This is a genomic window from Hungatella hominis (assembly GCF_014288005.1).
GTDB lineage: Bacteria > Bacillota > Clostridia > Lachnospirales > Lachnospiraceae > Hungatella > Hungatella effluvii.
In genome coordinates this window covers 115,343-173,013 of the sequence record NZ_JACOPB010000008.1, presented here as the reverse complement: position 1 = coordinate 173,013, position 57,671 = coordinate 115,343, and the positions used below count along the sequence as shown (strand labels likewise).

Genomic DNA, 57,671 nt, shown 5'->3' with positions numbered 1-57,671 from the left:
ACGCAGAAGCACTGCCCGATTTCAGAGTACGAGAAGAAGTATGTGGATCAGGCTCTCACATTTTATCCCGATATTATTAATGGAGATGAGATCAACCTGATGATGCATGACGGGGAGGAGTCTGATACGACGTTGATTCCATTTTACGGATATAAGACGTATGATGATCCGGTTGTGAGAAATTATGCCAGATTTTCTGCCAGTGAAGAGAATCCGACCTATGGAACCGAGTGCCGCGGAATCAAATGGGGCCATGAGTCCGGTGCAACTTTCCCCGGTTACACCACCGCATTCTCCGGAGTTGTGGATGAGGAGACTATGAATGGAGAGAGGGGCTATATGACAGAGCTAAAACGCCTCTGTGATCTGGACGGTTCCTGGTGGTGGTGGCCATACAAATGCAATACAAAGACAGGCGACGTAGTCAGGCTGAACTGCTGCGGGAAATGCGGCTGGGCGGCCGGAGTATTTGCCAGCCTCTTTATGACGCAGATTCTCGGAGTCCGGTACGACGCTCCGTCGAAGACTCTGAATTTCAAGCCATTTTCACCGGGCAGCAGCTTTGAATGGAACGATGCGAGGACAGGAAGCGGCAAGTTTGATTTTACTTACCGGAAAACGGCAGATGCGGTGACCGCGTCGGTGACCAGCCGCGTGGACTATCCGGTGACGCTGGTGCTTAATCTGATCACCGATGGTATACCGAGATTTACGGACAGCGGGAAGACCGCGGAATTTGAAGAGACGGAATTCCTGGGTAAACGCGCAGTATGCATTAAGAAAGTCTTAAAGCCGGACCAGAAAATCGAAATCGCAGCCTTATAAATCGCAGCCTTATAGCAGTTTTATAAAATCATAGTTATTTATAATATGAAATAACAGAACCATTTACCAAAAACATAATACCACACGATCAAACGCCTGGAATCCTTTAATTAAAAGGTTTTCCAGGCGCTTTTTGCATGAATAGACGGTATTCTTCTGAATTTTTGTAATATTATAAATACTCCGGCCCTGTTTTTTCACTTTCCCTGGTCATAAAGGGATAAGTCACTGAGAATCAAGATAAAATAAGACTTGAATAATTTCAAAAATGCTATATAATGTATAACTGATACTTATTTCTATATTTATGCAAAAAAAGTGCATATAATGAGGAGGATTCATTATGAAAAAGAATGTAATAGTACTTGCGGCAGCCGTATGCATGGCAGCGGCACTTACCGCCTGCGGAAGTTCAAAATCCGCTACAGAGACAACAACTGCGGCAGCAGAAACCACAACAGCAACAGCAGAAACCACAGCAGCAGATGCGGCGGCCGAAACAACAGCGGCAGAGGCTGAGAAGACAGATGGCACCGGCGGCAAGATCGTTATGGTAACGAACGCCGAGTTCCCGCCATATGAGTACCACGAGAACAACACCATTGTTGGTATTGATGCCGACATTGCAAGGGCAGTCGCTGAGCAGATGGGAATGGAACTGGAGATCCAGGATATGGCATTCGATTCTCTGATTCCGGCGATCCAGTCCGGAAAGGCTGATTTTGCGGCAGCTGGTATGACTGTAAACGAAGACCGTTTAAAGAATGTGGACTTTACCGATACCTACGCACAGGCTGCTCAGGTAATCATTGTTAAAACAGACAGCCCGATCGCTTCTCCCGATGATTTAACAGGCAAGAAGATCGGTGTTCAGACCGGTACAACCGGCGATATCTACGCTGACGACATCGAGAACGCGGAAGTACAGAGATTTAACAAGGGCATGGAAGCCGTTATGGCTTTAAATCAGGGCAAGATCGACGCAGTTATCATCGACCGTGAGCCTGCGAAGGTGTTCGTGAAAGAGAACGAAGGCTTAAAGATCTTAGACGAAGCATTTACAGAGGAAGAGTATGCAATCGCTGTAAAGAAGGGCAACACTGAACTGCTTGATAAGATGAATGCCGCGATCAAGGAGTTAAAGGAATCCGGCGAGTTACAGAAGATCGTAGATAAGTATATTACCGCAGAATAATATAAAGGAAGAGTGCCATGTGGGAAAAATTAGTCGCTGACTTTTATCAGAATTTTATAGAGGACAACCGCTGGAAATACATCACGGATGGGCTGCAGAATACCTTGAAAATTACATTTTTTGCAGTTCTCATCGGAATCGTGCTGGGATTTCTGGTTGCAATTATTCGTTCTACTTACGAGAACACTCACAGGCTGAAGATACTGAATGCAGTCTGCAGCGTATATCTGACGGTAATCCGCGGAACGCCGGTGGTTGTTCAGCTGATGATCGTATACTTCGTTGTCTTTGTCACGGTTAATCCGGGTATGGTTCCGACGGCGATTCTGGCCTTCGGTATCAACTCCGGCGCCTACGTGGCCGAAATCTTCCGAAGCGGCATCAGCTCCATCGAGAGAGGCCAGTTTGAGGCCGGGCGAAGCTTAGGCTTCAACTACGCGCAGACCATGTGGTATATCATTATGCCGCAGGCGTTTAAAAACGTGGTTCCGACGCTGGCCAACGAGTTTATCGTGCTGCTGAAGGAGACTTCCGTAGCCGGTTACATCGGTCTGCAGGATCTGACGAAGGGCGGCGACATCATTAAGAGCCGTACGTATTCCGCTTTCATGCCGCTGATTGCGGTGGCTCTGATTTATCTTTGCATGGTTATGATCTTTTCTTACCTTGTAAAATTACTGGAGAGGAGGCTGCGCAGAAGTGAGCACTAGAAAAAATCGTATAGAAAAGCCTCTGATTCAGGTACAGAACTTAGGCAAGAAATTCGGAAGCATGGAGGTCCTAAAGGATATCACGGTTGACATCTACAAAGGTGACGTCGTGTGTGTAATCGGACCCTCCGGATCTGGAAAGAGTACCTTTCTCCGCTGTTTAAACAGACTGGAGGAGCCGACATCGGGCCATATCCTGTTTGAGGGAACCGATATTACCGATAAGAAGACGGATATCGACCGCCACCGCCAGAAGATGGGGATGGTGTTCCAGCAGTTCAATCTGTTTCCGCACATGACGATCTTAAAGAATCTGACCCTGGCGCCGGTTAAGCTTCAGGGACGGAGCGAGGAGGAGGCAAAGAACCAGGCCATGGCGCTCCTCGACAAGGTCGGCTTAGCGGACCGGTGCAATGCATATCCGAACCAGTTATCCGGCGGACAGAAGCAGCGAATCGCCATTGTCCGCGCCCTGTGTATGAACCCGGACGTCATGCTCTTTGACGAACCGACGTCTGCGCTCGACCCTGAGATGGTAGGCGAGGTGTTAAACGTTATGAGGGATTTGGCGAACGAGAAGATGACCATGGTGGTGGTTACCCATGAGATGGGCTTCGCCAGAGAAGTTGCCACCCGCGTCATGTTCATGGACGGCGGATATTTTCTGGAGGAGAATGAACCGAAGGAATTCTTTGAGCATCCGGAGAATGAGAGGCTTAAAGGGTTTTTGGGAAAGGTTTTGTAGCGTACAGGAATGCAGGAATCTGTTAAAATATAAAATAGAAAAGACGTTGTTTCCGATCGGCTTCACCGGTCTGGAAACAACGTCTTTTTTAATACTGAAAGCGGGACTCTGAATTAATCAGCTCCTGCAGCGCATCTTCCTGCTCAATCGCGATTCCCGACGGCGTCTTCGTTACAAATCCCTGCTGTTTCAGTTTTGCCATGATCCGCGATACGGTTACGGAATGGCAGCCCAGATACTTGGCCATCTCGGCGTATGTAAAAAAGCGGGGGACGATCCGTATTCCGTTCCTGAGCTGCGATACTTCAAAGAGCAGGTGGCACAGCCGTACCACGACGGATTCTTCCTGCATCAGGTGAAAATGGATCAGTGCGTCGTTATAATTGTCCGCAAGCGTCTCCATAAGAAATGCGTTAAATTCCCTATTCTTCAAAATCAGATCCTGAAAGGTGGAATAAGGGATCTGACACAGGGTGCAGGTGGTCTTGGTGATAACTGAAAATTCCGGCGTAGTGGAATTGATTTTATCAGGGCTTACTACAAACTGGTTAAAACCAATGAGCCGGTACGGGCGGAAGTATAAATAAACTTTTTCCTCTCCCTGCTTCGTAATGCTGTTGAGTGCACAGATTCCTTCCTCCAACAGGTATACATAGTTTGATATATACTTGTCATACTTTTTATTAAGAACAATGTCCTTCGGCATTGTGACGCGCGTTCCGCTGTCTGTAATGATTTTTAAGAGCGACTCCTTCATGTTTTCTCCGTTCCTTGCGATAGTAATAAAAGATCGGATTCAGTATATCATAATTTTGTCAAAATAACCAGATTTATAACCTGTGTTATTTTTCTATAAGCAGATATATGATAAAATTAGATCAATAATGCAGGGGAGTAAATGAGCCGGAAAAGTAAAAAAGAGATACTTTCGGGTCTTATTGTGCCCTCATTGTTATATTTTTCACAATATGGTAGAAAAGGGGTTTCAAGACATGGCGAATCAAAATGAGCGTAAGAGAGAAAAAATGTTTTTAATTCATTCTCTGATCGGTGTAGGAATTATGGTATTTTTCCGTTTCCTCCCGCTGAATCTCCCGGAAGTTACTTCGGTTGGTATGGAAGTATTGGGAATCTTTATCGGAACACTTTATCTTTGGACATTCGTAGATCCGCTTTGGGGGAGCCTGATGTCCATTGCTATGGTTGGTTTATCCAACTATATGCCTATGGCGGGCCTGCTTAAGGAAGCGTTCGGAGCACCGGTTGTGGCTCAGGTATTTTTCCTGCTGATTATGGCAGGCGGTCTTGTATATTATAAGATCACACTTTACATAGGACGTTTCTTTTTGACGAGAAAATTTACGAACGGGAAGCCATGGCTGCTGATGTTCGTAATCTGTATAGGCTGTTATTTCCTTGGTGGCTTTATCAGTCCGTTTACTGCAATCTTTTTATTCTGGCCTGTCCTCTACGATGTATTTGAGGAAGTCGGTTATAAGAAGGGCGATGCGCTGCCTCGTGTTATGCTGACCCTGGTGGTTGTCGCGTCCCTGATCGGTTTTCCGATGGCGCCGTTCGCTCAGAATGGTCTGGCGCTGCTCACAAACTTTGCCAACATTACGGCAAACCTTCCGGGAGGTCCGATTGTTGTCAACAATGCGGCTTACATGGCTGTGGCTATTATTCTCGGTCTTATTATGATCGTGGCGAACATCCTGTTTGCAAAGTTTGTCATTCGTCCTGATGTGACGAAATTAAAGAATTACGATGTTGAGATGCTGAATAAGAATCCGCTTCCGCCTATGGAACCTAGACAGAAGATTATAGGCATAAGCTTTGTGATTCTGATTCTGGGTATGCTTCTCCCCAGCCTTTTCCCAACTTTACCGGGAATGGCATTTCTTTCCTCCAACAGCCTCGGTCTGGCTCTTTTTATGGTAGCCGCTCTGGGAGCGATCCGTATCAAGGGAAAGAGCGTTTTAGAGATTCCGCAGGTTATGGCCACCAATTTTAACTGGGGCGCATACTTTATCATCGTTGCCGCGATCCTGCTGGGAAGCGTGCTGACCAGTGACAATACCGGTGTTTCCGCTTTCTTAAGCGTCGTACTTTCCCCGATTTTCCAGGGAATGTCACCGATGGTCTTCACTGTTCTTTTAATGGCGATGGCGGTTCTCTTAACCAACCTCTGCAACAGCCTGGTAATCGGTATGATTCTGCAGCCGGTTATCGTTACATATTGTACACAGACCGGAGCCAACCCGGCACCGATCGTTACGCTGTTAATTATCTTTGTACTGTTATCGGCGGCTATTACACCGGCAGCTTCCCCGTTTGCGGCGATCCTGCACAGCAACAAGGAATGGGTTCCGACCAAGTACGTTTACCAGTATACGATTCCATTCGTAATTCTGGAACTGATTATCGTTCTTGTGATCGGTGTCCCGTTAGCAAATCTGTTAATGTAAGTTTAGAAAGGAGTTATGTATCATGGCACAGTATGATGTAATTATTGTTGGCGCGGGTCCTGCCGGTATGACGGCGGCAATCTACGCGGCGAGAGCGGATATGAATGTTCTGCTTCTCGACAAGCTGGCCCCGGGCGGACAGATTATCAATACGAATGAAATTCAGAACTATCCGGGGGTCGGAACGATCAACGGAGCAGAGCTTGCGTATCAGATGTTTGAGCATACACAGCAGTTTGACAATATCGCGTTCGACTACGGCACGGTAAAGAGCATCACAGACGAAGGAAAAGTAAAGAGAGTCCTCTGCGAGGAGGATGACAAGGAATTCACGGCGAAAGCCATTATACTTGCTACCGGAACGAGACCGAGATGTCTCGATATCCCGGGCGAAGATAAGTTCCGCGGCAACGGAATCAGCTGGTGTGCCATCTGTGACGGAGCCCAGTACCGCGACCGTGACGTTGTGGTAATCGGCGGAGGCAATTCCGCGGTGGAAGAATCCATATTCCTTGCCGGTATTGTAAAATCACTGACGATTGTAACCATGTTTGATTTGACGGCTGATCCGATGGCCTGCGACAAGCTTCGCGCCATGGATCACGTAACTGTTTATCCATACCAGGATATCCTGGAATTTACCGGAGATACGAAGCTGACGGGCGTTCATTTCAAGTCCACGAAGACTGGCGAGGAGAACACGGTTTCCTGTGACGGCGTATTCGAATATATCGGACTCACTCCGACAACAGAATTCTTAAAGGATTTAGGCGTGTTAAACCAGTTCGGCTATGTGGAAGTAGATGAGAAGATGCACACAAAGACAGCCGGTATCTACGGAGCCGGAGACTGTGTGACCAAGAACCTGCGCCAGGTAATCACCGCCTGTGCGGATGGCGCGATCGCAGCTCAGGAAGCTTCCCACTACGTTCAGAATTTAGTGGATTAAGAAGCACAAAAAACGATTGCAGAGACAGCGATACATAACCACCTGTTCTCCCATGATAAACCATAACGCAATTTTATCGTTAGATAAAAAAATAGAATTTTACTTTATTGTTATTTTGCAATAAAATAAAAACAGTATGCTTAGAATGGGAAAACAGTGTGGAACTAATACAAAAAGATAGAAAGGAAGTAAGATTATGTTAAAAGAAGTAAACAGCGAAGAATTCAAAGAACTGGCCGGAAAGGGCCTGGTATTGGCGGACTTTTTCTCTACCACCTGTGGACCATGTAAGATGTTAGGCTTTGTATTAAAAGATGTGGAGAAGGAATTTGGCGATGATCTGACTATCTTAAAGATTGACTTCGATCAGAACAAGGACTTAACAGCGGAATATGGCGTGACGGGTTACCCGACCCTGGTTCTTTTAAAGGATGGCGTGGAAGTAGGACGTCTTCAGGGATTACAGCAGAAACCGGTTATTATCAAGCTGGTGGAAGAACATAAGTAAGATCTTAAATTAGAACCTAACTATAAAGAACAGATACGGGGAGGTATCATCATGTCAGTAAAATATTCATTTGAAGATCATATTGTAAACAGACAGTACGAAGCAGAGCAGGAGATGTTAAAGGAATTCGAAGCGGGCAATTACACAATTGCCAATCCGCTCGTAAAATATAACGCTTATCTTGTCAATCCGTTATCCGCAGTTGTATGTTTCCATACAGAAAAGGAAACAGCCATCACTATTACCGTGCTTGGCAAGACACCCCAGGGCAATATCAGCCACACATTCCCGAAGGCAAAGAAGCACGTGCTTCCGATCGTAGGTCTGTATTCCGATTATCAGAACAGAGTGGAGATTAGAGCTTACCGCGGCGAGTCCAATATTATCACCATCGATGTACCGGATGTGTTTGACGGCAAGGAAGTAATCTATTCCATGGATACGACTCCTGAGTATTTACAGGACAACATCATTTTAGTATCTCCGGCAGGCGAAGATCTGGCAGTTGGATTCGACTACGCAGGCGATGCAAGATGGCATATGACGATTCCGTGTGTATTCGATGTGAAGAGACTGAAAAACGGCAACTTAATCATGGGTTCCCACCGGGTAATCCAGATGCCTTACTATATGTCCGGTTTATACGAGATCAGCCCATGCGGAAAGATCTACAAGGAATTCCGTCTCCCGGGCGGCTACCATCACGATGAGTTCGAGATGGAGGACGGCAATCTCTTAAGTCTGACAGACGATTTAACCAGCGAGACAGTAGAAGATATGTGCGTTCTGATCGACCGCAATACAGGTGAGATCTTAAAGACCTGGGACTACAAGAAGTTCCTCGATCCGAAGAAAGTAAGCAAGTCCGGCAGCTGGTCTGACCATGACTGGTTCCACAACAACGCCGTATGGTACGACAAGAATACCAATTCCTTAACCTTCTCCGGACGTCACATCGATTCCATGGTAAACATCGATTATGAGACCGGAGAACTGAACTGGATCATCGGCGATCCGGAAGGATGGCCGGAAGAGATGCAGAAGTACTTCTTCAAGCCAGTCGGCAATAACTTCGGATGGCAGTATGAGCAGCACGCCTGCGTCATCACACCTGACGGTGATGTTATGTGCTTCGACAACCATCACTACGGTTCCAAGAACCCGGAGAAATATCTGGCGGCCAAGGATAACTATTCCAGAGGCGTCCGTTACAAAATCAATACCGATGACATGACCATCGAGCAGGTTTGGCAGTACGGCAAGGACAGAGGAGCAGAATTCTTCTCCCCATACATCTGTAACGTAGAGTACTACAACGAAGGACACTACATGGTTCATTCCGGCGGTATCGCATACGACACAGAAGGCAATCCTTCCGAGGCGCTGGGCGCATTTGCAAAGGATCAGGGCGGCCGTCTGGAGAGTATCACGGTTGAGATCTGTGACAACAAGAAGATGCTTGATTTACACGTACCGGGCAACTATTACCGCGGCGAGAAGCTGAAATTATACAGCGACGGCATCAACTTAGAGCTTGGCAAGGGCCAGATTTTAGGCGAGATGGGCGTTACGAAGGAATTCGATACCGAGATCCCATTAGATCCGTCAGGCGAGATGCTTCCGGAGAGCTGCAACGCGAGAATCGAAGACGAGATCGACCGTTTCACATTCTTCTCCCGTTTCGAGAAAGGACAGCTGGTTATGCTTCTGTTAGAGCAGGGCGAAGAGGTTCACCGCTACTTCATCTCTACAACGGCGGTTCCGTTCCTGGCGATGTGCTGCGGTACATTCCTCGATTCCGACGACAGAAATACGAGAACCAACATCAATAAGACAGGATTAAAAGGTACCTATGATCTTCGTGTTATCATCGATGACAAGAAGTATGAGACAGGCGTTACGATCAGCTGTTAATCATCAGTATCTGACACTGTTACAGGATGCAAGAAGACACATATAGACTGCAGGAGGGGGCCGCGATCGAAATACGTCCCCCCTTCGCAGGCTTTCAGGAGGGTTTATGGGAGTTTTATACAAAGAAGTAAAACATATCATTGACCAGCAGTATGAGGCGGAATCAAAATTTCTGGAGGAGTACAGAAAGGAAAGCCATACCATCACCAATCCTTTCGTTGTGCTTAATCCATATCTGATTGCGCCTCTTACCGCGCTTGTCATGTTTGAGAATGAAAAACCGGCTTTCGCCAAGGTTACGGTGAAAGGAAAAGAGGCGGCGGGAGACTATATGTACCGCCCGAAATCAGACGCAAGAAAGATGGTTCTTCCAATATACGGCCTGTACGAGGACTATGAGAATACCGTAGTCATCGAACTGAGCACAGGGGAGACCGCGACTCTTAAGATCGTGACAGAGAAGGCTTCCGAACGGTTAAAGAAGCCAACCTCCATCGAAACTACGCCGGAGTACATGGAAGACAACGTCATGATGGTAAGTCCGACTTCACCGGCTTATACGGCGGCTTACGACTATGCGGGGGACGCGCGCTGGTATAACACGCTGAATCTGGCTTTTGATTTAAAGCGTGTCCGCAATGGACGTCTTTTCGTGGGAACCGACCGTCTGGTGGCTCCGCCTTACCATACCACCGGCATCTACGAGATGGGAATGATTGGAAAGATCTATAAGGAATTCCGCATTCCGGGCGGATATCACCATGATGAGTGGGAGATGGAAAATGGAGATATTTTGATCTTGACCCAGTATCTGGCCCGTGGTACCGTAGAAGATGCATGTGTTATGGTAGACAGAAATACCGGAGAGATCTTAAAGGAATGGGATCATCAGGACGTGCTTCCTGTTTACCCGGTCGGCGGCTCCGGAAGCCAGGATGCACACGACTGGTTCCATAACAATGCGGTATGGTACGACAAGAAGACGAATTCTCTCACCTTCTCCGGACGCCATCAGGATATCATCATCAACCGTGATTTTGAGACAGGGAAGCTGAACTGGATTATCGGTGATCCGACCGGCTGGCCGGAAGACATGCAGAAGTATTTCTTCAAACCGGTGGGCGGGGACTTCGACTGGCAGTATGAGCAGCACGCCTGCATGGTGCTTCCAAACGGCGATATCATGTGCTTCGACAACGGCCACTGGCGTTCCAAGGAGAAGGAACACTACGTGGACGCGAAGGATAACTTCTCCCGCGGTGTGATCTATCACATCGACACGGACAACATGACGATCGAGCAGGTATGGCAGTACGGAAAAGAGAGAGGCGCCGAGTTCTTCTCCTGCTACATATGCAACTGTGAGTACTATGAGAGAGGCCATTATCTCGTTCATTCCGGCGGTATCGGCAAGCTGAACGGAGAATGGATGAACATGCCTGGCGCAGGTATGACGGCGGCCATCGACGATGGATCGGCTGAACTCAGTTCCATCACCGTAGAGGTGAAGGACGATGTCGTTCTGTATGAGATGCATCTGCCGGCCAACTATTACCGTGCGGAGAAGCTCCATTTATACGACGAGGGCGATGCAGTGACCTTCGGACGCGGGGAGGTTCTTGGAAGTATCGGTATGACCGAGGAATTCCTGACGGAAGTACCTGCAGAAGACGGCGGCATGGTCCCGGATTCCTATAAGACGAAGATTGCAAAGGAAGCAGACCGCCTTGTATTTAAGGCAAGCTTTGAAAAGGGCACGCTGGTCATGCTGAATTTAGAGGGCGAAAACGGAAGCCCGACACGTCACTACTTTGTTCCAACCACAAAGCGCCCGTTCCTGGCCATGTGCGTAGGCACATTCCTGGAGCACGATGAGAGAGCCGTGGAATTCCCTGTCAGCGGTGAGGGAATAGAAGGAACATATAAAGTTACCGTTACCATCGATGAAAAGAAATATGATACAGGAGTTACAGTAAACTTCTAAACAATTTCTTTATCATACCAACGAGACTGAAGGAGTCAATAAAAGGAGGATACACTCAATGGGTTACAAAGTAAGCTTTGAAGAAGCGAACAAGATCTTTGCAGCGCTCCAGGATGAATACGAAATCTGGGCACCGAAAAGATTTGTAGGAAAAGGAAGATATTCCGACACCGATATGATCAAGTATGACAAGATTAACACTGTAGAAGAGATCGAGTATATGGATAAGTCCGATTTCCCTGCAAAAGAAGTGTTAAGCCCGATCACAGAATCCCTGTTCTATTTCACAGAGGACGAGTACATTGAGAGCAAGGCTACAGGCAAGAAGCTTTTAATCTTCATGAGACCGTGTGATATCCATGCACAGCATCATCAGGAGAAGATCTACTTAAGCAACGGCGGCTTCGAGGACATGTACTATAAGCGCATGAACGAGAAAGTGAAAATCGTCATGATGGAATGTACCACAGGCTGGGATACCTGCTTCTGCGTAAGCATGGGTACCAACAAGTCCGAGGATTATTCCATGGCAGTCCGCTTCGGCGAAGGCGAGTTAAGCCTGGATGTGAAGGATGGCGCGTTCGCTCCTTACTTTGAAGGCAAGAACGAGTCCGGATTTAAGCCGGAATATGTTGAGAAAAATCAGCTGACCGTTGAAGTTCCGGAGATTCCGAACAAGGAAGTATTAACCAAGTTAAAGAACCACCCGATGTGGAATGAATACAATAAGCGCTGTATCTCCTGTGGTGCCTGTACCGTAGCCTGCAGCACCTGTACCTGCTTCACTACCACAGACATCATCTACAATGAAAATGCCAACGTTGGCGAGAGAAAGAGAACAACCGCTTCCTGTCAGGTTAAGGGCTTCTCCGATATGGCCGGCGGCATGAGCTTCCGCAACACAGCCGGAGACAGAATGCGCTTTAAAGTGCTTCACAAATTCCATGATTACAAGGAACGTTTCCAGGATTACCATATGTGCGTAGGCTGCGGCAGATGTATCGACCGTTGTCCAGAATACATTTCCATCGCTGCTACTGTAAAGAAGATGGCGAATGCGATCGATGAAATCGTTGCAGAAGAGAATAAATAGGGAGAGGTGGACGAAGAGATGAATAACATAGTAAAACCTGTTGCATGCAAGATTCTTGAAGTTAAGAGAGAAAGCTTACATGAATATACATTTAAAGTTGCAACCGATATTAAACCGGAGCACGGACAGTTCTTACAGCTCTCCATTCCGAAGGTAGGAGAGGCTCCTATCTCCGTCAGCTCTTTCGGCGACGGCTGGATGGATTTCACGATCCGTTCCGTTGGTAAAGTAACCGATGAGATTTTCGAGAAGCAGGCCGGCGATACCTTATTCCTTCGCGGCGCTTACGGAAAAGGCTGGCCGGTAGAGAAATTCCAGGGCAAGCATGTGGTAGTTATCACAGGCGGCACTGGTCTGGCTCCTGTAAAGAGCATGTTAAACATGTTCTATGACAATCCTGATTACGTAAAGAGCGTAACCTTAATCAGCGGATTCAAGAACGAGGAAGGCATCATCTTCAAGAACGACCTTGATAAGTGGCATGACAGATTTACCACATTCTATACACTGGACAGAGATCAGAAGGAAGGCTGGAACACAGGTTTCGTAACCGAGTTCGTTTCCAAGGTTCCATTTTCCGAGTTTGACGGCGATTACGAAGTAGTAATCGTTGGACCGCCGCCAATGATGAAGTTCACAGGCCTGGAAGCTGTTAAATGCGGCGTTCCGGAAGAGAAGATCTGGGTATCCTTCGAGCGTAAGATGTCCTGTGCTGTCGGCAAATGCGGCCACTGTCGTATCGACGAGGTTTATGTTTGCTTAGACGGCCCGGTATTCAACTATACACAGGCCAAATATCTGGTTGACTAAGGAAAGGAGCGAATAGAGAATGAATCACGATATTGATATTAAAAAAGTACGTATCAACTGTTTCAGACAGTCAAAAGTAGCGGGAGAGTTCATGCTTCAGCTCCGTGTTCCGGGCGCTTTAATCGAAGCGAAACACTTAACCATGGTTCAGGAAATCTGTGAGAAATGGGGCAACGGCACCTTCCACATGGGTACAAGACAGACCTTAAACATTCCTGGAATCAAATTTGAGAATATCGAAGAAGTAAACAAATACATCAAGAAATACATCTCCGATGTTGATATCGAGATGTGTAACGTGGATATGGAATCCGATGACTACGGCTACCCGACAATCGGCGCCCGTAACATCATGTCCTGTATCGGCAACGCACACTGTATCAAAGGCAACATCAACACCTATGAGCTGGCCCGCAAGATCGAGAAACTGATCTTCCCGTCCCACTACCACATCAAAGTAGCTGTCGCAGGATGTCCAAACGACTGTGTAAAGGCAAACTTTAACGATTTCGGTGTTATGGGTGTCAACAAGCAGGTTTATGATATTGACCGCTGTATCGGATGCGGCTCCTGTGTGGAGGCGTGTGAGCACCATGCAACAGGCGTATTAAGCCTGAATGCCAACGGAAAGATTGACAAGGACGCATGCTGCTGCGTAGGCTGCGGCGAATGTTCCCTGATCTGCCCGACAGGCGCATGGACCAGAGGCACCAAGAAGCTTTACCGCGTAACCTTAGGCGGCCGTACCGGCAAGCAGAATCCGCGTGCAGGCAAGCTGTTCTTAAACTGGGTAACCGAGGATGTTGTTTTAGGCATGTTCGGAAACTGGCAGAAGTTCTCCGCATGGGCGTTAGACTACAAGCCGGAGTACTTACATGGCGGTCACTTAATCGACCGTGTCGGATACAAAGAGTTCGTAAAACATATCTTCGAGGGTGTTGAATTCAATCCGGAAGCAAAGATGGCAGACGATATTTACTGGGCTGAGAACGAGCAGAGAGGCAATATGCACGTTATGCCGATCTCCCAGCACAAGCATGCCGGCCCGGCTGAAACAGCAAACTATACATTTACACAGAAATAAATAATGGAAAGGGAGGGCGCGCCATCTACATCAGACCACCGCGCCCTCCCTGTTTCATTGAAACACCGGGGTACGCAGAGCTGCTGCACATGATGCACGCTGCAAAGATACCCGGCGCGATTTGTTACGATAAAAAAGCAGGAAAATTGAGCGTACTGTGCCTCCTCAGAGACATCCCCATGGACTTCTCCCAGGCACGCACCCCGAAAATTGGTATAAAATTCCCCCTCACACCCCTTATCCAAAAAGTGAGTCCAATTTTCCCTCAATCATTCCCGCTTTTTTTATGGTTATATTTTCCCATTTCAATACATCTGTTACAAAACCCCTGTTTTATACATCTGTTCTAAATAAGAATTTTATGATAAAATAGACAGGTCTTAAAACACAGAAAGAAGAGGAAAACAATGGCATATTTCCCATTTTTTATGGATATAGAAGGGCAGCGATGCTTAATCGTCGGAGGCGGAATCGTTGCCTGCCGGAAGGTAGAGGTTCTTTTGGACTACGGACCGGAGATCGTCGTCGTGTCCCCTGAGATGACGGACCGTATGGTACGGTACGGCGAAACTGCGGGCGGTAAGGTAACGCTTCTTTGCCGGGAGTATCAGGAGGAAGACTTAGACGGCGTGGATTTTGTGGTCGCGGCCACGGCGGATGAAGAACTGAACCGGCGGATTTCCCTGGTCTGCAGAGAACGGCGGATTCCGGTGAATGTGGTGGATGTCAGGGAGGAATGCAGCTTCATTTTCCCGGCCCTGATCAAGGACGAGGATATTACCGTGGGAATCTCCACCGGAGGAAGCAGCCCCACCATCGCACAGTATTTAAAGGCAAAGTTCCGTGCTGCGATTCCGGAGGGCTTCGGGAGACTGGCTGCAGAGCTGGGGACGTACCGGGAGCTGGTGAAGGAGCGGGTGCCCAGCCTTTCTGTCAGAACCGCGGTCTTTAAAGAGATGGTTGAGGAAGGAATCCGTCAGGGCGGAACATTTACCAGGGAACAGGCAGAGCAGTTGATTGACAGAAAGTTAGAGGAATTGGAGAAAGACCATGAATAAGATGATTCGTATCGGGACGAGAAAGAGCGCTCTGGCGATGGTACAGACAGAACTGGTGGCGGAAGCGCTGAAACGCGTTCAGCCGGGACTTTTGGTCGAGACAGTGACGAAAGTGACGGAAGGGGACCGCATCTTAAATAAGCCCCTGCTGGAGTTTGGCGGAAAGGGCGTCTTCGTGACGGAATTCGAACAGGCGCTGTTAAAGGGCGAGATTGACTTTGCGGTACACAGCGCCAAGGATCTTCCCATGGATTTGGAGGACGGACTGGGGATCGTGGCCGTGCCCCCGAGAGAGGACCCGAGAGACGTGCTGATGACGCCTGCAGGAACCGACTTAAGCGCGAAAAAGGAGATTGTTATCGGTACCTCCAGCTTACGGCGTAGGCTCCAGATCGAGGCGCTGGGAAAGAAGCTGTGGCCCGGTTCAGCTGTGCGGTGTGAGGATATCCGGGGAAATATCCAGACGAGGATCAGAAAGATGGATGAAGGCCTCTATGACGCGATTATTCTGGCCGCTGCGGGCCTGAAACGCATGAAGATGGTAAATCCTCCGGCTGACGGTCTGGAAGAGTATTTTGAGACAAATGGGACGTATGATTTTCATTACTTTGACTGCGAGACGTTTATTCCGGCCGGAGGACAGGGAATTCTGGCCGTGGAGGGGCGGATCGAGGACAGGACCTGCGAGTTGGCGGTGCGCATCCAGGACGAGGAGGCGAAGACGTGCCTCATACTGGAACGGAAGATATTAAAGCTGCTGGAGGCGGGCTGTCACGAACCGATCGGCGTGTACTCCAGAATCAGGGACGAACAGATCGAAGTATTTGGAATCAACAGACGGGACGGAGAAACGAAGCGTGTGTATCTGACAGGCGGAACCGGGGAGCTGGAACTTCTTGCGGAACGCGCGGCGAAAGGACTGAGATAGAGATGAAGGAAACGGGTAAAGTATTTCTGGTCGGAGCAGGCCCTGGAGATCCGGGACTGATTACGGAAAAAGGGTTAAAGAGGCTGCGGGAATGTGATGTGGTGGTCTACGACCATCTGGCGTCTGAGCGCTTTTTAGACGAGGTTCCGGAGGAGAGCCAACGGATATATGTGGGGAAAAAAGCGGGCTGCCACTACATGAAGCAGGAGGAGATCAACCAGCTCCTGGTGGACCTGGCCAGGGAGGGAAAGAACGTGGTCCGGTTAAAGGGCGGTGATCCCTTTGTCTTTGGACGCGGCGGGGAAGAGGTGATGGCTGTTTCCCGGGAAGGCATTCCTTTTGAGGTGGTATCCGGAGTCACATCGGCGGTCGCCGCGCTGGCATCGGCGGGGATTCCGGTGACGCACCGGGCCGTCAGCAGGAGCTTTCATATCATGACCGGCCATACCATGACGGAGGCGGGGAAGCTGCCTCTAGATTTCTCGGAGTTTGCAAAGCTTTCAGGAACTCTGATCTTTCTCATGGGGCTGACTCATCTTCCGCTGATCGTAAAAGGGCTTCTGGAGAACGGAAAACCGGGAAGCATGCCAGCGGCGGTTATCGAAAAGGGCACGCTGCCAGGACAGCGCGTCGTGCGCGGAACGCTTGACACCGTGGAACAGCGGGTGGCGGAGGAAGGGATCGGAACTCCGGCCATCATCGTTGTGGGGGAAGTGACTGCGCTGGATTTCGCTTCCACGTATCACGAGCCTCTGGAAGGGGCCAGAGTGGCGGTGACCGGAACGGATTTGCTGGCAGCCAAGCTGAGAAAGAGTCTGGAGGAGGCAGGAGCCTATACGGAGTGTGTCCTCAGCATGGAACTGGAATCCCACCGGTCCGGTGAGGCGATGAAGACCGCCTATGAGAGACTGGCGGATTACGGATGGATCGTATTTACCAGCGCCAATGCGGTGCGTGAGTTCTTTCTCGGCCTTCTGGAGAGTGGAAGGGATAACCGCAGGCTCGGCCATGTGAAGTTTGCTGCCGTAGGTAAGGGAACGGCAAAGGAACTGCTCCAGTACGGATTTACAACGGATTACATGCCGGAGGAGTACTGCGCGGCCGCCCTGGCCGAGGGTCTTAAGAGCGTTGTGAAGGAGGGGGAACGCCTCCTGATCCCGAGGTCGGGAAAAGGCTCGCCGGAATTGGTTGAGATTCTGGACAGCGCCGGAATCGTGTACGACGATATCGTCCTTTACGATGTGGCAGAGCGGAGAAAGGAAGCGAAGGAAATGGCGGAATCCCTCAAAAAAGCGGATTACTTAACGTTTGCCAGTGGTTCCGGAGTGGACGCCTTCTTTGAAAATGCGGGTGAGGACGTGACCGCGCTTCTGGACGAGATACGTGTGGTGTGTATCGGCGATATTACGGCCAGAAAGCTGGAGGAGCACGGAAGAAAGGCAGATGTGACAGCTGCCAGATTTACGGTGGAAGGCATGACGGAGGCCATCTCCCGGGACTGGAACCGGGGAAGCGAAAACTGATTCTCACGCCTTCTGGAGTATTGATGGAAACAAGGAACCTGTCTATAGTGCTTAAATTCACTGAAAAATTCTGAAAAGATATAAAATAAAAACAATAAAATCTTAAAAAAACATAAAGTAGATAAACATTTCCGATTTGATCTTGATATATGTGAATTTTAGGTATATTTTATTACTAGAGGAATGTGAGTGTTCGTGGCGAGCCACTTCACCAGATTCGTGAGGGACCTCATCAGGTGGAGATGACATGCATCGCACGTAAGCGGTCAAAGGGCGCCCGCCAGGTGCTCATAGCAAGGAGGCAGGATCATGGATTATTTGGTTGTTTATACAAGTAATACAGGCAATACAGAAAAAGTAGCGATGAAAATATTCGATTCATTACCGGGCCGTTCGAAGGATATCCAGAGGCTGGAGGAGCTGCATGACGAGGAGGCGGATACCTACTTCGTGGGCTTCTGGAATGACAGAGGCACCTGCGGGAGCCGTGTGATGGAATTCCTATCCGGTCTGCACGGGAAGAAGGTGGCTCTCTTCGGAACCTGCGGGATGGGCGGAAGCAGTGAGTATTTTAAACAGGTAGAGAACCGGGTGTCCGTCTTTGTGCCGGAGGATAATGAGTATCTGGGCTGTTTCCTCTGCGGCGGCAAGATGATGCCGCAGGTACTGGACCGTTACAAACAGATGCAGGCCATCAACGATTCCCCCCAGATCCGGACAATGATAGCCGCGTACGAGGAGGGAATGCTTCATCCCGATGAACAGGATTTCCGGGATGCGGAAGCATTTGTGGAAGAGGCTCTTAATAAGTAACTGGCCGATAAAGGAGAAAAAGCATGGGTATCAAAAATGAGGACGACAATAAAAGCCCCAAAAAACCATTTATATACTACTATTTAATCGTCATGATCGTCATGATTCTGTTCAACGCGCTGATGGTGCCGTGGATACAGTCCAGAACCGTGATCGAGGTGCCGTACAGTACGTTCCTTGAGAAGGTGGACGCCGGGCAGGTAACGGATGTCGCCAGAACGGACTCGGAGATCCAGTTTATTGCGAATACGGGCGAGAAGGACAGGAATGGAAAAGAGATATACGCGACGTATAAGACAGGCCCGTGGCCGGATGAACAGCTGACCGAACGGCTTCTGGCTCATAAAGAAATCAATTTCCAGAAGACAATTGTGGAGCCGGTAAATCCGCTGCTGTCATTTTTCTTAACCTGGATTCTTCCGATTCTGATTTTCGTATTCCTTGGGAATATGATGGCGAAGCAGATGCAGAAGCGCATGGGCGGCGGCAATGCCATGACCTTTGGAAAATCCAATGCCAAGATTTACGCGGAGTCGGAGACCGGCAAGACCTTTGCCGATGTGGCGGGCCAGGAAGAGGCGAAGGATGCCTTAAAGGAAATCGTGGATTTCCTCCATAACCCGCAGAAGTATGCGGATATCGGCGCCAGCCTTCCGAAGGGCGCGCTGCTGGTTGGACCTCCTGGTACCGGCAAGACGCTTCTCGCCAGAGCCGTGGCGGGTGAGGCACACGTGCCGTTCTTCTCTATCTCCGGTTCGGAATTCGTAGAGATGTTTGTCGGCATGGGCGCTTCCAAGGTAAGGGATCTGTTTAAGCAGGCTAACGAGAAGGCCCCCTGTATCGTCTTCATCGATGAGATCGACACCATCGGTAAGAAACGTGACGGCGGCGGCTTCAGCGGCAACGATGAGCGGGAGCAGACATTGAATCAGCTTCTGGCCGAAATGGACGGATTCGACGGAAAGAAGGGAGTCGTTATCTTAGCGGCCACCAACCGTCCCGATTCACTGGATAAGGCGCTGCTTCGTCCGGGCCGTTTTGACCGGAGAATTCCGGTGGAACTTCCTGACCTGGGCGGACGCGAGGCGATCCTGAAGGTACACGGAAAGAATGTGAAGCTGTCCGATGATGTGAATTTCCATGACGTAGCGCTGGCAACAGCGGGCGCCAGCGGCGCAGAACTTGCCAATATCGTCAACGAGGCGGCCTTACGGGCGGTCCGCATGGGCAGAAAGCTCGTGTCTCAGGAAGATTTAGAGGAGAGCGTGGAGGTGGTCATCGCCGGATACCAGAAGAAGGATTCCGGTGTCAGCGTCAACGAGCGGAAGATCATTGCCTACCACGAGGTAGGACACGCACTGGTTGCGGCATGCCAGAGCAATTCCGCACCGGTACACAAGATTACAATTATCCCGAGAACATCGGGGGCACTGGGCTACACCATGCAGGTGGATGAGGAGCAGCGGTATCTGCTCACAAAGGATGAGGCGCTCAATAAGATCGCCACCTTCACCGGCGGCCGTGCGGCGGAAGAGCTGATCTTCCATTCCGTGACCAGCGGAGCTTCCAATGATATCGAGCAGGCGACAAGAATTGCACGGGCCATGGTGACCCGGTACGGCATGAGCGAGACGTTTGATATGGTGGCCTTAGAGACGGTGACGAACCAGTATCTGGGCGGCGATACTTCGCTGGCCTGTGCACCGGACACGGCGAAGCTGATCGACGAGGAAGTGATAAAGATTGTCAGAGAGCAGCACCAGAAGGCCCTTCAGATCTTAAAAGAGAACGAAGGAAAGCTGCACGAGATAGCAGAGTATTTACTGGATAAGGAAACGATAACCGGCGAAGAATTTATGGATATCTTCCATAAAACAAGCGAAAATTCTGTTGAAATCTAATCCCTGATTCATACGGTGGACTGACAGCCCTAGTACAGCATTGCATAAATAACTGAGTAACAGTGCCTGATATCTGCGTCAGGTGTGCGTCTGCGAAGCGACGGCGTAGCGGACCCTACGGCTAGCTTCACAGGCGTGCTCCTGGCGTAGATAGCGGGTGCTGTTACTTAGGAATTTATGCAATGCTGTACTAAAGTTTCGGGAACCAGGAAACCTCGGTATTTCATGACGGACTGGTCTTTCAGGATCGACATGCGGCGGCGCCACTCCCGTGGTGTCTGCCCCATGGTGTCGTGAAACTGCCGGTTGAAGCTGGACACGGAATGATAGCCCACCTCCTCTGAGATAGAGAGGACAGAGGCCTCCGTCGTTCGAAGCAGAGAGGCGGCCTGGCGGATCCGGGTGTCTGTCAGATACTTAAGCGGACTGGTCTCCATGACGGATGAGAAGATTCTTCTGAAATGAGCCGGACTTAAGCTGCAGAGTTCAGCCAGGTACTCCATAGAAAAATCATCCATGTAGTGACTGCGGATATATTCCAGTGCAGGAGCGATGACCAGCGCATTTTCAGGCGGCTGGTCATCTTTTTTTTCTGCCGATTCAGCAATCTGCCGGTATGCCCTGGCAAGATCGGTCAGAAGCGTAAGGAAGAGACCGCGTACCGAGATATCATAATAGTCTTCTTTTCGTTCAAGCTCTCTCATAATCTTCGCCGCCAGAGCGTGGATCTCCGGGTAATCCCGTTCGTTTAAAATCAGGCTGGTCCGGTGCTCCAGAATCGTTAAAAGGTTGAAAATGCGAAGATCCGATCCCGAAAACAATGGTGTTAAGAGCCCTGTGAGATCGACAAACAGGTACGACCATTTGCTTGCTGTTCCGGGGGAACTGTAGGTGGTGTGGGGAACATCGCAGGAGATCACGGTCAGATCACCGGTCCCAAACGGCCGTTTCGTATCTTCGAAGATCATGGTGCCGCTGTCCGATTCACAAAGCCCGATCTCCAGGCAGTTGTGGATATGAAGCCGGGGAGAGGCCACGTCGGAGATCCGCCATTCCTCCCCGGATAAGAGGAGAACCGGGAAACGGGAGGATAAGTTGTAGTCACGGAATTCAATGTATGGTCTTTTGCGTCTGGGCATGGTGGGTCCTCCTTTTTTCTATGATCCCATTATATCCGTAAATGATTGAAAATGCAAAGTTTTTGCCGCACTCTGACTGGAATGAGTGAGGCTGTTTTTATATAATTAAGAAAGAAAAGGAAGGAGAAGATTTATTATGGAGAAGACAAAGGGAAGTTTTACACTGCCGGGGGAAGCCGGCTATGAGGAGCTGACGCTCAAGCTGGCGGAACGCTGGGGCGCCGATGTGATCAGAGACAGTGACGGCACGGAGCTGTCGGAGGAGATCACAGGCGCGGGATATGGAATCTATTCCACCATCTGCCTCATACGTGATCACAATGTGTGGGCGAAGGCCCATCCGGACCAGCTTCAGCAGACGTTTCTCGTGACAGAGCCGAAGACGGCGTTTGGCGGGGAACTGACGTTTGACTTGATGGAGGATTTTTTTACCGAACAGTTTACTATAAACGACAGTCCGGAAGCGCTCGCTTACTGGCAGGTCTTTGACCGCACGGAGGAGACGGAGGTATCCCGTGCCAGCTGGCATTATGACAGAAACAGCGGATCGGTGGTACTTGAGGGTGTACATCCATTTCATGACTATACGGTGAATTTCCTGGCATACAGGATCTGGGAAGAAATCTCGATGTACAACCATGTGACAAATAACTGGGAGAAAGAGCATCTGATGCCGGTAGATCCAATCCACGAGGAGACCAGAGAATATCTCTATGGCTGGATGAAGAATTGGTGCGATACCCATCCGGTGACGACGGTAGTCCGGTTTACTTCCCTGTTTTATAATTTTGTGTGGATGTGGGGCAGCAGTGAAAAGAAGAGAAATTTATTTACAGACTGGGGCTCCTATGATTTTACGGTCAGCCCCGCGATGCTGAAGGCGTTTGAGGCGGAATACGGCTACGGCCTGACGGCGGAGGATTTCATCAACCAGGGAAAATTTCATGTCACCCATATGCCGCCTTCCAGGCGCCAGCTGGATTATATGGCCTTTGTAAACCGTTTTGTTGTGGACTTCGGGAAACGCCTGGTGGAACTGGTGCACAGCTACGGAAAGAAGGCGTATGTGTTCTACGACGACAGCTGGGTGGGAGTGGAGCCGTATAACGACCATTTTAAGGAATTCGGCTTTGACGGCCTGATCAAATGCGTCTTTTCCGGCTATGAGGTCCGGCTCTGCGCCGGGGCAGAGGTGGAGACGCATGAACTGAGGCTTCATCCTTACTTATTCCCGGTTGGGCTGGGAGGAGCCCCCACGTTCTGCGAGGGAGGAGACCCGGTCCGCGATGCGAAAGAGTACTGGATCCACGTGCGCCGCGCACTGCTCAGGGAAAAGATTGACCGGATCGGTCTTGGCGGATATCTGCATCTGGTGGAAGACTTCCCCGACTTTTGCAGCTATATGGAGACGATCGCGGATGATTTCCGGCGGATTAAGTCCTTCCATGAAGAGGGCGCTGTGTATACACTGCCGATTCGGGCTGCGGTGCTCCATTCCTGGGGAAAGCTTCGTTCCTGGACACTGTCCGGTCATTTTCACGAAACGTATATGCATGACCTGATCCATATCAACGAGGCTCTCTCAGGGCTTCCGGTTTCAGTGGAATTCATAAATTTTGAAGATGTAAAGGCAGGATGCCTGAAAGGCGTCGATGTCCTGATCAATGCCGGGGCTGCGGGAAGTGCCTGGAGCGGCGGGATGGCCTGGAATGACAGTGGTGTCACGGAAGCGGTCTCACGCTGGGTCTATGAGGGCGGCGTGCTTATCGGAGTAGGCGAACCGTCGGCAGCACCCGGGGCATCCGCGTATTTCCGTCTGGCTTCTGTGTTGGGAGTGGACGAGGATACGGGGGCAAAGGTGTGTCATGGACGCTGGGAGTATGAACTGGCGGAGAAACCCGGTCTGATACCGGCGGGAGCTTCCATTCGCGGCAGAAAAGGCATCTGTCTCACAGGCCCCGACACGGAGGTGATTGGGGAAAAGGATGGCCTGCCTGCCATCACGTCTCACCGTTTTGGAGGCGGCACCGCGTTCTATCTCAGCAGCTTCCAGGTGACGCCGGAAAATACCAGGATGCTCTTAAACCTGATGGTAAGCGGAATGGGTATGGATTTAAACCAGAAATATCTGACGGACAGCCCCGATACGGAATGCGCCTGGTATCCGGCCTCCGGTAAGCTGGTGGTGATTAATAACAGCGGCGAGGAACGGGAAACCGTGATTCGGATGGAAGCCGGCCGGCAGACGGTGAGACTGGAACCGTACGGCATGGCAGTGCTGGATGGGGCCGTGAACGGTAACCGACCGGAATAAAGGCTGGTATAAAAATGAATTTTCCATTGAAAATCGCCTGAGAGTAGTAGTATAATCTATCCTTGTATGGAAAAGTGAGGAAAGAGGTAGAACAATGGTAAAGGATTTAACGGTAGGGAAACCATCGTCAGTGCTCTGGCGTTTCTCCATCCCCATGTTTGTCAGCGTAATTTTTCAACAGATGTATAATATCGCGGACAGTGTGGTGGCTGGTAAATTTGCAGGTGAGGCGGCTCTGGCAGCCGTTGGGGCATCTTATCCCATCACCATGATCTTTATGGCGGTGGCGGTAGGCAGCAACATCGGCTGTGCGGTCGTCATTTCCCAGCTCTTCGGGGCAAAACGGTGGAAGGAGATGAAGACGGCTATCTACACGACGCTGATAGCCTGTATCGCGCTGAGTCTCGGTCTGATGGCTCTGGGCTTTCTCTTCTGTCGCCCGGTGATGAACCTGATTCAGACGCCGGCCGATATCTTCTCGGACGGAGCGCTGTATTTACGAATTTATATCGGCGGATTTCTGTTTCTGTATCTCTATAATGTGTGTACAGGCATCTTTACATCTCTGGGAGATTCCAGGACGCCGCTCTATTTCCTGATTGGTTCCTCTCTGGGAAATATTCTGCTGGATATGATCTTCGTCATCGTCTTTCACTGGGGGGTGGCGGGCGTGGCGTGGGCGACCTTTATTGCCCAGGGAGCGGCCTGTGTGCTGGCGCTTCTGAATGTACATAAAAGAATTGCGGAGGTAAAGACGGAGGGCAGCTTTCCGCTGTTCTCCTGGAATATGCTGAAAAAGATCAGTGTGGTTGCGGTCCCCAGTATTCTCCAGCAAAGCTTCATCTCGGTAGGCAACATGTTTATTCAGGGACTGGTCAACAGCTTTGGTTCCTCGGTGATTGCCGGATACAGCGCGGCGGTGAAGCTCAATACCTTCACGATTACCTCATTTACGACGCTGGCAAACGGACTCTCCAGCTTTACGGCACAGAACATCGGCGCAGGGCAGGAGGAACGGGTAAAGAGCGGATTCAAGACCGGATGGTTCATGGCATTCTGCGTCGCTGTGCCATTTACAATCCTGTTCTTTTTCTTCGGCGGTCCGGCGGTGACCATCTTTATGGAGCAGACAGGCGGAGAGGCCATGAATACTGGCGTTACATTTTTAAAGATCGTCTCTCCGTTTTATGTGGTGGTTGCCACGAAACTGATGGCGGACGGTGTGCTGCGGGGATCCGGCGCCATGGGCTGTTTCATGATCGCTACATTTGCCGATCTGATTCTCCGCGTGCTGATCTCCTTCGTGCTTGCCGGACCGTTTGGTGCGGACGGGATCTGGATGTCGTGGCCCATTGGCTGGACGATCGCTACGGCGCTGTCACTCAGCTTTTATTTGAGAGGGAAATGGAAATTCAGCAGAGATTTGTGATCAGCCGCATCGCTGCAGGAGAGCAGGACTCGGCTTTGCATTGACTGGATTCTGCTATACCGGTTTAATAAGATGATGCTCATACAACGTATCAAAGGTATTTACTGCGCCTCCATGCTCGACGATCTTCCCGTCTATGACCTTGTCGATATCAACACCGGTGAAGGAGAGCCTCTTGTGTGTAGGCTTTATTCCAATCCATTCGCCCTCGTGGGTCCCTTCCATGATGAATTCTGAAATCACATAGTCCCCATCCGCGTATTGCTTGATGATTTTCATCGTGTAGTCGGGATAGGTCTTTTTTACATCAATAAGATGCTGCTTCATGCCGTCGACACCCACGTGAATGATGGTTTCTCCGGCTTTTACAACACAGCTTTCAGATACGTACTGCGAAACCTGATCCAGCAGGTTTTCTGAGACTACGGTCTCGTAGAAATAGGTTACAATATCTTTATTCTCCATTCTGACACCTCCATGATGATTCTGGTTGGATCTGCTGCAATTATTTTAGAAGCATTATAACAGGCGGCAGACAATCCGTCTATAACTGTCTGTAATTAAATTTGGTGAAATTTTAGGGAAGGAACAGCGCGATCATGGTATTTTTCAGCATTGAAAAAGGAAGAAGAAGCAAAAAATCAGAAAATTAAGAAAGATGTCTGGAATAAATGGCGGAGAATGTGTATAAAAATAGAAACAATTGTAATAATTGTATACAATTTGAAAATTAACAAATAACATATAAAAAATAAAGAAAAAGTATTGACAAATCAAAACGCATCCGCTATAATAAAGCCAAGATAAGAGATAAGAAAACAAAAACTCCTAAAGAAAAAGGAGAAGAAACAAACTCTTAAGTATCAAAAATATAGAAGAAGGAGGTACAGTCCACCAGAAGCAGTAATTTAGCTTAATTTATAATAAAAATTATAAATTAGGCAAAAGGAAAAACCGATCTGCCGATGCTAAAAAACCAATCTTATAAGATAAAAGCAAAAGAGGAACATCAAAGAGCTGATATCAAAAAAATAAGATAAAATCTATGGAATGTTTAAAGAACTATGATTGTTTCAAGAAGTAGAACAAAAGAATAATCATCTTTGTTATATGACGAGAAAGTATAATGAGGAATGAAAGAAAATTTTGAAATACGAAAAGATGAACAGATAGTAAGAATGAAAAGTAAGAGAATAAACGAAAAACATAGATGAGGAAGAAGAGCAACGGAGAGAGGGAAAATTTCATATAGATCATGTTAGAGAAAGTACCAGGTACAAAAAAACATGAGAGAAAAGAGGTATCAAGTCCAATGGATGAGATAGTGTAGAAACGGGTATCGGATGAATGTCAAATCAATCGGTACCCGTTTCTATCTGTCTTTTTGTGTAAAAGAAAATGAAGAAAGATCCTTTTTCCGATGACCGGTGAGAAAGCCGGCGGTCGGAATAAGGATCTTTTTTATGTAATATGAAAGTGCTTCTATTACATAAAAAGCCCTCCGGGCAGGATGCGCACTTCGAGCTAAGGAAGCAGGATGCACACTTCGCGCTAAGGAAGTATGGCCGCTGAAGCGACCGCGCTCCGGCGCGAGAGTCCGGCGGGCCGGACTCTTTATGTTTATACGGGATTCTGAGGAACAAACGATGCCGGCACGACTACATGGCTATATTCCCTCTTTCCCTGAATTAACTCGATCAGCCTGGTTACACACGAGCTGGCGATCTGGGGAATGTCCTGCCTTATATAGGAGATGCGGTGATCGTCTGGATAATCGAAGGCTGTAATTCGGTAACGGTCCCACCAGCCGCGGCGGTCCAGGATATGGGAAATGTATTTTGTAAACTCGCGGTTGACACAGAACAGGCCGTCAATCTCCGGATGGCTGTCGAGGAACCTTGCCAGAAGCGCTTCTTTTTCAGCAGGGTCCGTGACGGACAGCGGAATCAGGCACTGATGCTCCGGAGGAAGAAGACAGCCGCCCTCCTCCAGCGCCGCCTTAAAACCTGACAGCCGGTCGCTGGTTACCGTGTTATGGCTGTCGGGAGACAGGAAGGCCGGATGTGCGATTCCCTGAGAGAGGAGATGGCGGACGGCTGTCCAGGTGATTTCTTCATTATCCGTATACACGCAGCTGCACCGTATTCCCTTTAAATACCGGTCGATGAGCACAAAGGGGAAATCGGTGAGATTCAGCTTTAAGATATCCTCATTGTACATCTCATGCTCGGTCGGGAAGATGATGAGACCGCTGGCCCCCCGCTCCTTAAGCTTATGGATGGCGGCCGACTCCAGCTCCTGATTCTCCCGGGTGATGGTGACGGCCAGAATGTAATCGGTGGCGTTTAACTCCTCCTCGATACAATTGAGAAGCTGCTGGTCGATGCTTGTCTTCATGGAAGGCATGATCAGACCGATGGTTTTTGACTTTAAGATTGTCCGGTGGTTGACGGTACTGTTAAACTCTGCGATCATCTGGAGCTGTTCCATGGGGCTTACAAAGGAGCCCTTGCCCTTCTGCCGGGTGATATATCCCTTATCCGCGAGCTCGGCCAGCGCGTTCTTGGAGGTGATATGGCTCACTAAATACTGCTCCGCCAGTTCCCGCTCTGAAGGGATACGGTCTCCGGGCTGCAGGCTTCCATCGTGGATTCTGGACAGAATGTCTTCTATGATCTGTTTGTAGAGTGGAATGCTGTTCATAAGAGGTTACTCCTTACTTAGTATACTAATTACGGATAAGGGGTTGAAGGGCAATGCATACCATTATTATAGTTACATTGAGAAAATAAAGCAAGCCTATTGTAAAAAATATCCAAATAGGAGCGAAAATATCGAGAAAAATTAGACGGTAATCTATTTTATACTAAGGTTAGTATATTAATTAGACTGCTCAAATAGTATAATGAGTCCAGATGAAGGGAAGGTGTTGCAAATGCATGAAGGAAAGGGCAGGAGACTGAATAAGCCGAAACGGGTAGCGGCTTTTGTATTTATCTCTCCGGCGGTATTATTTTTAGTTGTATTTTCCGTTATACCAATGCTGTATTCGTTTGGGATCAGTTTTTTTCACTATAACACATCCATGAATGCGGATACCATACGGTTTATCGGACTGAAAAACTACGTGAGTGTACTGACGAATAAGCAGTTTCTGGATTCCGCCTGCTGGACTTTTATATTTACCGTATCCGCTGTGGCGCTGAATCTCCTGTTTGGCATGACGCTGGCAGTGGTCCTCACGACGAATTTTCTCCCCAGAATATCCAAAGTGATGAAGACCGTGTTTACGATCCCCATGATGATCGCTCCTATCGTGATTGCTACCATTTGGAAGCTGATGTTTTCACCCATTTACGGTGTACTTAACGGACTGCTGGTTTCCATGGGGCTTGACCGGGTGGAATGGCTGTCCGCAGTGGTTCCGGCCAGAATCGCGCTTGTCATCGTAGAGGTCTGGGCCACCACACCGCTGTGTATGCTTATCTTTATGGCGGCGCTTAAAACCGTCCCGGAGGAGCTTTTAGAGGCCGCGACCATCGACGGAGCAAACTGGAGACAGAAATTCTTCCAGGTGACCATGCCGCTGATTCGTAACTTTACCGTCCTGGTGCTGACCATGCGCTTTATGGACGCGATTCGAATGTTCGATATTGTCTACAACTTGACGAACGGCGGACCCGGGACTTCGACAGAAACGCTGGCGTCCACCATTTACAAAATGGCATTCCGGTATTATAACGTGGGCGAGGGTTCAGCAGGCGCGTTTATCTTCTTCGTGCTGATTGTGCTGTTCTCCCTGCTGATTATGAAGCTTACCGGCAAAGAAGAATAGGAGGGAATGATCATGAAGAAGAAAATATTAAAGTCTGCAGGACTTCTCATCATTCTGCTTTTGCTGGGCGTGCTGTTTTTCTTTCCGGTTTACTGGACGATCATCACGTCGTTTAAGACAAAGGCGCAGGTGTTCGTGGAACGGCCGATCCTGTGGATCGATACACTCTATCTCGATAATTACATAGAGATATTCCGGAAATCCTACGTCGCCACCTTCTTTTCCAACAGTATGCTGGTGGCGGTGAGCACGACGGTTATTTCCCTGGCCCTGGCTACGATGGCAGGCTTCGGGCTGTCCAGGTACCATTTCAAGGGAAATAAAGTCATCAAGAACAGTGTAATTGCAGTCCGGATGATTCCGGCTCTGGTTTACACGATCCCGTATTACATCATTTACAGCAAGATCCATCTGCTGGATACGATGACAGGACTCATTATGGCTTACATATCATTTGCGCTGCCTCTGGCGATCTGGCTGTCCATCAGCTTCTTCTATGAAATACCGGACGAGCTGTATGAAGCGGCCGAGATCGATGGATGTACGGAATACGGAATGTATACGAAAATCGCGTTGCCGTTAGTAAAGGCGGGGCTGGTGGTAATTGCGATTCTGGTGTTTATCGGCGCATGGAATGAATTCGGCCTGGCACTGGTGCTCCAGTCTTCCGATGCAAAGAAGACGCTGCCCATAGGAATTGCCAGCATGGTACAGACTCATAAGGATACCCCTTCCGGCTCACTGGCTGCTGCGGGTGTGATCGCTATGATACCTGCTGTGATATTATCCATGACGACACAGAAATATATTGTGAAGGGCACGATGGCAGGCGCCGTAAAAGGATAAAAGAGCAATACATGAAATTTTAAATAGAAGTATAAATCGAGGAGGAAAGTAATGATGAGAAGGAACGGATTATGGAAACGCGTGGTAACGGCAGCGGCCTGTACGGCGGTTGCAGCAGCAGGTCTGACCGGCTGCAAGGTGGCTGTGTCGGAGGAAATGCAGACGACCGCGGAGACGGCGGCTGTTACGGAAGCGGCTGGGGGGACGGAAGTCTCTGAAAAGAAAACGATTGAAAAGTTTGGCAAAACGCTGGACAATCTGGACCTGGATGGGACGCTTCACGGCCAGTATGCAGGTCAGACGCTTACCGTTCCGGTGATGTCCGGAGATTTTGAAAAGGCGGTCAGCGATGTGGTTCCGCTGTTTGAAGAGCTGTCAGGGGCCAAGGTAGTGGTGGAATCAATTCCCGGCGAACAGTTTACCGATAAGCTGCAGCTGGATTTAAACAATACGAAGCGGTATGACGTGGTGCTGGCGCCCATCGCTTTCCTGCACAGCTTCGCAAAGGCGGACAAGATAGAGCCGCTTGATACCATGATCAGCCAGTATGCAGGCGAATCCTACGATACTTCGGATTTCCTGCCGGGTCTGTTCGATACATATGGAAACTATGACGGCAAGCTCTGTGCGATTCCTTATAAGCCGGATGTGGAGCTTTTGTTCTACCGGAAGGATTTGTTTGAGGATGAGTCTTTGAAGAAGGCGTATCAGGAAAAGTATGAGACTGAGCTGAAGGTTCCGGAAACGAATGAGGAAATGATGCAGGTTGCGGAATTTTTCACCAAGAGCGTCAATCCGGAATCTCCTGTGGACTATGGTTATTCCACGAACATGCTGAAGGGCTGTACCAGACTGCTGTGGATTAACCGCGGCGGCGACGATGTGGATGAGAATTTAAAGCCTAACATGAACAATGAAGCAGGTATTGATGCTTTAAACCGCGTGTTGAAGCTTCAGGAGTATGCTCCGAAGGAATGGATGCAGATGGGATGGGACGAGGCCAATCAGTTCTTTGCAAACGGCAATGCCGCGATGATGGAGCAGTGGCCTGGCCTGTGGCTGACATGCCAGTCGGATACCTCGGCAGTTAAGGATAAGATCGGCGTAGCAGTCGCTCCTGGTAAAACTCCTGTTCTCGGAGGATGGGGAGTTGGAATATCGGCCGGAAGCCAGAACAAGGAACTGGCCTGGAAACTGATTGAATTTATGACCTCAAAGGATGGAGAGCTGTTAAAAATTGAAAATACCATGGACCCGTGCCGTACCTCCACATACGAGGTGCCGGGAGTCGCACAGTCCAGTCTGCTGTATGGTGCGCTGATGGAATCCTTCCAGTATGCAAAGACGCTGGCCGACGTGGACGTGCCATACATTTCTTCTAAATTAAACGATGTGATGGAATTCCATATTCAGGAAGCCATGGCCGGGAAGGTGACTCCGGAGGAGGCGCTCGCCAATATGGAACAGGAATTCATCGATGAGATGGCGAAAGTGGAGAATTAAGACAAATAATAATTAAATGAACGGGGATAGAAGCATGGAAGAATACTTCAATCATGTCGAGTGGAATTTTATTAATATGAACAGCCCGGCGGACTTATTCTGCCATTATCGGGAGGACGGCACAATTTATCTGGAGGAATATGACAGATGCAGAAACGGCCACCTGCTTCTATCCTCGTTTTTTGTGGACGCGGCTTCCTGCGGGTTTGAGGCAGAGATCCTGGATATCCAGGATGGAGCGGGAATCGGCCTTTACTTTGGGGACGGCTGTTTTGACCGTTATATTCTGGCCGTCGTGGGAAATGGACGGCTGGAGGTGCGGATCCCCAACGGCGTGCCGCTGGGAGATACGTTTCGCTATGACGGACCCAGGCGGTGGTATTCGGCAGCGTCCGTACCGTTTACGAGAGAGCCCCCGTTCCGGCTGGGATTTCAGGCCGCGGAGAAAGGTTTTTCCGTGGTCTGCGACGGTGAAGTGCTGATCGACAGCACGGCGATTGCCGTTCCATGGAGAAAGCCGTATGCAAGGCTGGCGGTGATGGCCGTGAATGACAGCGATGCATCTCCGAAGTCAGGGGCCGTGCTGGGAAAATACCGGATGAGTGGCAGGGAAAATGGGGAGCGGATGGCCGGAGTCTGCGTAGACGGAGAGGGCCGGCCGCTGCCTCAGGTATGGCTCCACGTGGCCGGGATTTCAGGACACAGCGGGCTTACCGATGAAGGGGGCCGTTTCGATCTGGGATATCTGCCTCCTGGGGCTTATCAGGTGATTGGCGGGGCAGAAGGACGGGGATTCTGCCATTTTCCGGTGGAACATGGCGGCAGCGAATACCGATGGTGCCTGGAGCCGTACTGGCAGCAGGACAGCCGCGAAATGATTCCGCAGGGAGAATTAAAAAATGACTGTTTCTTAGCTTCCTTAAACGGCGTGTGGAAATTCACCATGGATCCGCTGGAAACAGGGGAAGAGGAGAAATGGTATCTTCCCGGCAGGCATACCTTTGACCAGAGAATCCGGATCCCCGGTTCCTGGCAGTCTCTGCGGGCTTTTGGGGAAGAATTTCTGGCCGATGACAATTCTCTTCATCAGGCCTCTTCGTTTCGATGTAACTGGAGAGAACAGGGACGGACAGCCTGGATGCAGACGGAGATTTCCGTGGAAAAGGAAACGAGGGTTCAGCTGGTATTGGGAGCTGTATCGGGAATTGCGAAGATATGGCTGGATGAGAAGGAAATTGGCTGTACGGTGGACTTTTATGCGCCCTGCCGTATCCGCCTGGGGCGGCTTAAGGCAGGCAGAAGGTATACGCTGACCATGGAGGTTCTGTATCCGTTTGAAGGGGATCAATGCTGCTTTGGAAAGCAGGGATTCTGGTTTACAGACAGCCCCGGAATCTGGCAGAATGTCTGGCTGGAGGAAGAGAAGGGAGTCCGGATCAGCGAAATTCTGGTGGATGATTACCGAAAAGAGGATGGCGGAATCCGTTTTGGCGGAAGAATAGAAGCCGAGGGGAATCCGGAGACCATGTCGGAGGTGAGCGTGGATTCCGGGACTCTTAAGTGGGACACAGAGAAAGATACTGTATACCGCCTGGATTTCCTTTACCGCGCACCGGAGGGGCACGCGGAGGCAGTGCTCGAGTTTGGAGAGACACGGCTTCCTGTGGATTTCGATGCGACATACGGCAAGGCGTATGACTGCATGACTGTCTATGTAAGGGACTGTGGCCGGAAAGAAGAGGCTCAGTTTAAAACGGAAGCAGGATATCTGGAGATTCTTCGTGTTCTGGCCGGACCAGTTGATTTTAATTGCCGTTTAGAAGTGAATCTTGAAATACCGGGAGAAGACGTAAGGATCGAAGCGCTGGAGCCTTTAACGATTAATAGCCGCGGCATACCGGAGGCTGCATTTCAAATCTTTGGAAAAGGGCTTATGCAGTGGGAACCCGGAGCACCGAACCGGTATATACTCTCCGCGTCGGTTGGTGGGGAGAGCGGCTTTGAGGGAACGTATGAACGCTGGGTTTCCTTTCGCAGTGTGGGGCAGAAGACGGTCAAGGACGGGACTGCGTATGTGACAGTGAACGGAAGTCCGGTCTATCTCCGCGGCGTTCTGGACCAGGGGTATAATCCCTGGGGGATCTATACGTATCCTTCTTTGACAGGAGAGGGACCGGGAAGCGTTTCCTTTGATGTAAAGGCGGCCGGTGAATGCGGATACAATATGATCCGGATGCACATCAAGGACAATGAGCCGGAATGGTACGCCGCCTGTGACCGGGAGGGGGTTCTGGTATGGGACGAGGTTCCTTCCTGCTTCTATGGGACGTGGAAGGATCCGTTGTGGCGCGGGCTGCATCTGCGGCGGCTGAAGGCTATGGCCAGGAAGCAGAACTATCATTCCAGTGTGGTTATGTGTTCTGTATTTAATGAATCATGGGGAATTCTCGGGGATCACGAGCGAAGCCCGTGGGATAACGATGAGGCTCAGAACTGGATTCGTACTTCGGCACAGACATATAGACGGCTGGCGCCAGGAATTCTGGTGGTGGATAATTCGGGGTATGGAAAGACGGGGGAGACGGATATTCTGGACTATCACAGCTATCCGACCGAATTTGCGGATGCAATGGACTTTTTTGAGAGGCTGGATAAGCAGAATTACCCGGGATCGGCGTTTAACTGCTATAACGAGGAAAACCGGCAATTGATGAAGGATGAAGCGGTGGCTGATCTTCTTCAGAGAAATTGCAGGAACCCGTTGAAGGAGACGGTATTTACAGGAAAGGACTGTCAGAAAGGGCAGCCGGTCATCATCAGTGAGTTTGTACACACCAATGAGATTGAACGCCTTGTCCGCATCTGCCGGTTTGCTGGATACGTGCGGATGAATCTGGCCTCTCAGGAGAATGAGGACACCAGCCCGTTTACCTCTCTGCGTGTCAGAAGAGATTTCGGCCTGATGCATCAGGATATGACGCCGGCCGGATACGAGCAGGCCAATCAGGCGGACTTTATCTTTCTGGCGAGACCCTGGCTGACCGGGGTGAAAACGGGAGATGTGGTAAAGGTGTCGGTTTACGCCGGGATCAGAGGAAGGGAACCGGAAGACAGTGATATTCGGGTGCGCTGGAGCCTGGCTGGTGTTGATTTTCTGGGACAGTGGAACCGGGAGCTGGACGGCGGTGAGGTTAATATGGGCATTCCGTGGCTGGAAACAGGAAAACCGGGTGAAATTGAAGTGAGGATACCGGAGGGAATCAAGGGCGCCTGGCTGTTTGCCTGGATCACAGACCGCGGCGCCACTCTGTGTGAGCACGATGTACAGTTTGAAGTTGTGACGGAAGAAGAGGCGGGACCGGAGGCGTTTTACTGGAATCCGGAGAACACGGACAGAGAAGTATTTTCTGGCTTTACCGGCAGGGGAAGCATGGAGAAACGCCGCGTATGGTGGGCGGCTGGCAGCGGCCGTGCTTCCTGGCATATTCCTGTGCCGAAGGGATACTGTGGAAATAAGATACTGCGGCTTGAGCTTTCCTCCTGCGAATGTCTGGAAGGAACGAGGCTGACGGATGAGAGGAAGTATCCGTCGAAAGTTCGGATTTACGTACAGGGAGAGCTGTGCGGAGAACTGGTAATTCCGGATCAGCCCTGGGATAAGAGGGCTCTGTTTTCCAATGCGGGGGCGGCGGAAGACGGGATTGTCTCGTACCGCCGTACGGGGACGTATGGTTATGGCTTCCGGTATGATATACCGGTGGAAGTGGAAGAAAACACGGTAGTGTCGATAGAGACGGATGACGGCGGATGCATCATCTATGGAAACCGGATGGGCCGGTATGGGTGTGATCCCATGTTTTTGGACGGGGAAAATGAGTAACAGTTCAGCCTCCGCTTCCGGCTGCTGCCGTCTGACCCGGCGCTCCTGTTTCCCGGATCTTTCCAGTTCCGGTTTCGGGCATAAGCATTTCTAATCGTGCAGGATTTTTCTAAAAGCCAGTGAAAATCCCCAAACTCGCTGCGCTCAGACAGGTGGGGATTTCCCCTGAACGAAAAATTCTGCGCGTTAAGAACTGCTAATACCCTGCAAAGTCACAGGAAAGATCCGGGAAACAGGAGCGCCGGGCCAGACGGCAGCAGCCGGAAGCGGAGGCTGAACTGTTACGAAAATGAGATAGAGGAGAATCACAATGATTGACAGAGAAAAAATGGCCAGCCCAAGGCCGGACTTTTACCGGAGGGGCTGGAAGAGCCTGAATGGAGCCTGGAAATTTGCATTTGACGATGAAAACATCGGTATACGGGAAGGATGGCAGAACGGCCATGCCTATGAGCGGGAAATTACGGTGCCTTTCTGCTACCAGAGCCGGAAAAGCGGTATCGGGGAAACGGAAGGCCACCCATGCCTGTGGTATGAGCGGGAATTTACATGGGATGAGCAGGCGGAGGATGCCAGGCTGTGGCTGAATTTCGGGGCCGTGGATTATGAAGCGGTTGTATGGATCAATGGCCGGTGGGCAGGAAGCCATAGGGGCGGACACACGCCGTTTTCTGTGGAAATGACACCGTTTGTAAGCCGGGCGGACAAAACGGCGAGAGTTACAGTTATGTGCCGTGACAGCTATGATACAGCCCAGCCCCGGGGAAAACAGCACTGGAATATCGAGACAGACCGCTGCTGGTATACGGCGACCAGCGGAATATGGCAGAATGTCTGGATGGAGATTACGGGACCGCGCCGTATGGAACATGTCCGGCTGATTCCGCTGCCGGATCAGGGTGAGGTGAGAGTGAAAATCAGCTTTGCGGAACCTGATGTCTGCGGAGAGGTGCGATGGAAATTAAAGTTTGAAGGCGGGGAAATTGGAACGGGCGCCGTAGCGGTAAAGGGAAAGCGCCCTGAATTTATTATAGCCGTGCGTCAGGAAGATCCCATCGACAATACCGTTCATCTCTGGAGTCCGGAAAAGCCGGTGCTTTATGATCTGGAGCTTGAATATCTGGAAGGGGCATCTGCCTGTGACCGGGTGGAGACGTATTTTGGGATGCGTACCATCGAGGTAAAGGAGAATCACGTTTTACTTAATCACTTTCCTCTGTACCAGCGCCTGGTTCTCGACCAGGGATACTGGCCGGACAGCCTCATGACGCCGCCGGATGGCGAGGCGTTTCTTAAGGATCTGGAGATGGTCCGCGCCATGGGCTTTAACGGCGTACGGAAGCACCAGAAAATCGAGGATCCGGTTTTCCTGTATCTGGCGGACCATATGGGAATTCTCGTGTGGGAGGAGATGCCGTCCAATTATGAGTTCTGCCAGGAAGGCATGGACGCGCTGCTGCATGAGTATGGAGAGGTGATTGCGCGAGACTGCAATCATCCCTGCATCATTACGTGGGTTCCGTTCAATGAGAGCTGGGGAATCAGAAACGTCCTGTTCGATCAGGAACAGCAGCATTTTGCGGAGACCTTCTACCACTATACGAAGGCCCTGGATCCATACCGGCTCGTCAGCACCAATGATGGATGGGAAGCTGTGAAGGCTGATTTTGTGGGGATCCATGATTATGAGAGCGACGGAGAAGTCCTGGCAGAGAAGTTCCGCGACATGGAAGCACTGATGGGATGGACTGCGGTTGGAAAAATGGTGTTGAGTGAAGGCCGCAGCTATGGCGGTGAGCCGGTATTTTTATCGGAGTTCGGCGGGATCGCCATGGAAGATGGGAAGACGGAATCCTGGGGATATAACGAGAAGGCGGCAGGGCCGGAAGCGTTTGCGGAGCGCTTGTCGAAACTGGCCGGCGCGGTGAACCGGATCGGAGGTCTGGCCGGTTTCTGCTATACCCAGCTGACCGACGTGGAACAGGAGACGAACGGACTGCTGTATGCGGACAGGACGCCGAAGATGGAAGTGGACAGGATTGCGGCTTGTATAACTGGGGAAGACGGCGGAGGAAGATAGCTGAGGAAAATCCCCTGGAGCGGGTTATTTTGCTCCAGGGGATTTTTAGATTGTTTTTATTCTGCCAATGCACCATCTGCTCCCAGATGGTAAACGGCGTTTTTCCATGTCACGGAGGTGTTTGCCGCCATTTCGCCGTTGCGGTTTAAATAGTACCACCGGTCCCTGTAAAAAATCCATTCATCGGCGGCCATGCTGCCGTCGGGCTTCAGATAGTACCAGAGGTTCTGATCCAGAATCCAGCCGGTCTGCATGTAGCCGGATTCGTTGAAACGGTACCAGCAGCCCTTGATCCATTTCCACTGAGACGACGGCCAGGTGCCGTTGTATTGTTTAAACCACCAGCCGTTTATATCCAGAATCCATGTACCGTCGGATACATCAGAAGTAGAAGTATTCCGGTCATTTGATGGTTTGGAATCAGGAGCAGGATCCGGTTGTGGATCTGGATCTGGTTCCGGTTCAGGAGCCGTCTCTTTGTACAGCGCAAATCCATAGATGGCATCACGGTTTATTTCAAAAGTAATCGTGCCGTCATGGTTTGCGGTATAGGTAACCTCCTCCGGAGCGGCCGCAGCCCGTGCTTTTACGGCTGGAACGAAGCGGTACAGTTTCAGGGTCCCTTTCTGACCGGATTCTATGGCGGGGACTTTTGCGGTGACGCGCACCGGATGGTCATTCAGGCTTAAGTTTTTGCCTTTTAAAAGGAGTTCCGGTCTGAATAAGGTCAGGAGCGCCGCGGTCCCGGACAGTGATTCCTGGAAAATTCCGATGGAATCGGATTCGTCGGTCAGGAGGAAGGCGGTACGCACATCCATTGTGCCGTTTGCGGCCTTTACCGTTATACTGTCAGCCGTTGTGTGAATCTCTTCCTTTTGGAAGCCTGCCAGGAGTTCCTTGATTTTTGCCTGATCAGATTCGCTTAAGACGGATTTTTCTTCTTCGGTCAGATTCTCGTATTTCTTCAGAAGTTCTTCGACCGCGTCGGCATTTTCATAAGTCACCTCGTCAATACCAGTGATTGGAGCCATAATTTCATCGGCAGAATCCATCAGCGCCAGCTTTTCTTTTGCAGCTTCGATGACTGCGGTGATGAGCAGAGTCTGTTCCTCGTTAAAGTGTGCGGTGTCGAGAGCCTGTACTTCCTTTAATATCATTTCTACATTTGACTTTTCTGCCCTTGTGGCATTTTCAATCTCATTTTGCCAGCGGGCCAGTTTCTCGTCCAGGCTTTCCAGAACGATGGTATACGTTTTTCCAAAATCTTTTGTGCCTTCTACGGTGATAATGGTTTTACCGTTTTGCAGGGCTGCGGTCACGCCTTCTTCTGCCTCAACCGCTTCATAGAGGCTGTTCAGGACGATGATGGTATCTTTGCCGTTCTGGGTCGGATTGGAGATTCCGGCGGTGATGAGGCCATTTTCTTCTGCGAGAGTAACAGAGGCGGGCGTCTTCGCGGAAACCGGAAGGTCTTCCGGGTCACAGGCGGTCCAGAAATTATAGCCGCTGACTCCGTATTTCGTATTCCCTACAGCCTGTACCTCCGGGGTGTTGGCGAGAATTATTACTTCCGGATTTTCGGAAAACTCCGCCATATCGTCCGGAGTTCTGCCGGGCAGAAGGACGTAGCTGTACGTATCGTTCTGCGGATCGGTTCCGTGGTCCACGGCAAAACTGATGTAGCTTCTGATGATTTCTTTATCATTTGCACTCCCTGCGGCTACGGCTGTGTTGATATCCCTCCAGTTCCCGGTTCTGGTTTCTTTTAAAACGGTTACTTCAGTTTCTTCCGGGAAATAGTATCCGATATTCTGCGATTCGCCGTTGTTTCCTTCCAGAAGCGCCCAGTTCATGGAGGCAGATGCAGGCTCGCCTGTCGTCAGATCCGCTTCCAGGCCGTCTATCCATACGGTATTTTCAGCATTTTCCATGGCTTTGCGGTTGTCCACGATCGTTTCTGTGGACTTCCCTTCACTGGAGCTGATTCCGGTGCCCAGTGCGGCGACTGCGTCAGGGAAGGTGAACCAGGATTTCTTTGCTTTCAGGGAAGAGATGGCGCCGCTCTTTGTTTCCCCTTCAAAATCCATGCCTACGGTTCCGTACTGGCTTAAGACGGAAGAACCGCCTACCCAGTCTTTGGAGCTGACGTGGGGATTCCAGGTGCCGTCAGTCGGTATAAAGCCCTCGGTATGGTCGGTGGTGATGCCGGCCAGCCGGTGGGGGTCTACCGTAGGCCAGTAAACATCTGCATATTGGGACTGATCCCCGTTGTATAAATAGAGGGCGCCGTCGCTCATATGCCAGCCTTTCCGGTTCTCGTTGTTGCCGTATTCGAAATTGCCGGTTCGCCTGGAGTACATACTGATTCCCAGATCGAAATTTTCTCCGTGGTAGACGGCTTTATCCATAACACCAAAATTTTTGTGGTAGATTTCATGGTCTTCATCTAAAGAACTGTCTGCCAGCAGGTTTTTCATGGCAGTCATATCGGCCACGGTCATACCTAAAAAGAAGTCTTCATTATATTCGAGCCCTGCCTGGATTTCCGTTTTTGCAAAAGCGCGGAAGGCTTCCCTTTCATCCGCCGGAGCCATATCTGCCAGATGGGAGACAGGCTTTAGCAGTCCGCGGCCGACGGTCTGGTCATTGGTCGATGGCCTTGCAATGCCTCGCCCGGTGGTCATATCCATCATGGCGCCGTCTGCATAGAGAGGGCGGATTCCTGTCCAGATCCACTGGAAGATGCTGGTCAGCTTATCGTCTGCCACTTCCCATGGGCTGCCGTCGACGATAAAAAGAAGTTTCTCAATTCCGCCTAACAGCGTGGAGCCGTAGCCTCCGGTGTAAGCCAGATTGCCGTGATCGATATAGGAACCGTCTTCATAATAGCCGTTGCCGTCGGATACAAAACCGATGGATTTATCCAGAGCCTCTTTTGCCATGTTGAGCGGCCTGGAGGTCTCGCCGATCGAGGAACGGAGTGCAGATACGAGTGATGCGTCGATTAAATTGGCCGCAGTATTTTTGATCTCGCTGCCGCTGGTGGTATGATACCGTTTATTGGGATCTTCGTTAAAGTTCTCCAGTGTCCGGGCTTCCTGTTCTATTAATTCCGGGGGCAGATCGTCGTACATCAGGATCACGGTATTGCATAAACTCTGCGGCATTCCGATAAACCAGTGCCACCAGTTCCCGTACAGATCTTTTTTTACATTCATTGTATCGTTGTACATGGTTGCGTATACCCACTCAAGAGCACCGATGATGTCTTCCTTCAGTTCCTCCTTTTGGTATAAACTGCTTCCTTTGGCACTGTAGGCTGTGGCCATCTGCTCTATCCTGGAAAAACCGGTTCCGAGACCTTCTGTTACATTGGCAGTGGTGTCCTGTTTTTGATACGTGAAATCAATATCATCCCATAATATGCGTCTGTCGCTGCCGCCCTTTTTCATGGTTTCCCAGTATGTGGCCGCAGTCTCTGTCAGGTCTTCCATCATGGCCGCATAGACTTCATCGGAAGGATCTTCGATGTTGTTGCCGGTCAGACGGTTTTTCCAGTTTTCACGGATTGTCTGATAGTATGGGCGCAGATTGCCATCTTCTACGGATATTCTGCATACGGCCTCATGATAATCATCGGTTTTAGCGGTGATCTCTGCAGCGCCCATGGAATAGGCGGTAACGATACCGTTTTCATCGACATCTGCAATCTCTGGATTTTTGGAATACCATTCGATTTGACTCTCGTATCCGTCGCTGCAGGCTGCTTTTAATTCAAGCGTATCTCCGGTGAACATACTGGCTTCTGTTTTGTTTAAACGCAGAGAGTAGGTTGGTAAAAGCTGAACGTCATCCAGACATACTTCTCCAGCCATTTGATCCGCATAAAATTCGATTTGAATGCCTGTCGCGCTGGCAGGAGGATTTTGAGATAGAAAACCGTACTGGATCCAGCCGTCGGTGGTGCCTGTGATTCTTTCAGTCTCAATGTATTCTCCGGATCCGCCTGGCAGCAGCCATGTTAATCTGGCATAAAAACCGGTGCCCAGCACATTCTCGGTTTTCACATAAAAGGTACAGAGATAGGTTGATTTAGTGTCAGCTATGCCTTTTATGGGATAGCTGATACCGAGCCGGGAAGATTTCGTTTCGGAGCGAATACGTAAATAGTTGCTGCCTTCCGGGGCCTCAGCTGGGGCTTCTGCAATTTCAAATGACATTTTTTCTGACCCGGTTGGCTTTGGCCACATGCCCCAGCCGGTTGGCATTATTTCATTTACCCATATTTTTTGATACTCTGCATTTGTTGTTTTTGATGTGGTCTCAAAGCTGCCGTTGGGATGAATGTTTGTGGCTTCCCTGCGCGGCGCATTGCTGAGCGTGGCCTTCTCCGATGCCTCCGGCTTGTGCGGATTCGAAGGTGTTGCGTTTGACGGCGTTGATTTTCCCGAGCCGCGCCCCGTGTCTGCGTCCGACGGACTTGCAGTTCTGCCGGAATATCTGGTGGATGCGGCGGATACCATTTTCCCGTACTGCAGCGACGCCATAGCCGGTGCAGTGGGCTGTACAGCCATGACTGCCGCCAAAACTACCGCGGCGGCTCTGGCCGTATGCCGGTTGACTTTTGTGCTCTTTCTCATAAACAGCCTCCCTTTGATCGTGTAATTTGATTTCCTCTGGTCCGGTATTTGGCGGAATTGGAGGAGTGATATCTTTGTTTAATCAGTATAAGGGAAAATGTACCAGGGGGATATATTTGGAATTTTGCTTTTATAGTCAATATTTATCCTTTGTGTTTGATTTGTACCGTAAATTTGTGAGGTATTACAAAAGATGATGGCTGGTGAATGGTTTTGACGGTTTTGAAACCACAGATTCAGAGGCAATTTGACAAGAAATACATTCCGGTTTACACTTACTGCTTTAGCCAAATAAAAAACAAAGAGTAAAAAGCAATGATTTTACCCTTTGTTTAATAATTTCACACAATATTCTGCAGCATCCGCCACAACGTGGTTCTGCTGATTCCCAGCCGTTTGGCGGCCTGGCTCTGGTTGCCTTTTTCTTCGGAGAGAACGTGGCGCACGATATCCAGATTTATTTCTTCCAGGGTCCGGTTTAAATCGAGAGGAATGCCGTCGCCGGAGAGGATGGCGGGCTGTTCTCTGAGCAGAAGTCTGGAAACGGAGGCAGCTCTGATGTAGGACGTATCTGTTATGGCAAACAGCTCCGTCATGATTCGTTTGAACTGATTATAATTGCCGGGCCAGCCGTATTCTTTCAAAAGGGAGACGGCTTCCGGTTCCAGACCGACGATTTCCCGGGCCAGCTGCATATTTAAATTACTGATATATAAGTTGGCAAGGTCCGGGATCTCATCCTTGTTAGCCCGGAGCGGCCGGAGGGTGAAGGACAGGCAGTTAAAATGATTCATGAGAAGCTGGGAATTCTGATTCAGCTCCTCGCCTTCCCGGGTGGTACAGGAAAAGATCATGTGGTTCTGACGGTGCAGATTCAAATCCCGAATAATGGAAAACAGCTCTTTAAACTGCTGGTCAGACAGAAACTCCAGCTCGCGGATATAGATGGTGGTATCCGTATCGCTGAACGGAGAGTTGGTGTGCCCGGTAAGAAACTGCCAGCTCTTATCCGTAATACGGGAACAGTCGATAATCGCCATTGGCTTATTTTGAAATTTGCTTTGGGAATAGATAAAAGCAGCCATCTCCTCTTTCCCCGTACCGTCTTCCCCGAGAATCATGACGGGAGCACCGGTCTGATTCATCTGGTCCAGAGAAGGCGTATAGGTTCCGGACGGGTTGGTGAGGCCGTAGAAGCTGGAATAAAACTGTTCCAGAGCCTGGCTCCTGTCGATATAGCGAACTCCATTTTTGATGAGAGACAGAGGGACTTTCCGGGTGTTGACGTAATAGACAACGTAAGTCTGCTTGTAAATAAGTTTTCTGACCCCCTTGATGGCAACCAGCAGATCGCCTTCATCTCTGTAAAATTTCTTGCTGTTTTCGGTAAGAATCTCCGACACATAGTTTTTCATGGCAGTCATCACGGCCGGTGAAAAATTATGTTCTTTTGAGGTATAAATCAGCTCCTCCTTTTCACTGTAGACAAACACGTAATACGGATAATCCTCCAGAAGCGTCCGGAAAAATTCAGCCTTGGAGATCAGTGCCTGGTACGTACCGGCTGTCTTGACGGCCTGATCGAATGCCGCCTCGATACTTTCCGAACCGGAAGTAAAGAGGATCGAGCGCATCCCCAGTCTCTGGGCATGGGAGTTCGTTACAACATCACATAAAACCATGCGGTATCCGGCTGTGGTCAGGCGGGTGAGTGTGTCCTTTACTTCTTCCGGATTATGGATGGTGTAGATGTCAATGGTATACTGCAATAAATCACATAGAAAACGGGCATTTTTGGTGATTCCGGGGAAGCCGACGATTGCATAGCGGTCGTTGTTGTTTTCCGCCAGTTTGATGGCGCGGAGAATATCGTATACTGAAAGCTGAATCTCCACTACGGGAATCGGAGAAATGGAAGAAATCATTTCGGCGGTGCCGCCTCGGGATAAGATAACATCGTAATCCTGAAAGGTGTGCCTGGAGGCAATCTCGGCCCCGGCCTCCAGATCGCCGACGTACACAGTCAGATCTATATCATCCCGCTGTCCGGCCAGACGCATCATCAGCGCTTTCATACCTTCATACGGTGCGATTCCCAGTATCTTTGTTTTTTTATCCATTAAGAACTCCTGCCTTTCCCCAAAATGAAGTGTTTCTGTTTGAAGTGTTTCTATTTAAAACAAATATAACATAGTAAATGATAAAAAACAATATATAACTATAGTGTTTCAAAATAAAACGATATTTATTGAAAAAATAGCGGTATAATTCTTGAATATTCCGGTTTTAATTGGTATTATTAAACAAACAGAGGGAAAAGAAAGAAACCATGGAAAATATAGTGTTTAAAAATGAAACAATAATAGGTGGGTAGACAAAATGATAAAACTTCTTGTAATTGCAGACGATTTTACAGGAGCCCTTGATACCGGAGTGCAGTTTGCCGGGAAAGGAATGACGACGAAAGTCCTGAATTATTTTCCTGAGGACGAGGAGACACTGAAACGGCTACAGGCGGAAGTGCTGGTGATCGATGCACAGACAAGACATCTGGAGGGCCAGGAGGCGTACCGGAAGGTTTTCGATGTGGTGAAGAGGGCGGGAGAAGCGGGAGTTCCTTATATTTATAAGAAAACGGATTCCGGGCTCAGAGGAAACATCGGAAAAGAGCTGGAGGCAGCACTCCTGGCCAGCGGAGAACAGTATCTTACGTTTATCCCGGCGCTGCCGGCCATGGACCGGATCACAGTCGGCGGAGTCCATTATGTGGAAGGGGTCCCTATTCATGAGAGCGTCTTCGGACGCGATCCTTTTGAACCTGTGGTATCGCCCAGCGTGGAAGCATTGTTTTGCGGTGCATCAGTAAAAACTGCATTGTATCAGGAAAGCGAACACTACGAGAGAGGCAGAGGTAAAGAAATTGGAATCTTTGACGCGTCGAGTGAAGCGCAGATAAAAAAGATCGCAGAGGATTTGATGAAGCAGAAGTGTCTGGGGGTCATGGCTGGCTGCGCTGGCTTTGCATCGGTGCTGGGTGATTTCCTGAAATTGGAAGTACACGAGATGGAAATTCCTGCTATAACAGACAGGATGATCATTATCTGCGGCAGCATAAATGAAATTACAAAGAGACAGATTGAATATGCGGAACAGAATGGAATGAAGCGCATTACCATGACTCCGATCCAGCAGTTTACTCCAGGATACTTAAGCTCTGAGGAAGGAAAGAGATGGCTGTACGGTCTGAAGCAGGATTGTGAAGCAGGAATCACCTGTGTGATCGAAACGGGGATTTCCGATACGAAAAAGGTGACGGAATACCGGAGGGAGAACCACATTCCGCTGGAGAAAGCGCGTGTGACCATCTCAAAGACGCTGGGAGAGATATTGAAGCAGCTTCTGGAAATGGGGCTGGACGCCACCTTCATGATTATTGGCGGAGACACGCTGGCGGGATTTATCACTGAGATGCGCTGCGGCGAGATCACTATTTACCAGGAACTGGAGCAGGGAACGGTCCTGTCCTCGATACGGACGGAAGGAAAAGAGCAGTGGATCATCTCGAAGTCGGGCGGTTTTGGTGATCGGGAGCTTTTAATGGAAGTGGAACAGCTGGTGAAAAACAGTTTTTTAGGGGGAGGAAGAAAAAATGCCGGATCAATATTCAATTACAATGCCGGGAGTTGTCTACAGCGGCCGGGGAGCGCTCCGTAAGATCAGAGAAATTACGGAAGGAAGATTTAAGAAAGCCGCCCTGTTTACAGATCAGGGAGTGGAACAGGCCGGTCTGTTAAAGATTCCGCTGGAAATTTTAAATGAGGCCGGGGTAGAGACGGTGGTGATCACAGATCTGCCCGCCGAACCGAATTGTGACGAGGCAGAGCAGGTAATGGAACGCTTTCGCCGGACAGGCGCCGATTTAATCGTGGCCGCAGGCGGAGGAAGCGTCATGGATGTGGCAAAACTGGCTTCCATTACGGCTGACGGTTCTCTGACAGTCAGACAGCTGCTGGAAGATCCGGGGCTTGGAAGAAAGTGTGTTCCAACGCTCATGATTCCAACGACAGCAGGAACCGGTTCTGAGGCTACGATGAACAGCATTGTGGCAGTGCCGGAAAAGCAGTTGAAGGTCGGTATCGTGAACCCGGAGATGATCCCGGATTACGTGATTCTGGATGGCAGCCTTTTAAAGAATCTTCCCAGGAAGATCGCGGCAGCTACGGGAGTCGACGCAATGGCGCATGCGGTGGAATGCTTTACTTCGAATAAAGCGAACACTTTCAGCAACCTGTTTGCGAAGGAGGCCGCAAAACTGATTTTTGACAATATCGAGGCGGCGTGTGAAGATCCGGAGGCGGAAGAAGCGAAGACAAATATGTTAATTGCCGCATTTTACGCGGGCGCTGCGATTTCTTCCTCGGGGACCACCGCGGTACATGCCCTGTCCTATCCGCTGGGAGGAAAGTATCATATCCCCCACGGCGTTTCCAATGCCATGCTGCTGCTCCCGGTTATGCGGTTTAACAAAACGGCTTGTCTGAAGGAATTGGCAGAACTGTATGATACGGTTGTTGGAAAAGAGCTGCAGATAACAGACGAGGAAAAAGCGGACAGGCTCCTGGAACGCATGGAGGAGATTATCCGGCGGCTGGAAATACCGTCCTCTCTGTCGGCATTTGGGATTGGGACAGACGCCCTGGAAGAGCTGGTGAATGCCGGAATGGATGTAAAACGGCTGCTGAATAATAATAAGAGAGAGATAACACACGAGGATGCCCGCAGACTGTATTTAGAAGTAATGCATGGATAGAATGGGGCACTGGATACGAGAGAGGGGAAATTTGATGACTGTCCTGAAAGGTATTATTCCTCCCATCATCACTCCGATGAATGAGGATGAATCCATCAATGAACCGGAACTGAGACGGCAGGTGAACCGCCTGATCGAGGCCGGGGTACACGGACTGTTTCCGTTCGGAACAAACGGAGAAGGCTACATATTGACTGAAAAGGAAAAAGAGCGGGTTCTGTCCATTGTAATAGAGGAAACGGACGGACGGGTTCCTGTCTATGCGGGAAGCGGATGCATCGGAACGAAGGATACGATCCGGATGTGCCGGATGGCGGAGTCGCTGGGGGCGGATGTCCTGTCTGTGATCACGCCGTGGTTTGCCAAAGCGTCCGATGAAGAGCTGTATGAACATTACTGCGCGGTGGCTAAGGCTGTAAAAATCCCGGTGGTCCTCTATAACATTCCGGCAAGAACGGGCAACAGCCTTTCTCCGGCGCTGGTAGAGCGGCTGTCCGAGGTCGACAGCATTGCAGGAGCCAAGGATTCCAGCGGCAGCTTTGACAATATGCTCCAGTATCTGGAGCGAACGAGGGGGAAGGACTTCACGGTGCTTTCCGGCAACGATTCCCTGATATACTGGAACCTGCTTGCAGGCGGCGGCGGAGGCATCGCAGGCTGTGCCAATGTCTATCCGGGGACGATGACGGCGATCTATGAGCGGTTCATGCAGGGAGATTTAGAGGGAGCGAGAGAGGCTCAGGACTCTATTCGTTCCTTCCGGGATTGTTTCAAATACGGGAATCCCAATACAATCGTAAAAACCGCGGTTGCAATGCTGGGGTATCCCGTCGGTAAATGCCGCGCTCCGTTTGACCGAATCTCCCCGGAGGGACTGGAGGCCATAAGGCGTGTGATCGATGAAAACCGGGAAGCTGGAATGGAGTAGAAAGGAACGAAACTATGAGACCATTAATTGGCATAACACTCGGTGATCCGGCTGGAATCGGTCCGGAGATAACAGTGAAAGCACTGGCGGATCATCCGGTCAGTGAAAAATGCCGCCCTTTGGTGATTGGAGATGTCCGTGTCCTGAAGAACGCGGCACAGATAGTCGGCAGACGGTCGATCCGGATCAATGGAATTGAAAATCCGTCTGAAGGAGAGTACCGTCCCGGCTGTATCGATGTCATAGACATGAAGAACGTGGATCCGGAGACGCTGGCCATCGGCAAGGTGTCCGCCGTGGCGGGGGAAGCTGCCTTTCAGTATGTAAAAAAGGCCATCGGGCTGGCTATGGCCGGGGAGGTGGATGCGACCGTGACGAATGCCCTGAATAAGGAAGCGCTTAATCTGGCGGGGCGTCACTATTCCGGACATACGGAAATCTATGCGGAGTTCACCGGAACCGAAAAATATACGATGATGCTTGCACATAAAAATCTGCGGGTGGTACATGTGTCCACCCATGTAGCCTTGAGAGAGGCGTGTGACCGCGTGAAAAAAGACCGGATTATAGAGGTGATCCGGATTGCGGAACAGGCGTGTAAGGACATGGGAATCGGGAATCCGCGCATTGGAGTCGCGGGCCTCAATCCCCACTGCGGTGAGAATGGATTGTTTGGAAGAGAAGAGATCGAAGAGATTATTCCGGCGGTTGAGGAAGCGAGAGCGGAAGGCATTAATACTGAGGGCCCGATACCGGCCGACACCATATTTTCAAAAGCCCGGGGGGGCTGGTACGATGTGGTAGTTGCCATGTATCACGATCAGGGACACATTCCACTCAAGGTCGTCGGATTTGTATACAATCAGGAAGAACAGAAATGGGACGCGGTGGAAGGGGTGAATATCACTCTGGGACTTCCGATTATTAGGACCAGCGTGGACCATGGAACGGCCTTTGATCAGGCCGGGACCGGAACTGCAAATGAACTTAGCCTGCTGCATGCGATCGATTATGCAGTGAGATTTGCGGAAGGCAGGCGAAAAAGTACATCAACAACATTATTATCCCAGGAGGAACGAGAATGAGAAGGAAAATGGTATCTGTAATTTTGACTGTCGCAATGATGGGAACAATGCTGGCTGGCTGCGGAAGCAAAGCGGCGGAACAGCAGGGGAGTACAGCAAACACAGGGGGAGAATCAGTAGCTGAAAAATCAAATGACGGAAAGGACACAGCCGACGGTGACAACAGCTATACCATGTTTATGCGAAATACCTATGTAGACTGGATCAAAGAACTCAAATGGTATGACGCGGCAGAAGCAAATACGGGAATTCATGTAGAATATGTGGAAGGACCTGATGACTTTAATGACGTATATGCGGAGGTTGATCAGAGAATTATTTCCAAAACTCTTCCGGATGCGGTGATGACCAAGCTGGTACAGACTAATGTGTATGGACCGCAGGGGGCATTTGTGGATCTTGCTCCTTACATAAAAAAATACGCGCCTAATTTGCAGAAGTATATCGATGACAATCCGGATTACGAAGCTCTGGTCACAGATGAGAACGGAGCAATCTATGGACTCGTAAAGGAATCCCCGATTTTTACGGATTATCTGGCTTACCGTGCCGATCACCTCGAAAAAGCGGGCATTGATGTGAATTCGATTAAGACGGTTCAGGATTTTACAGAAGCCATGCGAACACTGAAAGCACATTATGGAAAGGACAACCCGAACTACTATCCTCTGGAGGGCAGAGAAAATCCTATCCGTTTTGCTGCATGGTTCGGCTGCCCCAGCAATATTTCGTCGGAAGAATCCAACGGAATATATGTAGGTCATCAGAAGGATGGTTCGTTAGATATTATGGATGACAGAGCATATACCATGGTAGAGACTATGAAAACCTGGTATGATGAAGGGCTGATCAATCCGGAGTTTGCTGCCAATACCCGTACGGAAGGTGACTGGGAAGCTGCAATGATCAACGGAAATGGAACCTTTGAATACGACTATTACAACAGGGCCGAATGGTTTATGGCAAACGGCGGCGTAGATGCGGATCCGGATTATCAGATGGGTGTTATGAACATGTTCCTGGATGAAAATGGAAAAGTATTAAAAGGGACCAGCAGCTGTAAATATAATGAAGAATGTGTTACAGCTGTCAATGCTCAGTGCAGTGAAGAAAAAATCAAAACAATTCTTACCTTTATTGATTATTTTTACAGTGAGGAAGGCATTACCTTAGCGAATTATGGAGTAGAAGGGGAAAGCTTCGAAACAGAAGGCGACGGTTCCAAAAAGTTTATCGTTGATTATGCCAAGGAAGAGGCAACTCCGGAAGGAGAGAAGAGATGGTCCTTCTTAAGCGACAGATTTACCGTTTGCAAGCCGGTTGATAATGAAGCATTCTTTGCATGGAATTCTCCTTTGATTGCAGAAGCGGCTCAGAGGATTAATACGGAAGAAAATATGATGGAATCCTACAATATCAAATATACAGCAGAACAGACAGAGGAATTATCCAATCTGGTAGCAACGGTCTTTGATGCTGAAATTGCCGGTATCGTATCTTTTGTCACAGGAAATAAGGAATTCAATGCAGATACATGGAAAGCCTTCCAGGATGAGATGAACAGTCTTGGACTGTCCAGGATTGAAGAGATTCAGCTGGACGCTTATCGGGCAACATTCGATAATTAAGTTTGGAAAGGAGATCAGGATGGCTGGAAAGAAAAAAGGAGGGGCGGCTTTGCCGCCCCGGCGGAAAAAGGGGAGTTTATCACAGAGGTTTGTAAAGGATATCAGGAGAAACTGGATTTTATATCTGCTGCTGCTTCCCGGCCTTCTGAGTCTTATCCTGTTTAAAATAGGACCTGTTGGAGGTATGGTGATCGCCTTTGAAAAGTTTAGTGCTTTCCAGGGGATATTGGGCAGTAAGTGGGTAGGACTGGATAATTTTAAGAGGATTTTCGCAGATCCCTATATTCCCAAAGTTTTTATGAACACCATTATACTGGCTGTACTGACAATTGTAGTTGTGTTTCCAATCCCGATTATTTTTTCTCTTTTTCTTAATGAAATCAGGCAGAAATGGGTTCGGTCCACGGTGCAGTCTTTGAGTTTTCTTCCTTACTTTATCTCAGCGGCAGTTATGGTCAGTATCCTCTATACGATCCTTTCTCCAAGTTCAGGAATTGTGAACAACATCATCAGGAGTCTGGGGGGCAGCTCCGTTAATTTTATGGCCAAGCCAGGCTGGTTCCGGCCGCTGTACGTGATCCTGGAAATATGGCAGACATTCGGTTACTCTGCAATTATTTATATTGCAGCTATGATGAATATCGATCCTTCTTTATATGAGGCAGCAGAAGTGGACGGCGCGAACCGGTGGGACAAAATGTTACGAATTACGCTGCCCTGTATCTCTACTTCCATTATAGTCATGCTGATTATCAGTGTAGGAAACATTTTCACGGTTAATCTGGATCGTATTCTTTTGATGTATAACAGCAGCGTATATGATACTGCTGATGTTATTCAGACCTATGTATATAGAATCGCCTTTGAATCCAAGGGATTTCCGGACTACAGCTACGGAACGGCAGTGAACATATTAAAATCTGTAATCGCATTTGTCATGGTTAGTTTCGTAAATAAAATGGCGGATAGATTTGCTGAGACAAGATTATTTTAGGAAAGGAGAAATGGAGCATGAAAAGAAAAAAAGTGCAGGTATTTGATATTATTAATAATATAATCCTGCTGCTGGTAGCAGTGATCTGTATCTATCCTTTCCTGTATGTCTTTTTTGTAGCATGTAGCAACGGAACGTATCTTCAGAGGGGAGAGGTCAGCTTTCTCCCGAAGGGATTTAATTTAGAAGCCTTTAAATATATCATGGGAAGCACAAAGTTCCATGTATGGACCGGGCTTAGAAATTCATTTCTGTATACTTTTGGAGGGACAATTTTTGCGATACTGACAACCTATGTGACCGCATACGCACTCTCCAGACCCAGGCTGAAAGGCAGATATCTCCTGATGGGAGCCTTCATCGTTACATGGGTCTTTGATGCCGGTATTATCCCGCAGTATATTATTTATAATAAACTGGGATTTATCGATAACCCGTGGGTCATGATTATACCGGGTGCCATTAACACGCAGTTCCTGATTATAACAAAGACCTTTATTGAAGGGATACCGGGAGAGCTGGAGGAGGCTGCTGTGGTGGATGGGGCCAATGACTGGACGATTCTCACCCGGCTGTATTTTCCTCTGTCGAAGACAATTATGGCAACCATAGGAACCTTTTATGCGGTATCTATTTGGAATCAATATCTGATTCCCCAGATTTATCTGAAAACAGATAATTTTAAGGTGATTCAGCAGGTGTTAAAAGAGGTAGTAATCGCGGATGCAGGAACGAGTACGGCCTTTAAAAACGTTATTTTAAATGGAGTGACATTAAATCAGCAGAATTTGAAGGCTGCGGCCATATTTGTATCGATGCTGCCAATCGTAATGGTATATCCGTTTGTTCAGAAATACTTTAAAAAGGGTATTATGATTGGGGCGGTAAAAGGCTAGAGAGTGAGGATTGAATTATGAGAGAATATGTGGAACTGAACTGTTTAGAAGAGGATGGCAGACTGTATCACAATAATCTGCTGGATACGATAGAGGCACTGATTCCCAACCAGTTTGACAGTGTGCATGCGGCAGATCTTCTGGAATTGCCTGACGGTGATTTGCTGGCCTGCTGGTTTGCAGGGAGTGATGAAGGAAATGCGGACATCAGCATTGCTGTATCCCGGTTAAGGGCAGAGACAAGCAGATGGAGTGTGGGAGAGATCGTTTCGGATGATCCGTCCCGGTCAGAGCAGAATCCTTCTCTTTTTTTAACACCTGGCGGAGAAATCTGGTTGATGTATACGGCACAGACTTCCCGGACACCCGATGACAATCCGAATTTTAATCTGCAGTATACGGCCGAAATACGGAGAAAAATATCTAAGGACAACGGCTATACCTGGGGGCCTACGGAGACCATGTTTTCCCGGCCGGGTTCCTTCTGCCGTCAGAAAATACAGATTTTATCTAATGGAAGATGGGTGTTTGGAAACTGGATCTGCTTTCCGGATGAGTCGAGAAACGGCAGTGATATCACTGTGGTGCAGATTTCAGATGATGAGGGAAAGACATGGAGGGAGACTGAGATTCCAGACAGTGCGGGCCGTGTACATGCCAATCTGATGGAAGTGGCTCCGGGGAAATTGACAGCTTTATTCAGAAGCCGTTTTGCGGATCACATCTATATTGCATACAGTGAAGACTATGGGGATACATGGACGAGTCCGGTGCCAACCTGCCTGCCCAATAACAATTCTTCCATTTCTTCAATAAAATTACAGAGCGGCAGTCTGGCTCTTATTTACAATCCGGTTAAATTCAACAATGATACAGCGAAGACGGTCTGGCCGAATCAGCGTTGTCCGGTTACCTTTGCCATCTCAGATGACGGCGGAAAGACATGGCCCTATAAACGTATCATTGAGTTGGGAGAGGGATTCGTCGGTGAATTTAATGATATCAATAACCGCCGATATGAGTATCCCGTTATGATGCAGTCAAAAGACGGAAAAATTCATGCGGCCTACAGCTTTGGAAACCGCAGATGTGTCAAATATGTGTGCGTGGATGAAACGTGGATCCGGGGAGAGAAAATGCTTCCGGGTGCAGAAGGCGATCCCGGAATGCCCTGCCAGAGGTAATGAAATGTAAGAAAACGAACCTGATAAGTTCTTATAATTGACTTTTAGAACCTAAACGTATATAATGAAGGTAGAAAAGGAGGTGCAAAAGATGGCACAGGCTACGTTTAGTGTTCGTATGGACGAAGAATTGAAAAGGCAGTTTGACTCTTTATGCGCGGATTTTGGTATGAATGCAACTACGGCTTTTAATGTATTTGCACGTGCGGTAGTGCGTGAACGCAAGATTCCGTTTGAAATTGTATCTCCGAAACAGGATATTACAAGGAACGACGGGATGAAGGCTTTTATGGCGCTTAGAGAAGAGGCAAAAGTCAATGGAATACAGGACTTATCTTTAGAGGAAATCAATACTGAAATTAACCAGGCAAGAAGCGGGGAGGATCATGAATGATTTGCTATGCGGTGATTGATACGAATGTGCTGGTTTCTGCGATTCTGGCAGAATATCGTGAGGTACTGCATAGAAAGAAATTCCTTTTTTCAGAAGATTTGATTTCTGTACTGCTGGATACCATTGACAAATATGGAATCTGTATTGAACCGGCATCCAGCGGGGAGATATTACCGGACAGGAAGGATCTGCCTTTTTATGAAGTGGTACTGGAAAAGCAGGAAGAAGATGCCTATCTTGTTACAGGGAATATAAAACATTTTCCTGTTAAACCGTATATTGTGACAGCAAACCAGATGCTGGCTATTTTACACGAAAAAAGATAACACAGTATAAAAGAAGAAGCATTTACCCTTTAAGCTATTTCTAAGCTTTGGGTAAGTGCTTTTTCATTTTTTTTAGAAAACTTATGGATTATAAATTACTCTTCGTAGACATCATCGGCACATTCACCCGCATCGCATTTTCATTATAAAAGGTCTTATAATCGGACGGCGACATGCTGCAGAATCGGTGGAAGACACGGTTGAACTGGGAAAAGCTGGAGAAGCCGGTCTTTTCCGCGATGTCGGTGATCTTTAAGCTGGTGTTTAGCAGCAGGTACTGGGCGTTTTTGACGCGGGTCTGCTGGATGTACTGCACGACGGTGAAGCCGGTCACCAGCTTGAACTGGTGGGACAGGTAGAAGGAGCTGATAAAAAATTTGTCAGCCAGGTATGCCAGTGAGAGATCCTCGTTATAGTGCGTCTGTATGTAGTTGGTGATGGTATATATTTTCTCTTTGATGCTTCTTTCGGAATTGTATTCATAGAGATTTTCGTTCCGCATCTGGTAGAGCGTGAACAAAAATTCTGTGAATTTGTTGTTGATCATCATATTTCTGATGGTGGGATCTTCTACGGTGCGGCTTAGTTCCGTAATCTGGTTGATGAGCTGGAACAGCGTTTTCTGGCGCTCTAAGTCAAAACGGAAAATCGGGACCGGATCACCAAAGATAGACAGAATCCTGTCATATCCTTCCGGGTGGAGCAGCAGATGCTTGGGAACCATGAAATTAATGATGATGCGGTCGCTGGGAGGACCTGGTAAGTACTCCGTCTGATGCAGGATGGCCGGAGCCAGCAGGACGATATCATTGTTTATGATGGAATAAGGTTTTCCTGCGATAAAATGATACGCCTTTGGACTTAATAGAATCATGATCTCGTAAAACATGTGCATATGCGGGAAGGACATGTTCACAGAGTAGGAACGTGCATCGTAATCAAAATAGTAGCAGATGGAATTTTCCACTGGGGTTTTCAGCTCATTGATGATGATTGAAAACCCCTTTTCGTAGTTTAAGACGGAATCAGGGTATGGTTTCATCATAAAATTTCTCCTTTATTTTAGTGCTGCATTTTAATCGCGCAATTCAAAACTAACTCTATTTTACTATAAATCGGGAAAAAAAGCAAAATACGTAATATAAAAATAATAAAAAGAGCAAGAAGGGAATAGATATTGCCCTGTATTTTCTATATACTCTACTATGAAATAGAGAATAAGACAGATAAAAAAGCGGGAGGATATGGATAAATAAATGAAGACGTGGAAAAAAGCAGTTCCATTTTTGTGTTTTGCGGTTCTGATGTTCGGGCTGGGTTCCAGCGATTCGCTCAGAGGCATATTCGCCCCTGTGTTTCAGAACCGGTATGCGCTCAGCGATACCCAGCTGTCCCTGATTGTTACCATCAGCTATGTGGGAAATCTGTTGTTTCTGAGTCTGGGCGGAAAGCTTCTGGATACGTTCGGGCGGAAAACGGTGGTACTGTCGGTGACGGCAATCTGGGCGCTGTCCATGCTTTTAAACGTGGTGTCCGACAGCTATATCTGCATTCTGATCTCCATGTTTTTTGCGCTGGGAGCATCGACACTGTTAAATACCACAGTAAATATTTTAACGCCGGTGGTTTTCAGCGGATATGCGGGGCTGATGGTGAATATTTTCTTCTTTATTCAGGGAATAGGAACCAGCGGCAGCCAGTTTGTGCTGGGACGGTATGGGCTCAGCTATCCCGGGTTTAAGGGCGTGAGCTTCCTTCTGCTGCTGATTGGAGCGGCCGCAGGCTTTCTCCTTATTTTAATTCCGTTGAGGGGAGAGAAGCAGCCGGAACACCTGCAATCCAAAGGCAAAACGGAAGCCCCCGTTACGCAGGCAAATCCCAAACCGGCAGTATTCATTCTCCTGTGCACCATGATAGGCTTTTACTTCATCGGGGAGCACGGAATCATGAACTGGCTCTTCTCATACTGTATTCAGGCGTTCCAGATTCCAAGCGGCAAAGCCTCGGTTTACCTATCCCTGTTCTGGGGCGGTATGACGGCTGGGCGGCTGATCTTTGCGCCGGTAGTCCAGAAAATGGGAACGGTGAAAAGTATCCGGATCTTTGGAACGGTGGGAACACTGCTGTTCTGTGCGGGCATCCTGACCGGGGAAAATGGAATTCTGCTTCTAAGCATATCCGGCCTGGCGATTTCTGTGCTCTACCCGACCATGGTGCTGCTGATTCAGCAGATCTATCCGGCCGGGGTAGTGGCGACCAGAACAGGCGCGATTATCAGCGTGGCGACGGTTGCGGATATTGTGTTCAACCTGTTCTTCGGGGTGATCACGGGGGCGATCGGATACCGGTTAAGCTTTATGATACTGCCGGCCTGTATGGTCGGATTTAATATCTGTTACATGGCACTGCAAAAATATATTTGGAGGAATGTGGAATGAAACGTTATATAAAACACCTGATGAAGGGCGCCGAGATCAGAACCGATCACTTTTTAAGAAGCCAGGATAAAAATCCGGAGAGTATCCAGTATGGCGGGATGCACGGTGATGTGGCGGAGGCGAAGACGACCATCTACCATATGGCCACGGCGCTGTCTGTCTATTTTAAGGAAGACAGCAGATTTTACCGGAACGAAGCACTGTTTGACGCGATTGATCTGGCCTGCGGCTTTGTCCGGAAAATGCAGAGGGAAAATGGATCCTTTGATTATCCTACCTGCAACTTCCAGTCAGCCGCCGATACTTCCTTCTGCTTCAAGAGGCTGATCCTGGGGTATCGTCTGTTAGACAAATACGGAACCGGCGGGGACAAGACAGAGGTTCTGAAGAAAAAATATCTGGTTATCATGCAGGATGCGTTAAAGGCGATCCGTGACGGCGGATTCCACACGCCGAATCACAGATGGGGCATAACCGCGGCGCTTTTGCAGGGAGCTAACTTATTCGCTGAGGACCCGGCGTTCGCGGACAGCCTTAAAAAACGGGCGGCCCAGTATCTGGCCGAGGGAGTCGATGAGGATGAGGACGGCGAATATGCCGAGCGTTCCACCGGTAATTACAATGCCGTTGTCAATAACGCCATGTTTGCCATTGGACAGGAGACCGGCGAGGAGCTTTATTACGACTACGCAAGAAAAAATCTGAAGATGATGCTCCTCTATATCGACCCGGACGATACCATTTTCACACAGAACTCGTCCCGTCAGGATAAGGGGAGAGCCGAATATGCGGACAAGTACTTTTACCAGTACTT

At 49.2% G+C, this 57,671-nt stretch carries 43 protein-coding genes (2 of these 43 running past the window's edge); 36 read left to right on the top strand and 7 right to left on the bottom strand.

The genetic code is table 11. The features are described from left to right. The 4 genes from H8S75_RS18070 to H8S75_RS18055 form a co-directional block, all read left to right on the top strand. On the top strand, nt 1-825 hold the 3' portion of the coding sequence (locus tag H8S75_RS18070) for a glycoside hydrolase family 125 protein (protein WP_187022835.1). The gene continues 1,479 nt to the left of window position 1, outside the view; the window shows 825 of its 2,304 coding nt (coding positions 1,480-2,304); its start codon lies off the left edge, out of view; the stop codon is at nt 823-825. A 343-nt stretch (nt 826-1,168) separates the two neighbouring features. Next, complete coding sequence (locus tag H8S75_RS18065) at nt 1,169-2,020, top strand: basic amino acid ABC transporter substrate-binding protein (RefSeq protein WP_187022834.1); 852 nt, start codon at nt 1,169-1,171, stop codon at nt 2,018-2,020. A gap of 17 nt (nt 2,021-2,037) precedes the next feature. Then, nucleotides 2,038-2,730 (top strand): amino acid ABC transporter permease, encoded by a 693-nt coding sequence (locus H8S75_RS18060; RefSeq protein WP_002600914.1) that lies wholly within the window; start codon nt 2,038-2,040, stop codon nt 2,728-2,730. A 61-nt stretch (nt 2,731-2,791) separates the two neighbouring features. Continuing rightward, nucleotides 2,792-3,475 carry an amino acid ABC transporter ATP-binding protein gene (locus H8S75_RS18055; RefSeq protein ID WP_278245164.1) on the top strand — a complete coding sequence of 228 codons (684 nt, stop codon included), beginning with the start codon at nt 2,792-2,794 and terminating at the stop codon, nt 3,473-3,475. 88 nt (nt 3,476-3,563) lie between these two features. On the opposite strand, the gene H8S75_RS18050 is transcribed toward H8S75_RS18055, so the two are convergent. Continuing rightward, nucleotides 3,564-4,232 (bottom strand): Crp/Fnr family transcriptional regulator, encoded by a 669-nt coding sequence (locus H8S75_RS18050; RefSeq protein WP_187022833.1) that lies wholly within the window; start codon nt 4,230-4,232, stop codon nt 3,564-3,566. 235 nt (nt 4,233-4,467) lie between these two features. Here H8S75_RS18050 and H8S75_RS18045 point away from each other — a divergent pair, with 235 nt between their 5' ends. The 13 genes from H8S75_RS18045 to ftsH all read left to right on the top strand — a co-directional run bounded on the left by H8S75_RS18045 (nt 4,468) and on the right by ftsH (nt 20,508). Then, nucleotides 4,468-5,943, top strand: a complete 1,476-nt coding sequence (locus H8S75_RS18045; RefSeq protein WP_243270310.1) for an SLC13 family permease — start codon at nt 4,468-4,470, stop codon at nt 5,941-5,943. A 19-nt stretch (nt 5,944-5,962) separates the two neighbouring features. Further along, nucleotides 5,963-6,892 (top strand): NAD(P)/FAD-dependent oxidoreductase, encoded by a 930-nt coding sequence (locus H8S75_RS18040; RefSeq protein WP_349768944.1) that lies wholly within the window; start codon nt 5,963-5,965, stop codon nt 6,890-6,892. A 196-nt stretch (nt 6,893-7,088) separates the two neighbouring features. Continuing rightward, on the top strand, nt 7,089-7,400 hold the full coding sequence (locus H8S75_RS18035) for a thioredoxin family protein (protein ID WP_187022830.1): 312 nt from the start codon (nt 7,089-7,091) through the stop codon (nt 7,398-7,400). A 51-nt stretch (nt 7,401-7,451) separates the two neighbouring features. Next, entirely contained in the window at nt 7,452-9,314 is a 1,863-nt protein-coding gene (locus H8S75_RS18030; protein ID WP_187022829.1) for an aryl-sulfate sulfotransferase, read from the top strand. Nucleotides 9,315-9,420: 106 nt separating this feature from the next. After that, nucleotides 9,421-11,298, top strand: coding sequence for an aryl-sulfate sulfotransferase (locus H8S75_RS18025; RefSeq protein ID WP_187022828.1), 1,878 nt, complete (start codon nt 9,421-9,423; stop codon nt 11,296-11,298). A 58-nt stretch (nt 11,299-11,356) separates the two neighbouring features. Continuing rightward, nucleotides 11,357-12,391: an anaerobic sulfite reductase subunit AsrA gene (asrA, locus tag H8S75_RS18020; protein WP_187022827.1), complete on the top strand. Its 1,035-nt coding sequence runs from the start codon at nt 11,357-11,359 to the stop codon at nt 12,389-12,391. Nucleotides 12,392-12,409: 18 nt separating this feature from the next. Continuing rightward, on the top strand, nt 12,410-13,201 hold the full coding sequence (asrB, locus tag H8S75_RS18015) for an anaerobic sulfite reductase subunit AsrB (RefSeq protein ID WP_002600905.1): 792 nt from the start codon (nt 12,410-12,412) through the stop codon (nt 13,199-13,201). 19 nt (nt 13,202-13,220) lie between these two features. Further along, complete coding sequence (gene asrC / locus H8S75_RS18010) at nt 13,221-14,285, top strand: sulfite reductase subunit C (RefSeq protein WP_055656294.1); 1,065 nt, start codon at nt 13,221-13,223, stop codon at nt 14,283-14,285. 407 nt (nt 14,286-14,692) lie between these two features. Then, nucleotides 14,693-15,343, top strand: a complete 651-nt coding sequence (locus tag H8S75_RS18005; RefSeq protein WP_187022826.1) for a precorrin-2 dehydrogenase/sirohydrochlorin ferrochelatase family protein — start codon at nt 14,693-14,695, stop codon at nt 15,341-15,343. Continuing rightward, entirely contained in the window at nt 15,336-16,271 is a 936-nt protein-coding gene (hemC, locus tag H8S75_RS18000) for a hydroxymethylbilane synthase (RefSeq protein ID WP_187022825.1), read from the top strand. Before H8S75_RS18005 ends, hemC begins: the two co-directional genes overlap by 8 nt. Before the next feature lie 2 nt (nt 16,272-16,273). Then, a complete protein-coding gene (cobA, locus tag H8S75_RS17995) occupies nt 16,274-17,794 on the top strand; it encodes a uroporphyrinogen-III C-methyltransferase (protein WP_187022824.1) in 1,521 nt (506 codons plus the stop codon). A 309-nt stretch (nt 17,795-18,103) separates the two neighbouring features. Further along, nucleotides 18,104-18,607, top strand: a complete 504-nt coding sequence (gene bilS / locus H8S75_RS17990; RefSeq protein ID WP_187022823.1) for a flavodoxin family protein BilS — start codon at nt 18,104-18,106, stop codon at nt 18,605-18,607. Nucleotides 18,608-18,630: 23 nt separating this feature from the next. Continuing rightward, nucleotides 18,631-20,508, top strand: a complete 1,878-nt coding sequence (ftsH, locus tag H8S75_RS17985; protein WP_187022822.1) for an ATP-dependent zinc metalloprotease FtsH — start codon at nt 18,631-18,633, stop codon at nt 20,506-20,508. A 167-nt stretch (nt 20,509-20,675) separates the two neighbouring features. Here ftsH and H8S75_RS17980 read toward each other — a convergent pair whose 3' ends face one another. Beyond that, entirely contained in the window at nt 20,676-21,647 is a 972-nt protein-coding gene (locus tag H8S75_RS17980; RefSeq protein WP_187022821.1) for a helix-turn-helix domain-containing protein, read from the bottom strand. A gap of 136 nt (nt 21,648-21,783) precedes the next feature. On the opposite strand from H8S75_RS17980, the gene gnpA reads away from it, so the two are divergent. Next, on the top strand, nt 21,784-23,961 hold the full coding sequence (gene gnpA, locus H8S75_RS17975; protein WP_187022820.1) for a 1,3-beta-galactosyl-N-acetylhexosamine phosphorylase: 2,178 nt from the start codon (nt 21,784-21,786) through the stop codon (nt 23,959-23,961). 94 nt (nt 23,962-24,055) lie between these two features. Next, nucleotides 24,056-25,390 carry an MATE family efflux transporter gene (locus tag H8S75_RS17970; protein ID WP_187022819.1) on the top strand — a complete coding sequence of 445 codons (1,335 nt, stop codon included), beginning with the start codon at nt 24,056-24,058 and terminating at the stop codon, nt 25,388-25,390. 54 nt (nt 25,391-25,444) lie between these two features. On the opposite strand, the gene H8S75_RS17965 is transcribed toward H8S75_RS17970, so the two are convergent. Next, a complete protein-coding gene (locus H8S75_RS17965) occupies nt 25,445-25,855 on the bottom strand; it encodes an ester cyclase (protein ID WP_187022818.1) in 411 nt (136 codons plus the stop codon). A 1,155-nt stretch (nt 25,856-27,010) separates the two neighbouring features. After that, nucleotides 27,011-28,093, bottom strand: a complete 1,083-nt coding sequence (locus H8S75_RS17960; RefSeq protein ID WP_187022817.1) for a GntR family transcriptional regulator — start codon at nt 28,091-28,093, stop codon at nt 27,011-27,013. Nucleotides 28,094-28,325: 232 nt separating this feature from the next. On the opposite strand from H8S75_RS17960, the gene H8S75_RS17955 reads away from it, so the two are divergent. From H8S75_RS17955 to H8S75_RS17935, 5 genes are all read left to right on the top strand, one after another. Further along, complete coding sequence (locus tag H8S75_RS17955; protein ID WP_181988589.1) at nt 28,326-29,225, top strand: carbohydrate ABC transporter permease; 900 nt, start codon at nt 28,326-28,328, stop codon at nt 29,223-29,225. 12 nt (nt 29,226-29,237) lie between these two features. After that, nucleotides 29,238-30,071 (top strand): carbohydrate ABC transporter permease, encoded by an 834-nt coding sequence (locus H8S75_RS17950; protein WP_187022816.1) that lies wholly within the window; start codon nt 29,238-29,240, stop codon nt 30,069-30,071. A 51-nt stretch (nt 30,072-30,122) separates the two neighbouring features. Further along, nucleotides 30,123-31,574, top strand: coding sequence for an ABC transporter substrate-binding protein (locus H8S75_RS17945; protein WP_187022815.1), 1,452 nt, complete (start codon nt 30,123-30,125; stop codon nt 31,572-31,574). A 34-nt stretch (nt 31,575-31,608) separates the two neighbouring features. Then, the gene (locus H8S75_RS17940; protein ID WP_187022814.1) at nt 31,609-35,454 is read left to right on the top strand and encodes a glycoside hydrolase family 2 TIM barrel-domain containing protein; all 3,846 of its coding nucleotides are present in this window, start codon (nt 31,609-31,611) and stop codon (nt 35,452-35,454) included. Nucleotides 35,455-35,764: 310 nt separating this feature from the next. Beyond that, the gene (locus H8S75_RS17935) at nt 35,765-37,534 is read left to right on the top strand and encodes a glycoside hydrolase family 2 protein (protein WP_187022813.1); all 1,770 of its coding nucleotides are present in this window, start codon (nt 35,765-35,767) and stop codon (nt 37,532-37,534) included. A gap of 56 nt (nt 37,535-37,590) precedes the next feature. Here the strand turns inward: H8S75_RS17935 and H8S75_RS17930 are convergent, their stop codons facing one another. Further along, complete coding sequence (locus H8S75_RS17930) at nt 37,591-42,174, bottom strand: polysaccharide lyase family 8 super-sandwich domain-containing protein (RefSeq protein ID WP_187022812.1); 4,584 nt, start codon at nt 42,172-42,174, stop codon at nt 37,591-37,593. Between the two features lie 341 nt (nt 42,175-42,515). Next, a complete protein-coding gene (locus H8S75_RS17925; protein ID WP_187022811.1) occupies nt 42,516-44,294 on the bottom strand; it encodes a sigma-54-dependent transcriptional regulator in 1,779 nt (592 codons plus the stop codon). 259 nt (nt 44,295-44,553) lie between these two features. Between H8S75_RS17925 and H8S75_RS17920 the strand changes: the two genes are divergently transcribed. From H8S75_RS17920 to H8S75_RS17875, 10 genes are all read left to right on the top strand, one after another. Then, on the top strand, nt 44,554-45,888 hold the full coding sequence (locus H8S75_RS17920; protein WP_187022810.1) for a four-carbon acid sugar kinase family protein: 1,335 nt from the start codon (nt 44,554-44,556) through the stop codon (nt 45,886-45,888). Then, nucleotides 45,824-46,984, top strand: coding sequence for an iron-containing alcohol dehydrogenase (locus H8S75_RS17915; protein ID WP_187022809.1), 1,161 nt, complete (start codon nt 45,824-45,826; stop codon nt 46,982-46,984). The genes H8S75_RS17920 and H8S75_RS17915 overlap by 65 nt, the downstream gene beginning before the upstream one ends. Nucleotides 46,985-47,018: 34 nt before the next feature. Then, entirely contained in the window at nt 47,019-47,912 is an 894-nt protein-coding gene (dapA, locus tag H8S75_RS17910) for a 4-hydroxy-tetrahydrodipicolinate synthase (RefSeq protein ID WP_187022808.1), read from the top strand. Between the two features lie 14 nt (nt 47,913-47,926). Then, complete coding sequence (gene pdxA, locus H8S75_RS17905; RefSeq protein WP_187022807.1) at nt 47,927-48,997, top strand: 4-hydroxythreonine-4-phosphate dehydrogenase PdxA; 1,071 nt, start codon at nt 47,927-47,929, stop codon at nt 48,995-48,997. Next, nucleotides 48,994-50,625 carry a type 2 periplasmic-binding domain-containing protein gene (locus tag H8S75_RS17900; protein ID WP_187022806.1) on the top strand — a complete coding sequence of 544 codons (1,632 nt, stop codon included), beginning with the start codon at nt 48,994-48,996 and terminating at the stop codon, nt 50,623-50,625. Before pdxA ends, H8S75_RS17900 begins: the two co-directional genes overlap by 4 nt. A 19-nt stretch (nt 50,626-50,644) precedes the next feature. Then, complete coding sequence (locus H8S75_RS17895; RefSeq protein ID WP_187022805.1) at nt 50,645-51,619, top strand: ABC transporter permease; 975 nt, start codon at nt 50,645-50,647, stop codon at nt 51,617-51,619. Between the two features lie 17 nt (nt 51,620-51,636). Beyond that, nucleotides 51,637-52,515, top strand: coding sequence for a carbohydrate ABC transporter permease (locus H8S75_RS17890; RefSeq protein WP_187022804.1), 879 nt, complete (start codon nt 51,637-51,639; stop codon nt 52,513-52,515). A 17-nt stretch (nt 52,516-52,532) separates the two neighbouring features. Continuing rightward, nucleotides 52,533-53,699 (top strand): sialidase family protein, encoded by a 1,167-nt coding sequence (locus tag H8S75_RS17885; protein WP_187022803.1) that lies wholly within the window; start codon nt 52,533-52,535, stop codon nt 53,697-53,699. Between the two features lie 91 nt (nt 53,700-53,790). Beyond that, nucleotides 53,791-54,093, top strand: coding sequence for a type II toxin-antitoxin system RelB/DinJ family antitoxin (locus tag H8S75_RS17880; protein WP_187022802.1), 303 nt, complete (start codon nt 53,791-53,793; stop codon nt 54,091-54,093). Continuing rightward, nucleotides 54,090-54,419: a PIN domain-containing protein gene (locus H8S75_RS17875; protein WP_187022801.1), complete on the top strand. Its 330-nt coding sequence runs from the start codon at nt 54,090-54,092 to the stop codon at nt 54,417-54,419. Before H8S75_RS17880 ends, H8S75_RS17875 begins: the two co-directional genes overlap by 4 nt. An 88-nt stretch (nt 54,420-54,507) precedes the next feature. Here H8S75_RS17875 and H8S75_RS17870 read toward each other — a convergent pair whose 3' ends face one another. Beyond that, nucleotides 54,508-55,464, bottom strand: a complete 957-nt coding sequence (locus tag H8S75_RS17870) for a helix-turn-helix domain-containing protein (protein ID WP_187022800.1) — start codon at nt 55,462-55,464, stop codon at nt 54,508-54,510. A 211-nt stretch (nt 55,465-55,675) separates the two neighbouring features. On the opposite strand from H8S75_RS17870, the gene H8S75_RS17865 reads away from it, so the two are divergent. Further along, entirely contained in the window at nt 55,676-56,857 is a 1,182-nt protein-coding gene (locus H8S75_RS17865; protein WP_187022799.1) for an MFS transporter, read from the top strand. Next, nucleotides 56,854-57,671, top strand: the beginning of a protein-coding gene (locus H8S75_RS17860) for a prenyltransferase/squalene oxidase repeat-containing protein (protein WP_187022798.1). It continues 823 nt past the right edge of the window; the window shows 818 of its 1,641 coding nt (coding positions 1-818); the start codon lies at nt 56,854-56,856; its stop codon lies beyond the right edge, outside the window. Before H8S75_RS17865 ends, H8S75_RS17860 begins: the two co-directional genes overlap by 4 nt.

Excerpts from the sequence above, each read along its gene's own strand:
- H8S75_RS17865 (WP_187022799.1), top strand. The coding sequence starts at position 55,676 with ATGAAGACGTGGAAAAAAGCAGTTCCATTTTTGTGTTTTGCGGTTCTG.
- asrA (WP_187022827.1), top strand. The coding sequence starts at position 11,357 with ATGGGTTACAAAGTAAGCTTTGAAGAAGCGAACAAGATCTTTGCAGCG.
- gnpA (WP_187022820.1), top strand. The coding sequence starts at position 21,784 with ATGGAGAAGACAAAGGGAAGTTTTACACTGCCGGGGGAAGCCGGCTAT.
- bilS (WP_187022823.1), top strand. The coding sequence starts at position 18,104 with ATGGATTATTTGGTTGTTTATACAAGTAATACAGGCAATACAGAAAAA.
- H8S75_RS17940 (WP_187022814.1), top strand. The coding sequence starts at position 31,609 with ATGGAAGAATACTTCAATCATGTCGAGTGGAATTTTATTAATATGAAC.
- H8S75_RS17965 (WP_187022818.1), bottom strand. The coding sequence starts at position 25,855 with ATGGAGAATAAAGATATTGTAACCTATTTCTACGAGACCGTAGTCTCA.
- H8S75_RS18025 (WP_187022828.1), top strand. The coding sequence starts at position 9,421 with ATGGGAGTTTTATACAAAGAAGTAAAACATATCATTGACCAGCAGTAT.
- H8S75_RS17925 (WP_187022811.1), bottom strand. The coding sequence starts at position 44,294 with ATGGATAAAAAAACAAAGATACTGGGAATCGCACCGTATGAAGGTATG.
- H8S75_RS17970 (WP_187022819.1), top strand. The coding sequence starts at position 24,056 with ATGGTAAAGGATTTAACGGTAGGGAAACCATCGTCAGTGCTCTGGCGT.
- H8S75_RS18055 (WP_278245164.1), top strand. The coding sequence starts at position 2,792 with ATGGAGGTCCTAAAGGATATCACGGTTGACATCTACAAAGGTGACGTC.
- ftsH (WP_187022822.1), top strand. The coding sequence starts at position 18,631 with ATGGGTATCAAAAATGAGGACGACAATAAAAGCCCCAAAAAACCATTT.
- H8S75_RS18030 (WP_187022829.1), top strand. The coding sequence starts at position 7,452 with ATGTCAGTAAAATATTCATTTGAAGATCATATTGTAAACAGACAGTAC.
- H8S75_RS17935 (WP_187022813.1), top strand. The coding sequence starts at position 35,765 with ATGATTGACAGAGAAAAAATGGCCAGCCCAAGGCCGGACTTTTACCGG.
- asrC (WP_055656294.1), top strand. The coding sequence starts at position 13,221 with ATGAATCACGATATTGATATTAAAAAAGTACGTATCAACTGTTTCAGA.
- H8S75_RS18005 (WP_187022826.1), top strand. The coding sequence starts at position 14,693 with ATGGCATATTTCCCATTTTTTATGGATATAGAAGGGCAGCGATGCTTA.
- H8S75_RS17875 (WP_187022801.1), top strand. The coding sequence starts at position 54,090 with ATGATTTGCTATGCGGTGATTGATACGAATGTGCTGGTTTCTGCGATT.
- H8S75_RS17890 (WP_187022804.1), top strand. The coding sequence starts at position 51,637 with ATGAAAAGAAAAAAAGTGCAGGTATTTGATATTATTAATAATATAATC.
- H8S75_RS17945 (WP_187022815.1), top strand. The coding sequence starts at position 30,123 with ATGATGAGAAGGAACGGATTATGGAAACGCGTGGTAACGGCAGCGGCC.
- H8S75_RS17885 (WP_187022803.1), top strand. The coding sequence starts at position 52,533 with ATGAGAGAATATGTGGAACTGAACTGTTTAGAAGAGGATGGCAGACTG.
- hemC (WP_187022825.1), top strand. The coding sequence starts at position 15,336 with ATGAATAAGATGATTCGTATCGGGACGAGAAAGAGCGCTCTGGCGATG.
- H8S75_RS17950 (WP_187022816.1), top strand. The coding sequence starts at position 29,238 with ATGAAGAAGAAAATATTAAAGTCTGCAGGACTTCTCATCATTCTGCTT.
- dapA (WP_187022808.1), top strand. The coding sequence starts at position 47,019 with ATGACTGTCCTGAAAGGTATTATTCCTCCCATCATCACTCCGATGAAT.
- H8S75_RS17915 (WP_187022809.1), top strand. The coding sequence starts at position 45,824 with ATGCCGGATCAATATTCAATTACAATGCCGGGAGTTGTCTACAGCGGC.
- H8S75_RS18035 (WP_187022830.1), top strand. The coding sequence starts at position 7,089 with ATGTTAAAAGAAGTAAACAGCGAAGAATTCAAAGAACTGGCCGGAAAG.
- H8S75_RS18050 (WP_187022833.1), bottom strand. The coding sequence starts at position 4,232 with ATGAAGGAGTCGCTCTTAAAAATCATTACAGACAGCGGAACGCGCGTC.
- cobA (WP_187022824.1), top strand. The coding sequence starts at position 16,274 with ATGAAGGAAACGGGTAAAGTATTTCTGGTCGGAGCAGGCCCTGGAGAT.
- H8S75_RS18065 (WP_187022834.1), top strand. The coding sequence starts at position 1,169 with ATGAAAAAGAATGTAATAGTACTTGCGGCAGCCGTATGCATGGCAGCG.
- H8S75_RS17920 (WP_187022810.1), top strand. The coding sequence starts at position 44,554 with ATGATAAAACTTCTTGTAATTGCAGACGATTTTACAGGAGCCCTTGAT.
- asrB (WP_002600905.1), top strand. The coding sequence starts at position 12,410 with ATGAATAACATAGTAAAACCTGTTGCATGCAAGATTCTTGAAGTTAAG.
- H8S75_RS17930 (WP_187022812.1), bottom strand. The coding sequence starts at position 42,174 with ATGAGAAAGAGCACAAAAGTCAACCGGCATACGGCCAGAGCCGCCGCG.
- H8S75_RS18045 (WP_243270310.1), top strand. The coding sequence starts at position 4,468 with ATGGCGAATCAAAATGAGCGTAAGAGAGAAAAAATGTTTTTAATTCAT.
- pdxA (WP_187022807.1), top strand. The coding sequence starts at position 47,927 with ATGAGACCATTAATTGGCATAACACTCGGTGATCCGGCTGGAATCGGT.
- H8S75_RS17900 (WP_187022806.1), top strand. The coding sequence starts at position 48,994 with ATGAGAAGGAAAATGGTATCTGTAATTTTGACTGTCGCAATGATGGGA.
- H8S75_RS17960 (WP_187022817.1), bottom strand. The coding sequence starts at position 28,093 with ATGAACAGCATTCCACTCTACAAACAGATCATAGAAGACATTCTGTCC.
- H8S75_RS17870 (WP_187022800.1), bottom strand. The coding sequence starts at position 55,464 with ATGATGAAACCATACCCTGATTCCGTCTTAAACTACGAAAAGGGGTTT.
- H8S75_RS17955 (WP_181988589.1), top strand. The coding sequence starts at position 28,326 with ATGCATGAAGGAAAGGGCAGGAGACTGAATAAGCCGAAACGGGTAGCG.
- H8S75_RS18060 (WP_002600914.1), top strand. The coding sequence starts at position 2,038 with ATGTGGGAAAAATTAGTCGCTGACTTTTATCAGAATTTTATAGAGGAC.
- H8S75_RS17980 (WP_187022821.1), bottom strand. The coding sequence starts at position 21,647 with ATGCCCAGACGCAAAAGACCATACATTGAATTCCGTGACTACAACTTA.
- H8S75_RS17895 (WP_187022805.1), top strand. The coding sequence starts at position 50,645 with ATGGCTGGAAAGAAAAAAGGAGGGGCGGCTTTGCCGCCCCGGCGGAAA.
- H8S75_RS17880 (WP_187022802.1), top strand. The coding sequence starts at position 53,791 with ATGGCACAGGCTACGTTTAGTGTTCGTATGGACGAAGAATTGAAAAGG.